This window comes from Desulfosporosinus sp. (assembly GCF_014237355.1).
Taxonomy (GTDB): Bacteria; Bacillota; Desulfitobacteriia; order Desulfitobacteriales; family Desulfitobacteriaceae; genus Desulfosporosinus.
In genome coordinates this window covers 1-57671 of the sequence record NZ_JABZFS010000009.1, presented here as the reverse complement: position 1 = coordinate 57671, position 57671 = coordinate 1, and the positions used below count along the sequence as shown (strand labels likewise).

The window sequence follows — 57671 nt, the reverse complement described above, 5'->3', positions numbered from 1 at the left end:
ACATCGAAAGCATAGGGGACTTTGATCACCTGTCCAACTTGAAGAGCCAAGGGATTAGTTCCAAAGTTTGCGGTAAGTAACAATTCGATATTAATTGAATACTTTTGGGCAATTTTAAAGATGGTATCCCCTGATTTGACGGTATAGTTCTCATACCCTAGGAGAAATCGCTCTAACACTTTGTGAGTATTGGACTCAATAATACCATCGGCGACTAGCCCATTGTGTCTTTGAAGCTGTACGATCGCTTTTTCTGTCTGAAGGCCAAAAATGCCATCAATAAGTCCAGGGCTATAGCCGATCTTTTTCAAGAGGCTCTGGATTTCCATAACATCGTTGCCTCTGGAACCACGTTTCAGCGTCCGCATTATCACACCCCCTTGCACTAGCATATGCAAGGGGCGTGAGTTAGAACGACAGTAAATAATTGTAGATTTAGAGTAATTTTGTATTAATATGTACTATTGTTAAGGTTAATGATAAAATAATGAACATACTAAACAAATTTAGATTTCCTAGGTATGAAATTATAGACCAAAGCTATCCCCTTTTTAAGGACCTTTGTTCTATTGGTGGACGGTAGTGGGCTTGTTAAAATTATAGATCAAAGTTGATATGGGTGCTTGTAGCTTTTGCTTTAATACTATATTTCTAATAGACGGAGGAAACTAAGTGAAAAGATTTGAGGCTTACCAGATGATTGCTGGCGAGGTTCAGCAGTTTTACGATGAAGACGTTGCCGTTACCTTATTCGATAGGGAGAAGATTGTTGCTTATTACCCCGGAAAGACCATTGATACCAAAGCCAAGATTGGGAACCCGCCTACGCCAGGTTCTAATGTGTTAGAAGCCCTTACGAGTGGAAAACGAGTTGTAAGACGTGTATCCAAGGATCTTTTTGGTGTGCCTTTTGTCGGTATTGCCCTACCTATCTTCGAAGAGTCAAAGATTGCTGGGTGTCTTGCCATTGCCTGTTCACTTGAACATTACGATAATCTTCTAGCAACCGGTCAGGAAATCCTTGAATCTGTAGTTACGATTTCTTCCTCAGCTCACAGTTTGTCAGCATCGACTGAAGAGCTGGCAGCAACTCTTCGAAATATGGATACTGAGACTGAACAGGTAAGCACCGAGATGCGAAGAACCAATGAATTAACTCAGCAAATTAAAAAAATTTCTAAACAGAGTAACATATTAGGGATTAATGCAGCCATTGAAGCATCCCGGGCAGGTGAGCATGGCAGGGGGTTTGCTATTGTTTCGGAGGAAGTCAGGAAGCTTGCCATTGATACAGATACCTCTACTCAAGCGATCGAAACTAATGTGCAGGAGGTTCAGTCGTCAGTGGGGCTACTGATCGAGGCTATCAAGCAACTGACAGAGGCAACTGAAAATCATGCTAATGATATAACGGAAATTGCCAATAGTTTGGTGAGAATAGAAAGTATGGCCAAGCAACTGGTAATAATGGGGCAACACTAAAAAAACCCGCAGGTTTGCGGGCTTTTTTTCCATGCCGCTTCGCAGCACCATCAGATGATGAAAAGTATTTTTTCAGAATAGTAGAAAGTATAACTTTAGGGTTTTCTTATAATAGTTTTATACTACGAATAGCCCCAATTGTTTTATAAGATATGGTATCGCTTTTTCGAAGCAGACGCCATATCTTTTTTCAAGTCCAGCCTCATGGGTCAGGCTTATACATCTATGTGTATAGTCGACAGCTATTTGTACGGCTTTTTCAAGAGGAAAATCGTTTAACAACGCAGATAATAAGGCACTCCCAAAAACGTCACCTGTACCATGAAAATAGCCCTCGATCTTATCATTGAAGGCGTAGCTAACCTTCCCGGTGTTGCTATCAAAGGCTGCGGCTCCCAATTTGTCTTTCTCAAAGGAAACCCCCGAAAGAACCACCTTTTTTGCACCTAGGGAAGAAAGTTTCTTTAAGGTGGACTCAATATACTCCTGTGAATAATTTTCCCCAACGTACTCTTCTTCTAAGAGGAAAGCAGCTTCCGTTAAATTAGGGACGATAATATCTGCCTTGGCACACAATTTGGTCATTCCCTTAGCCATTTCAGGCGAATAAATTGAATATAAAACTCCATTGTCCGCCATTACAGGGTCAACCATTACCAGTGTGTCATTCCTTCTAAAAGTATCAAAGAGATCTGCGACTAAATCAATCTGCTCAAAGGATCCTAAAAAACCACTGTATAAAGCGTTGAAGTTTAGATTCAGAGATTGCCAGTGATCTGAAATTGGCTTAATATCCTCAGTTAAATCTCTATATGTAAAACCCTCAAAGCCACCAGTATGAGTAGATAGAATCGCAGTTGGTAAAACACTTGTGTCAAACCCTGCAGCGGAAAGGATTGGCAGTGCAACGGTAAGTGAACATCTCCCTACACAAGAAATATCGTGAATTGCAGCTACCCTCTTTTGTTTATTCATTGTACTAGTTCCTCCTTGACAATTAATGTATTGATTATAGAATATATCTGTTACCTACATAAGTATCAGTTTTTAATAGTTGTATAGTATCAGTTTGGAGGATTTCCATGATTACTTTGCCCTTATGCACTAGTAAAGCACCCTTATATAAACAAATTTATGAATGGGTTAGAGCCGAAATCCAATCTAAAAACTATAAGCCTCATGATAAGATACCATCAAAGCGAAAGCTAGCGGAACACCTTGGCGTGAGTATTAATACCATCGATACAGCGTATAGTCAGTTGATCGATGAAGGGTACATTGTGGCCATTCCAAAGAAGGGATATTTTGTCTGTGATATTGACATATATCATAGAATAAACATTACTCAGCACGAAAATACTCAACTCATAGAAAGGAAGGAATATCTTAAAATTGATTTCTCGCCCAGTGACATCGATCATAGTGCGTTCCCGTATAAGACATGGAGGAACCTGTTTAAAAGTTGTTTTAATGAATTCGATTATAGCATTTTAAAGAAAACGGTGGCTCAAGGGGATTTGAATTTAAGGCGAGAATTAGTTGCTTTCTTGCATAGTTCAAGAGGGGTTAACTGTGATGAACGTCAGATAATCATTGGAGCAGGAACGGAAAGTTCATTACGAACTATAAGCATTGTTCTAAATAAGGCAACATGTATAGCTTTGGAAAACCCTGTATATAGAAAAGCCTATAGAACCTTCGACCATATGGGGCATTCGATTATACCAATACCCATCGATGACAAAGGGATAGAAATTGAACCTCTAAAGGGTCTTTCTAATGTAGCAGTCTATGTAACCCCTTCGCACCAATTCCCTCTAGGAATCAGCATGCCCATCGGCAGAAGAATTGAACTCCTCAATTTTGCAAACCAAATGCCTGAACGATATATCATTGAAGATGACTATGACAGCGAATTTAGATATATCAGAAAACCACTGCCATCCTTGCAAAGTATCGACCAAAACGGGAGAGTTATTTATATCGGCACCTTCTCAACCTCAATTGCTCCCTCTATCAGGATAAGTTATATGGTGTTGCCCGTAACATTACTAAAAAACTACCATAGAATAAATAGTGAATTCGGTTCCGAGGTATCCATTCTTGAACAGAGGTTAGTTGCGAAGTTTATTGCAGAGGGCAATTATGAAAAACATCTAAATAAGATGCGTAAACTATATAAAGAAAAGCGAGCGCATCTAATCAGAGAACTATCGATCTTTGGAGAAAACATTAGGATTGTAGGTGAGAGTGCAGGTAATCACTTGCTGATTAAATTGCGCACTACAAAGAGCGGAACCTACTTATGTAAAGCTGCAGCTGAAAATGGCGTGAAGGTCTATCCGATTTCGGATTATTTTATTGGTGCAATCCTCAAAAAATATGACAGTACATTTTTATTGGGATATGGGGCATTAAGTAAGGATGAACTTTCCGAGGGCGTAAACTTGTTATATCGTGCATGGAAGGATATTTGTGGAGGGTCTTCACGAGATACGTGAAGACCTATTTATTTAATACGTCAGCCCCCATGATAGCTTAGTCAAAGTTATTAAAAATAGTAATCATAGCCTATTGCTATCTATGTGATTTGTTATATTTATAACTGTTTAGTATAAATAAACGCCTGGTATGCTTAGAATACTAGACAATTAAGGAAAAACACGCAAATTATACATAAACAAAATAAATGGTTCCATATATGTCGGCTATAGACAGAAAAGGGGCGTTGTGCTAACATTCACTTAAAGGATATTGTCATCAGTCTCCTGTTGACAAAACAAAAGAAATAACTAAGGAAATAACTAAGGAGATAGAGGAGGACGAAAACATGTGGAAATTAGTAGCGACACGTAAGGTGGGAAGGCAACGTAGATATTGCTCTCAGATTCAATATTGTTTACTTGTCCTCCTAGTACCAATGGTGATCTTCTTGCTAGGGGCTGGTGCTTTAACAACTCAAGCCCATACTAATTCACCACAATTTCTGGCCCAGCATACATCAAGCATACCTCAGCAGAAGAGTTATGTGATGGGAGAGGAGTTCAAGCTCGGAACCCTCCAATACAAGATTAACAGCATAAGGACTTCGGATGGCAATGGTCATTTATTTAAATCACCAAGATCAGGCAATACGTTTCTGCTCGTAGATCTGACGATAGAAAACCAAGGAAATGTCGATATTGAGGTTAGAAGTAAGATAGGGTTTAAGCTTAAAGATCTGGAAGGGAAAAAGCAAAAAGTTAGTCTGGGAGCAAATCTAGCCGTTAAAGAAGCTATAAATGGGACAATTAAGGCTGGAGGTAAGATGACTGGGGAATTAGGCTATGAAGTGTCAAAGAGTGCACGGAGCTTTGAGTTAACGGTTATACCGGATCCCTTAAGTTCTAAAACAAACATTGCGACCGTAAGCATTTCCATGCCATGACCAATATGAATTTTGAGAAATGTCTTTAAAGAAACTCCTCCTAATTTCCATAACAGTAGGGAGGAGTTTTTTCTTTTCAAGGTGTATTACTTGGCTCTATTTAGCTATACGTCTCGTCAGAGTTCGCTTGTACTACGAATTTGAACAAAAAATGGGGGAATACTAAGGAGGTGAAGTGCGAAAGGGAAAGATGTGACTAGTATTGCATATAACGGACTACGAGATTGCTTTAAGACTATTAATAGCATGCGTTTTTGGAGGAATCGTAGGCTTTCAACGAGAACGGCATGATAGTCCAGCGGGATTACGGACTTATATTCTTGTATCCCTAGGGGCCTCATTAATCATGATGATATCGATGTATGGATTTACCGATTTTCCCAATGGAGATCCTTCTCGACTTGCATCTCAAGTAGTCTCAGGAATTGGTTTCTTAGGAGCAGGAACCATTTTAAGGGATGGAGTATCTGTCAAAGGATTAACAACTGCAGCTTCGCTATGGGTTGTTGCAGCAATTGGATTAGCTGTGGGAGCAGGATTGTATTATTCATCCTTTCTGGTTACAGTTTTAGTTTTTATAACCTTAGAACGTTCAATTGAGATCTACTTTTTTAGTTCCCGGCTTATCTTAAAAATTACTCTCATAAACAAATGTGCCATTGAGAGTATTAATTGTACTTTAAAATCACATAGAATAATGGTTCGTAATATTACTATCAAATTGTTAGAAGAAGATAAGAATAAAATGACCTTGGAGTATAATTTAAGAACACCTTTTTATGAAATATATACCGAAAAAATTATTAAAGAAATTAGAGAGCTTGATGGGATTCATTCAGTTGAAAAAGTCAACAATTAGCAAGAAGTACATGGAATTTACATGTACTTCTTGCTATTAACTAAAGAGATTAATTTGCAGTGGTTATTCAGATAAATAGCCTATCGTTTTGAGTGTGTTATTCTGACAGGGGGTTAACGATACCTAGAGTTTATTACCGGACCTGTTTCAAAAGTTTGGCCATGTTGTTACCAAGGGTTTGGAAGGTCTGGATCCCTTCTGCATCGTTTTGGACATCACCAGGATCACGGGATAAGGTCAGATTCCAATAATTTGAACTGCAAATAATCATTTCGGCTATGCCAAAGAAGAAGTTGATGGCGGAGTAAGTAAAGGTTGAACCAGCCCTACGGGCGGCAACAACCGATGCTCCTACTTTTCCCTTTAGGAATGAGCCGCCATTGGATTTTGCTACATAACCGCAACGGTCGATAAGGGCCTTAACTTCAGTACTCACATTACTGAAGTAGGTGGGTGAACCGATAATGATACCATCAGCCTCTTCCATCTTCTGAATAAACGAATTCATCTCATCGTCCTTACGCGCACACCGATTATCTTTTGTTTCCCGACATTTGCCACATGCTAAGCAACCAAAGACTTTACGCCCGCCTAATTGGATGATTTCGGTCTCGATTCCTTCCTTTGAGAGCTCAGCCAAGACAATTTTGAGGCCTTGGGCGGTATTGCCATTGACCCGCGGACTTCCATTGAATGCAACAACTTTCATTTACAGAACACTCCTCGTATACGTTTTAAACAAGATATTGTCAGGTATAATATTAAACAATATAATAAATATAGGCAAGTACGTACTTTTTCGTTCTATAGTACCTATTTGTATACTGGGGATGAAAGTGGTTAGAGAACCCCGAAGGAGTTGAACTGAAATTATTAAGTTTAAAAATAACGAGTATCAATGTTCGATGGAATTAACCTTGGCCCTTATCGGTGGAAAATGGAAAGCACTTATTCTCTGGCATTTAGGAAATAACACCTTGAGATACAGTGAACTTAGGAAACAACTTCCCAATATCACACCGAAAATGTTGACACAACAGCTTAGAGAGCTTGAAGATAGTGATTTGGTCAAGAGATTCATCTATACACAAATCCCTCCCAAAGTTGAGTATTCTCTGACTCAAGCTGGTAAGAGTCTCATGCCTATTTTAGATACCCTATGTAAATGGGGGCAGAACTACGCTGCCGAATATGAACAACTCGAGCAAAACTAAGTCTAATAGTGAATTACAAAAGGGTTAATGTGTAATAAGAAACCTTTGATTGGGTATTCTAAGAATGTTTCCGGCAAAAAATGAATGAGGAGGACTGGCATATGAGAAGATTGGCTGCAAGCATTTTGGCTTTGGCGATGTTGGTTGTAGGTGCCGTGCCTGCCTTCGGGGCTGTTGATCAAGACAAATTGAAGGAGATTAAAGCTCTCCATCAGCAAATGTATACTATCAAAGCTCAAATTATTGATAAGGAAGTAGAGGCCGGAATTCTTGATCAAACAAAAGCTGAAAAAATCAAGAACGCCATGCAAGAACGTCAGCAAAGGATTGAACAAGACATGGATAAAGGCGAATTTCGTGGTTTTGGGCATAAAAAAGGCTGCGGTCATAAACCCTCTAAAGATTCCACCTCTGCTCCAAAAACAGAGTAAACTCATTCAAAACTAGCTATGTCGGATAACATGGTAAGGAGCGAATCCCTAAAGAAATTAGGAATTCGCTCCTTTTAATGTGTTTTTAGATAATGTCTGATTGTTACCAGAGATACTTTTGTTTTGGATTATCTAGAATTTCCTCAAGCCCAATAATAAGGTAATAAATAACAGCGAAGACGCTGAATAGAACAGGTAAACCTAAATAAGAAATAGGAATCTCTCCATATCGAGAACCATGAATCCAGAGAGACAATAAATCATAGGACATCCTTTTATCCCACCGCCTCTCCTAGAAGCACTCTTCAATTATTTTGTCTTCGAATGGGCGATCAGGGTACTTTTTGAAACCCAAGACCTGCCAGAGAAGAACGTCAAAAATCAAAGAGATAATTATAACTGCAATTGTTGGAATTGGAAATAATAAGCCATGAAATTTTTGGTTGCGAAGATTCCTTTGTTGCTTCTCTTGAAATTCCACATTTTTAGGCTCGGGCTTTGATTCACAGGACGTGGATGGCATCATATATTCCCAATACCCCCCCTCACGGATAGACTTTTGGATATGAACTTGGGCACTTCCTAAATTGATTAAGGTCAATTTTTCTAACAAAAAAGGATAACACAATTGAAAGAGTCAGCCAAATGACCCAGTATAGGATTCTTAACCACCAGAGGGGTTGAAGGTTAATAGGTAGAAATTTAAGATTTGTATTCTTTGTGTTTGGTATCAAAGTTTCAACCCCCTTTATAATCAAGGTATACTCCAAGCCTCATAAGGCACTGGAAAATGAACGGGATCAGTTTGTTTAAAATTTTCCCAACCGGTAAGAAGGTAAACGGTGATTGAAAGGGCAACAATACCGCCTAGGACAGGCCAAAAGAGCCAGTATAGGATAATCTTTTGCCACATTCTTAATGGCTCCTTCCCCTACAGACTTAATGCATTATTCCTCGCAGGTTTTAGTGAGACAGGAACCGCCTTGCTCCTGAAGGAGTTTATTAGTCTTTTCTAGTTCTTGTAGAATCGCTTGACGACCATCTGATCTTGCTTTTTCAATAGAATAGATTAGAAAGCCTCCCCAACCCAGAGTTAAAGCCGTCATGGTAAATGCGGGAGGGATTTTAAACTGAGCAAACCGAATTTGCGAATTAAAATCACCATTTGGTTCTAAGGCTTGCTGCACATAAACCCCGATTGTTTGAGTATCTGTAAACTGAATTCCTAATCTTGTTTTGGGATACCAAATTGGAAACCATACTTGTATAGCATCAGGAAGGCCCTGGACTGGATCGATTTGATTCCTAATCTTAGTGTAGGTTTTCTGGGCAAGCATTGAGGATAGAGAACGAAGAGTACTGTGATGTTCCTCAAATGATTCCGGATAAATTTGATTTAGGAGGTTTGATAACTGATTATATAAGGAAACTTTCATAGTACCCCCCCTAATTTACAGTCTTTATCCATAATATTCCTATTTGTGATAAAGTTGCTTATCCCAAAAATATAGTAGTTACCCAACGAAATAACTGTTATAGTTTTTGGATTATTCGGGGTTGTACGGGGTTAATGTCCGGGGCTTTAACCTCTGAAGTCTGGGATAGTTTATAAAGGTAGTAAGTTTCTTCTCGAATCATGTGATCAAGATTTAACACTGAGATCGTACCTAGAACGTGGTGGGTTATAAGCATAGACTGGAGCTCCTTTTGAAAGCCCAAAAACGAATGAACCTGATTTCCCACTCCCAGATTGAAGCGATTGAGTGCAGGGAACGAAGGGGGCTTTGATCGCAAAAATCCCACTAGCTCAAGGGCTTTTAGATAAGCGTTCTTAATGTTTGTAATATGATCCTGAACACGTTTTTGTAGGCCTGCTTCTACCGGGTCTAGGGCTGCCGTAAGCTGTTGTGCATGATTAACAATGTCCGGTAGCCAGAATAAGTGATGATTTAAAGCAGAATAGTTTAGAATCTTCCTTATCTGTAAATGCTCTGATAGAATCCGTTCATATTCTTCGGCTTCACTAATCATGTGATTTAATGTACTAGGACTTAAACTTGAGTTCAAGGCCTCTTCGATATGTCTATGAAGTAAGCCGAGCTTAAACTTCCTAACTTTTTTGATGGAAGTCAATGCGTATTGACTTAAACTATAAAGTTCATTTGGAGTTGAATCCAGTCTTGAGCGCTGAAGCAACTCTTCGAGTGTTCGAATAAGGGAAAAGGCCTTGCGTAGTTCGGTTTTTTCAAAAAACGCAAGGGAATTGAGAATTAAATAAAGATGGTCCCCCATAACTTGGAGCCAAAACTTATGTTCAAATTGAATATCCAGAACTTGGTCATCATTAATGGCCATGGATTTGACCTACCCCTCATTAGCCTAATAAATCGACTTATCTATCTATGTATAATTGTATTAAATCCATATCTTACACTAATTTATTCAAGCAAAGCGGCATGGTGAGCGTCGGAAAAAAATACAATAGTTAAAGACACAAGCTTTGGATTATGTCCATTTGCTTGTGTCCTTAGTTTAAGATCCGGAGATTACCTCTTTTTCTTCAGAGATGATTCGCTGAGAAGCTCTATTACCTTCATGTATAATTGTATTAGTTTTCTCTTTAGTAATTACTCCATTTTTGAACTCGGTTACAATCAAAAATTCTGTATTGGAAGACATTTCTTGTTTGTTTTGTTCCCAGGTACCACTAAACTCAGAGTTCAAGCCGCTTTTTAGTGTAAGAGGGATCGTCCTAGTTAGTTTACCTTCATTTTCTATCTGAATACTTACTTTGACAGGAGTCATTGCCTCAATGGGTGCGGGAGCAAAACCGACGTACACTTGAGCACTTAAAGTTGAAGAGTTCTTAACTGGTGAGATACTAATATCTAGTTTCTTTTCCGGGAAACCATAAATTTTCTGGGGAATTGTTAAAACAGTACTTCCCTTTGAAATATCCCCCTCTGCCGAAATCTGATACTCATAGTGCTTTTCAGGGGAGAGAGTAACGACCACTGCGTAATTTAAACCCCCAAGGGAATCTAGGACTTCCTTAGTCCATTCGGTGGTATCCTTTTCTCGGTAGAAGATGGTGGGCTTCTGATTTGCTTTTAACTCAAGAAACGTAAATTCTCCTCGAACTACCATACGATCTTCACGAGATTCTTTACTAACTAGGCTAAAGTTTGTTGATTGAATCCACTCTTTCTCCACAGCTATTTGATTCATTTGATTACTTGTATGAGTCAGCTGGTTGTTCAGTTGATTCAATAGAGATATCGAGTAATCAATTTGTTTTCGTTGTTCTTCCACTTTGTTTAAGGTTGTGAAGTTAAACCAAAGTGATAAACAGAGGATGGCGATTATGAAAACCTCTCTTTTCTTCAACTTACTACCTCCTATAAATGTCCTTTATATAACATAATTCAATTTACCTAATCAATTTCCTTTATGAGTGGAAAAGATTTATGTGCTGTGTTTTTTGCCAAAATTGCGAGCTACTATCACGTAAGTTAAGCTCAAGAGAATTTAATGAAGCATTAACATTTGCCGAAACTCTAGGGTTGAGATTAGCTAGGTAAACGCAACGTGTCAGGGGGAGGGTCCTTTTTGTCACACTAATAACTAATGGTTTTATATAAATATTTTAGAGATTGACAAAGTTACAATAACACCTTACAATGCCAATATACCGTGGGAGGGTATATTGGTATTCTTTATGTCTTTAATTTTAAACGATTGGCTTTATAGGAGTTTTATTGAATAAAAAGGAGTGCGCATGAAACAGACGATTATAATCGCAATTGTATTAGCTGGAGTATTCATATTCTGGTCTTATATGAACTCAAATGTACCCAAAATTGATCCGCCTGAGGCCAAAAAGAGAATGGATACAGAGAAGGGAATCATTGTTCTAGATGTTAGAACCCAGGAGGAATATACAGAGAATCACATCCCTAAAAGTACTCTAATACCTTTAAATGCCCTCCAAAGGGAAGCTGGCTTAAAATTGCCAGACAAACAAGCAACCATATTTATCTATTGTCGGAGCGGAAATAGGAGTAGAGCGGCAGTCAAAATGTTATTGAAGCAAGGTTATACTAATGTCTTTAATTTGGGAGGCATTATACGCTGGCCCTATAAGACAGTCTCAGGAAATAAGTGAAGATTCTCCACTATAACCATATTAGTAAACGAACTCAGCTTATTTAAAGTTGAGTTCGTTTACTAATATGAAAATCTTTCGCTCAGTTGTAAAAGTTCACCTTATCTCTAATCTTAAAAGCACAAGCTCAGATTATTCGAAACAATTAGAAATTAGTGGAAGGAAAAATTAAAACCTCGTCGAAAAGAAATGTAAACCATATGACGTTGACATAGAAAGGAGCCAAATGTGTTACTGGACTAAATTTTATTGGAATCAGATGAGGTCTTAAACCAGAAGTTCCATAAACAAGTTTGATAAATAAATGTACTCAGGTCAAAGAGAGGAGTAAGCTATGGAAGACGTAGTAATTGTAGGTGCAGCAAGAACACCTATTGGGGATTTTTTAGGGTCATTAAAAGATGTATCTGCTGTCGAACTTGGTACGATCGCTGTAAAAGGTGCTTTGGGGAAGGCCGGAGTCGAGGCAAGTCTGGTTGAGGATGTCGTCGGTGGAATGGTCTATAAAGCTGGAGTGAAAGGAAACCCTGCTCGTCAAATTCAACTAGCGGTTGGTATCCCGTTTGAAGTCGCTGCGACGACAGTTGACCAACAATGCGGTTCAGCCATGAGAGCTTTAGAGATTGCGACACAACAAATGCTCTTAGGTAAAACGAGTATCAGTGTTGTTGTAGGAATTGAAAGTATGTCAAGGGCTCCTCATTTATTGCTTAATTCTAGACAAGGTATCAAGTTGGGGCCTGACACACTACAAGACCATCTAACATATGATGCTTTGGTAGATGCCTTCATGGGTTATCATATGGGGGTAACTGCAGAAAACCTTGCAGAAAAATACTGCATCACTCGAGAGGAACAAGATAGTCTTGCTCACCTTAGTCATACACGTGCTATTGAAGCGATCCAAAATGGTCGCTTCAAAGATGAGATCGTGCCTGTTGAAATAAAGACTCGAAAAGGAACTACTTTTGTTGAAGTGGATGAGCACCCTAGAGGTGATATATCTATGGAGGGTTTGGCGAAACTAAGGACTGCATTTAAGAAAGACGGAACGGTGACAGCAGGGAATGCATCAGGTTTGAATGACGGAGCAGCGGCCTTAGTCTTAATGACAGCCTCCAAAGCAAAGGAGCTTGGAGTTAAACCTATCGCCAAAGTTCTTTCTACCGCTTCCTATGGCGTAGCCCCTGAAATCATGGGAATTGGACCAGCCTATGCTATTCCTAAAGCTCTAAACTATGTAAACCTTCAACTTGGTGATATCGATTATTTTGAAATTAATGAAGCCTTTGCGGCACAATTTTTAGCGGTCAATAAAGAACTGAACCTGGATATGAATAAGGTTAATGCCAATGGATCTGGAATTGCTCTCGGTCATCCGGTTGGATGTACTGGTGTCCGTATCATCGTGTCCTTGCTCAGCGAATTAAAACGACGTGGCGGAAAGTATGGTGTTGCCTCTTTATGTGTTGGTGGAGGCCCAGCTATGGCGACTGTAATCCAAATGCTATAGACATCGTCCTGATGGAACTTTTACATCAATTTTTCTAAAGCTGCGGCTATGGCTGCCCCGGTAAGTGACCCTCCGGCTGACAATTTAACTGTGACCAGACTCGATTTACTAGCTAACCCTTCACTTAAGGCAGCGGTTAATTCCTGGGCGTAGCCTGGCATTCCCTCGTACAAGGATCCGTCAATAGCCACAGTATGAGGTTTGATGAGGTGGGGGTCTTGGTGAAGGATTACTCCGATCAAGCTAGCTGCTACCAGTCGAGCAGAACGTTTAAAGAGGAGAAGGGTCACCCTTCGGAAAATATCGAGCTCAGCTCTGGGTATATTGAATAAATGTCGCGAGTGATTATCCTCTGCAGTGAGAATTAAAGACAAGTCCTTACTGCTGATGGAGTAGGGTTGATTCCAGTGACGAAGGAAATCAAAATCAAGGAATCCTCTCTCAGAAAAATCCAGGATAATCTGACGGAAAAGCTCTCCAAGGTATTTGCCGGAGAGCTTTTTTTCAAACAATTGTTCTCCGGGAGTATCGCTTTGCTGATCTAATCTTTGATCATAAAGAGTCTCCGGAACAGCGGAAAAGTTTCCAGACTCGGTGTTTATGATCAGGGAGCCATCAACGCCCGGTGCTTTTTGTTCTAAGTAACATGTGTTATGCCCAGTGCCGATAATTGAGGCGATGTCTACGCTGGAGTCTTGATAAGCAGCTGTTAGAAAGGTGGCTACTGTATCGTTAATAATTGCAGTAGGTCTGACGACACTGCCAAGTCCCTGTCGGGCCAGAGCAGCACAAAGCAATTCTCCGACGTCTTTCCCGACCACCCCGGCGGTCTTGATTTCCTTATTCCAGTTAAGGAGAAGCCCTTCTCCTATCCTTCGTTGGTGGTAGGGGAAGGAGAAGGTGAAGCCCAGGGGAAATGGTATACTAGAAGATATTATGGGACTAAGAGGAGAATGGTCAAGGACTTTTTGAATGATCTCTGCCAGAAAATCAAAGAGCTCTTCGGCGTTTACGCTTGGGGCGCGGAGGTCGCGACCTGTTATGGGGTCTGACAAAGGTCGGGATACTCTATGTAATTCCATAAAGGTCCCATCGCCCTTAAGTTCAACGACAGCAGCCCGAGCATTCGAACCGCCAAAATCAAGGGCTAGAAAGGTTCCTATTTCATTGCTGTTCGGAGCTTGCAGATAGGATGGAAACATTTTCAGCGAGCTCCCACTTCTGCGTAAGCCTTGCTCCATATGCTCCCGAAAATGAGTGGCAATTATCGAGATCTGGGCCTTAGAGATGGATAAATTGAACTCTAATTGCTTTAGGAATTGTTCCAGCAAAAAACACCTTCCTTTCAGTAAGCGAATCAACAACTCAAAATCCCACTTGGGTTCGCTTAGTCTTCATGCCTTAATAATATCATTTTAGTTTCTCGTGTCTACTATATACAAACCATGAAACCTGAGGACGGCTAAGCCATAAAACCAAAAACCCTCCGTTTGGCCGCAATGCACGGCTACAGGAGGGTTTATCATTATCATCTTCTATTGAAAGAGTTTACTTACTTAGCTGATACAGTAGAGTGTGAGATTTCCGACTTATAGCGGTAGGGAGAATGAGTGGCAATTCGACGGTTGCGAACATAAATCAGGAGATCGGTTAATACCATTATGAAATTTAGTAAATATAAATATAAAACAGCATCAAACTGATTAAAAACTTTATGCAAGATCCCAGCCACATAACCAATCAGAATTACAATCAGAAACAATATGCTTTTACCTTCCGTTGATCGGGAAGTGTAAGATTTATAAATGGACAAGGGCCAAGCGGCGCCAAAACAAATTAACATAATGACCTCAAAAATACTCATATAAACCACCTTATTTAAGTTATATTCTAACTCGCCATAATTCTTTAGGCATATTATACACCTTTTAAGTCTTAATTGTTTAGTTTAGCCAAAGTTCCACAATTCTAAAAAGATTGAAGATAACCAAATTTCTCAAGAATAGAGTCCAATGGAAGCCCAACGTTTAAGGAAATCATAATCATTAAATTCAAATTAATAGTATTCGAGAAGATACGCTTCCAAAGCAGGGTTTATTAAAGGAATGTGGAATTAGACAGATTTACAGTCTATAAATGTATCTAAAATTAGCGTAGAATTAGTGAATGACATGGGTCATGCTTTAATACATTAAACTACTTCAAACAAGCTAGACTATAGAATGTTCAGTGATTTAGTTCATTGGGGCATACCAGTAAAGGTATTTAATATGTAGGTGGGAGGAACGGATTTTGAATAAGTCAGCAATAGTGGTATTCAGTGGTGGACAGGATAGTACGACATGCCTATTTTGGGCTATGAAGAACTTTGAACGAGTAGAAGCGATAACCTTTAATTATAATCAAAGGCATAAGACAGAGATTGATTGCGCCATCAAGATTGCTAGGGAGTTTGATATACCACATTTGGTTTTAGATATGAGTCTGCTAAACCAGTTAGCTCCTAATGCCCTAACCAGAACTGACATTGAAATTAAAGCAGGAGAAAGCGGACAACCTCCCAACACATTTGTTGATGGTCGCAACTTACTATTCTTGTCGTTTGCAGCGGTTGTGGCGAAACAAAAAGGTATAAATCATATTGTTACCGGGGTTTGTCAGACTGATTTTAGCGGCTACCCAGATTGTCGTGATGTCTTCGTAAAGTCACTGAATGTGACCTTGGACTTAGCAATGGATTATACCTTCGTTATTGACACTCCCTTAATGTGGATCGATAAAGCTGAAACTTGGGAATTAGCAGATCAATTAGGCAGATTAGAGTATATTCAAGAAAATACCCTAACCTGTTATAACGGTATAATGGGTATGGGTTGTGGGGAGTGTCCAGCCTGCAAGCTTCGAAGTGCCGGGTTGAAAACGTATTTAGATAAAAAAGAGGCCTTATAAAAGAGACAAACCTATAGAGATAATTCTGTATCGAGTCACAATTAACAAACAGGTTCTTTCTTTTTGTAATAAAGAAAGAACCTGTTTGTGTTACCGGCAGAACAATCAAAATGGTTATTTGTAAGTATATTATCTAAGTAAAAAAGCAAAATATAATTAAGAATAATCTATATCAAGAGGAGGTTTAAGATGAAAAAAATTAAAGACAGATACTTTTTAACCGTAGTCGCAGGTTTATTAGGATTGGTTGGGGTTACAGTATTTGACACATTATCTTATAGAATGGGATATTCGGAGCGTACTTATCGGGAGACCGCCGCAGGATTGTTTGTGCCTAGCAAGCGAAAAGCAAAAACTAAGAGTGCTCATATATTAGGATTAAGCATGAATGGAGTAGCCAGTATTATTGGGGCGGGACTTATCTCTACCTTATTTGTAAAGACTGGAAGAGATTTTTACGCTTTAAAAGGAATGGTTTCTGGAATCACTCATGGAGCTTTTTTGATGTTAATTCAAAGTTTTTTGCCTTGGAATAAAATGAAGCCGAAAGGTCCTGTTAGCAATTTGTCCTATGTCTTGACGAACGCATTCTATGGACTTATCTGCGGAACGGCCATCGCAAAACTGGGTGATGATTCTTTGTTCGATGTTGAACCAGTTAATGACCAACTAAAGCCGACCATAGAAACCTCTGAAGAAGTTGATCGTAGATTTTCTGGGTACACGGATATTGACACAACAACCACAATAGGATCCACCTACCATTAAAAATCACCTTAACCTTTGAAGAAAGAATAGCCGGTTTATATAATAAATAGGGCAGTGAAACCAAATATTATTGGTCTCACTGCCTTTGTTGATAAATATTAACGATATTTGTCTTGTATTTTACTACATAAACTAGATTCCTGCTATAAAACAGGTTATGATTCCGTTGAAATAGGGAGTAAAATGGAAATTCGGGTACCGATATCCTGTCTGCTCAAAACCTCTATGTGCCCGCCATGTCTTTCTGTAATCCACTTGGCTATCGATAAACCCAATCCAGTTCCACCTGTGGCCCTGGCACGAGATTCGTCGGCGCGGAAGAAACGGTCAAAGATTTTTGGAACTGCCTCTGAAGGAATACCGATTCCTTCATCTTGAACGGTCAGTCGAGCAAACCCATGATGACTGGAAACAGAAACGGTAATCCGTCTACCTGGGGGCGTGTATTTAATAGCATTGTCAACTAGAATTCGTGTAGCCTGTTTGATCAGACTTTTATCCGCATTAATGTAGACGGGTGAAACGTTTGAAGTGTATTCATGCCCGCCATCAATCATTTGCGTCTCCCGCAGCACTTCTGATGCAAGCACGGACAGTTCAAAATGCTCTATTTGCAAGGCCATGGTGTTATTATCCCCTCGTGCTAAAAATAAAAGCTGCTCCACCAAACCCTTCATATTCTCAGTTTCATCTTTAATGGCATCAATGGATTCTTGCAAGGCCTTTTCATCCTTCTTCCCCCATCGATCCAACAGATTTGCATACCCTTGAATAACTGAAATCGGGGTCCTTAGCTCATGGGACGCATCCGATACAAAACGTACCTGGGAACGGTAGGAATCATTGATTCTGTCTAGCATTCCGTTAATGGCAGAGGCGAGGGTTTTGAGTTCATTTTGGGTACCATCGACTGGGATTCTGGTATCCAACCTTGTGGCATTAATATCGTCTAATTTACCTGCCAGGACGTTCAACTGTTCTGGTGTAAAGACCCCGCCGTCTGTATTCAGGTTTTGGGCAGTTTCAGCCAATTCTTCAATCGGTCGCAGAGCGTTTCGAATCGTTCTTGCGCCAGAGAAACTACTGCCTAAAAGCATTAACAGCTCAAGCATGAATAATAAAGCAAACACCCATGCAAGTATTTGGAGAGTCTCCTGAAGACGAATGGAGATAAGATAAGAACGTCCATTGTTATCGGTTGTCACGTTATAAGTAACACCATCTAATTGGTCCCAAAACGTCATGCTGTTTAAATTCGGAAGGTCAATGCTCCTTATACCGGAGATGGTCTGTCCCGAAACATGGCTCTGTGGGTCTATGGGTAATTGAAATCCTTTTGGCTCACCTGTATGTAGTGAAACGCTGTATCCAGTTAACTTAAGCCAATTTTGCGCCTCTAAAGTGGGAAGTCCCGTTTTATCCAGCATTTCAGCCGTTGACATTACAGTCTGTTCGGCGCGTAGAATCACGCCTGCTGCAGATACCAGGCACAAAAAAACATCAAGGGTCAGAAAAATCCCCAGCAAGCGAAAAAATAGTTTAAGGTTGAGCTTCCACACAAGGGAGAACCTCAGCTTATGGCCGATTCGGTTTGTGGGACGATTTAACGGCTCATGTTTCATCCTTAATCACATACCCCACTCCTCTGACGGTATGAATCAGTTTTATATCGAACACCTCGTCGATCTTGCCGCGCAAAAAACGCACGTAGACATCGACAGCATTGGTCTCACCTGCAAAATCAAAGCCCCATACATTTTCGAGCAGTGCTTCTCGAGAGAGGACTAATCCTTTATTTTTTAACAGGAAGTGGAGCAGGTCAAATTCGCGTTTGGTCAGTTCGATGGGGGTACCCTTGACGGAAACCGTATGTCGGCTAGTATCCAGCATGAGACCCGAGGCAGACAGAACAACATCTTCAGGCATGGTTTTTCTCAGAGCAGTGCGGATCCGAGCCAGAAGCTCCTCGATGGCAAAGGGTTTAGTGATATAATCACTCGCTCCACTGTCCAGTCCGAAAACCTTATCTACTACGCTGTCCCTGGCCGTTAGCATAATGATAGGAACTGAAGAGGTTCGCCGTATTCTGCGCAGCACTTCCATGCCGCTTAATTGAGGCAGCATAACATCCAGCAAAATAAGGTCGAACTCGCCGGTTTCAGCGAGTTCAAGCCCTGTTCTGCCATCAAAGGCCTTTGTTGTAGTATACCCTTCATAGCCGAGCTCCAGCTCAACGAATCGGGCAATCTTTTCCTCATCCTCAATAATTAGAATTTTAGAACTCATTGAAAGCCCCGCCATTTCAAATAGTTTTTCTTATTTATCCATGGACTTCTTAAGGTTTACGGCAGCATCTGCAGCGCTATTTATTGCGTCATTGACAGTGTTGTTGCTAAAATCAGGTCCGTTAAAACGATAGCGAAAACCAAAGAATAGTCCGATGATAATTAGTGGAATAGTAATCCAAGGAGCGAAGATCAAGAGTAAAGCGAAGCCTGTCACAGGAGCGGACGCTTTGCTTTCCTCACCCTTCAGCACTTCAAAGGAATTAGCATTGCCTTTGCGGATCAGCTTCATGCAAAAATGTCCGAGTTTTTTCACCATTGAAGAAAAGCCGGCACCGTGGTGGTGGCAGTGTGCTTTCTTGTCCCAGCATCCTTCTTTGTAAGACTCTGAGTATGTGTCCGAAGTTTTTTGACTGCTGTAATAGCCGCCTCCACTCGGTTCGTTTACCTTTCCCTGTTTCTCCAAATAGATGATGGCTTCGAGTAAATCCCCATTAGCTGCTTCTAGAGCAGTCTTTGCCTCGTCATAGGTTACATTGGCCATTGCCCGTAATTTTTCCACTTGTTCTAAGGTTGTCATAAAATGTGTCCTCCTTGTTTTTTTGTATTGTCACAACTGACTATGTATAAATCTTAACCCAAAAAACTTCAAGGAGAATTTGATAAAAATTAAAATAAGATTAAAAAAATTCTATCTCATATCTCCTTATATTTCAACTGCACTATTAATTTGTTTCTTTTTCAACCTTTGAGTATACTTAACAGGTCTACAATTTTAGAGGAGGTAACAATAAATGAAACGTATCCTAAACTCAATCCAAGAAAGGGTTTTATTATATGATGGTTCCAAGGGGGTCATGCTTCAAAGGCAAGGATTAACAGGAGATGAAGCTTCAGAATCCTGGAATTTATCGAAGCCTGATGAAGTTAAAAACTTATATAGTTTGTATAAACAAGCAGGTTCTGACGTGATTCAAACCAATACCTTTCCAGGAAATAGAGTTACTCTAGAAAAGCATAGTTTAGGGGAGAAAACCTATCAGGTAAACTTTGAAGGTGTAAAATTAGCCAAAGAGATTGCAGGGGATAACACCTACGTTGCCGCTTCCGTTGGTCCGACTGGTATGGTTTTAGAACCTGCGGGAGATTTGAGTTTTGATAAGGCCTATACTATATATAAAGAACAATTACGGGCTATAGAAGATGCAGGCGCCGACATCGTTAATTTTGAAACATTTGGGGACCTCAATGAATTAAGAGCAGGGATTATAGCAGCTAAAGAAACAACCTCACTTCCTATTATTGCCTCAGTAACCTTTTTTAATGATAATAGTAGAACCATGTCGGGAAATTCAGCAGAAGTTTGTGCAATCGTGTGTGAATCATTAGGAGTGGACATCATGGGGGCTAATTGTTCAGGAGGTCCAGAGAGTTTAATAGATCCAATTAAAAAAATGCATTCAGTTGTCTCAATCCCACTTTCGGTAAAAGCCAATGCTGGGATGCCTCAGTTAGTCAACGGAGAGGCAGTCTACAAACAAAAACCAGAAGAATTTAGTTCCTATACCAGAGAATTTGTCGAGCATGGGGTAAGGTTAATTGGGGGATGTTGTGGAACAACTCCAGAATTTATCAGTGCGGTAAAGAAAGAACTCGAGGAGATCAAAGCACCGGTATTAGATTTGAATATGAGTCGAAGTCCAATAATAGCAAGTCCCTTTAATTATCTTGTACTCTCTAAAGACAAGGATTATTCGGTTAAAGAGCTTTCGCTTAAAGATGATGAAGCTGTGGATCTATTAATTAAGGGCGAATTTCATAAATTGATAAAAGATTATAAATCTCAAACCATGGATTATGTTCTCATAGATTTTGGAGATATCAAAGAGACTTTTGATATCTGGGGATTTGTTGGTCAAATTAGCTTCTCCATAAAAAAACCGCTGATTATTAAATCTGAGTCAACAGAACTTATTAGTAAATTCTTAAGATATTATCCTGGAAGAGTGGGAGTGGTTATATCAGATCCTACGAAACAACAATTAATTTCACAATTCCAACACTACGGCGCTTTGATACTCAATGATCAATTGGAACCAGTCATCAATTAATCATTTGGGTGAACAAATCATATCACCATCAACCTTTACGACTATATAGACATATATCTATATAGTCGTTATAATAAGCATATAGATAAATGTCTATATGCTTAAGTGCAATAAAAATAGATATACATATTTATCTATAGGGTTAAAAACTATGGGGGATTTTATGAAGTATAATTACGCAGACTATGTTTCTTTATTTAAGGCTATAGCGGACCAGACACGCCTGAATATAGTTGAGTTACTTTCCAGTGGCGAAATGTGTGCCTGTCAGCTCTTAGACAATTTCGAAATCACTCAACCGACCTTGTCATATCATATGAAGATTCTGTGTGATAGTGGAATTGTCAACGGGAGACGCGAGGGGGCGTGGATGTATTACAGTATCAATGGTGCCGTAATGGAAACCATCTTAGAGTTTTTGGTTAAAATTAAGTCCAATAAAGACAAATGCATAGGTAAGCCTAGTGACCCTTGTAATTGTAAATAAACTAAGTATTAGTGTGGAGAGGTGTCCGAGCTATGCAAATTTCCAGTAGAGAACTGAAAATCATTCCAACATCCTCCGAGTTGACCTTTAGGGACATTTGGGGGACATGGAAAGCCCGTTGGGGAATTGGCAGAATGGCCTTTATCGTAGAACCCGGTCTTTATAGAATAGGAACCCCAGACAACAATTCCCCTGTTCTAGTTTCAGCCAATTATAAAATGAGTTTTGATAGTTTAAGAAAGGAATTGAATGGGGTCAATGCCTGGATTTTAGTACTGGATACTAAAGGAATCAACGTATGGTGTGCTGCCGGAAAGGGAACCTTTGGGACCCAAGAGTTGGTAAATCGTATGTCTATAGTACAACTTGAGAAGGTTGTCTCTCATAGAACGGTTATTGTACCACAACTGGGTGCGCCGGGTATTAGTGCGCACTTGGTAACTAAGGCTTCTGGTTTCAAAGTGGTTTTTGGACCAGTAAGGGCCAAGGATCTTAAGGAATTTATCAAGTTAGGGCTGAAAGCTACTACAGAAATGCGCACGGTCAAGTTTAATACGTATGATCGTTTGGTATTGACACCAGTAGAACTTGTTGGTACGTTCAAAATTTCCTTAATGATTTTCGGCGTACTCTTTTTGTTAAATCTTCTGGGGATTGGGCCTTTTGGGTTGGTTGATCTTTACGCCTATTTAGGAGCGGTCGTGGTAGGCTGTGTTTTAACCCCGGTTTTATTGCCGTGGATACCAGTCAGAGCTTTCGCGTGGAAAGGCTGGATATTGGGATTTATTTGGGCAGTGGCCGTTAATGTTCTTAATGGGTGGAATTGGACGGCGGTCCCTGAGTATAGTATTTTAAGAGCCTTGGGGTATTTGTTCATTCTTCCGCCAATATCAGCCTTTTTGGCAATGAATTTTACTGGGTCTTCAACCTTCACTTCCTTTTCAGGTGTCTTAAAAGAGATGAGAAGAGCTGTTCCGGCGATTATTATCTCGATAACCTTAGGGATCGTTCTAATCTTGGTTAATAGTTTTATCCGATGACTACCAGCCGTAAGACTCCCATCTTCTAGGGAGATAACGGCTGCTACGTCCCTGGATAAGTTCTTCTAAGCTTCAGCTGGAGTAAGTATTCCTCTTAGGCAAATTCCATCTGAAGCTAAGAATCACTTGATCTACTAATCTCTAAGGAGCTGTTTTATATGAAGCATCGATACTTAAAGAATGTTGCCACGTTAAACCTTGTACCGAGCAAATGTTCGGGTTGTGGTAAATGCCTTGAGGTTTGTCCACACAATGTCTTTCTCCTAGAAGGGAGAAAATCGGTCATAGTAGATAAAGACCGCTGTATGGAATGCGGAGCTTGCGCTAAAAACTGTCCTTCTAACGCTATAGAAGTTAAGCCGGGTGTAGGTTGTGCTTTTGCTATTATTATGGGTTGGCTAACTGGGACGGAGCCGAACTGCGATTGCTCGCCTGGCAGCGGAAGCAACTGTTGCTAATCGCTAAACTATAAAGTTACGACTATAAAAGGTGTCGGTTAACAACCGATACTTTTTTTATATAGAACGTATGGGGGTATATTAAAAAAATATGATTGTAAGAACAGTTTGGTATTGATATCCGAATAGAATATAGTATAATAAGAACACAGGTTCGTACTAAACAAATATATGTACTGTGAGGCGGATAAAATGAACGACGTATGCGCAGATTGCAACCGAAAGACTCATTGCATAGAGCCCTGTGAACAGTGGCTGATTCGGAACAATAAATGCCCAGTATGCCGCAACAAACTTATACATGTTGGCGGATGCACCGAGTGTATAACCGGAGATTGGGCTAAGTGTGGTTAAGTCGGAATGTTCCTGGGTGCAATATGCGGTGGAGGTGGATTATGCCAAAAATAACTGCTATTAGTTATGTTTTCTCGTTACTATTCTACGCAATGGGATATCTGAAAACCTTGGTCATTAAGAATTCAGTTGCAGGACAGGTAAATACTTATGACTTCACGATGAATGTCTCTTTAGCAACAAGTTATTTTGTGTTCGCAATCGTCTTGGCTGTCATTGGATCACTATTCTTATACCTTAAGAAGTCTAGAGATCGAGGAATTCTTAAAAAGAACGCTAAATTAAGAGTCCAGCTAAGAAATTCTCAATACGGGTTTGATTTGTCTAGGAAGATTTCCTAGGACGTATATATAAAGCCCTTGAAGATTGACTAAAGTTTTATTTAATTCCCTAGATAAAAAACGCTGAAAGCAGACCAGAGCTGCTTTCAGCGTTTTTTAAGACCTCTTAATCTATAAGTTGGAGTGTGTCCTTCGTAAATTCAGGTGGAGTGGTTGGAAAGATTACGAAAAATGATACGTCCAGAAGGATTCGCGCTCAAGCATATGACTGAATGAATTCTTTGAGGATGGTTTTTTGGTTTGTCCATTAGCAATACGAGGAAAAAATACTTGGGACTGTGATCTGTGTGCTCGGATGGCGGCCAGCTTCATTTCGGACACAGCTGAAATGTCATTAATAATATCGGGTGGGCCCAGCCTATTCTGGCAGTCGCGAGCAAAAGCATGGACATATACCATTGGACGTTCCTGAACGGGAAGACGTGAAATGGCCCGGATAGTTACCTCCCCTAGTGCATTGTGATCAGGATGTACTGCATATCCGGGATAGTGAGTGAGGACAAGAGATGGCCGAACCTCTCGCAGGATCTGCTCTATTCTAGCGGTCAATAGTTCCGGGTCCTCAAACTCAATCGTTTTATCCCGTAAACCAAGCTTAATCAAACGTTGAATGCCAAGCGCCTGGCAAGCTTCCTCCAACTCTGCTTCCCGAATATTCGGCAAGGATTCTCGAGTGGCAAAGAACGGTTTTCCCATGTTACGCCCCATTTGTCCCAAAGTAGCACAGACATAAGTTACAGGAACGCCTGTTTGGGTGAATTGTGCTATGGTTCCACCACAGCCAAATGTTTCATCGTCGGGATGGGGAAAAATAACGAGAACGTGTTGTTCCAAAAAAATACCTCCTAAGTACATAATTTCACTGACAGTATGAAAACCCGCGAGATAGCGGGTTTTTATACGCCAAGGTTACAGATCGAAGGGGGTAAAACTAAGTTCAAGGGCTACAGCCAAGCGACCTTCTTGATCATGGCCGGCGAGTAATAGTCGACCTGCTTGGTCTATTTCAAAATCCGTCAGTCCTTCAGCGTAAACCCAACCGATTTCCATTTTAAGTCCAACACGGTAAGGGCCCTCACCGGTAATAACCCCACGCCCAAAGCAGATACGACCATTGCGAATATAGGCACCTACAGTCATAGTGCTCTCTTGCTTATGGACTGCATAGGCTCCATTGGTTGTCTCTAAGTGAAGGTACACGTCGCGGTTAAGAAAATGGTCTAGGGCAGATTGTACAGCAGACTTAGCAATAGGGTTCATGAGCTTATACCACCTCAAAAGCAATAATTCTTTTTCATTATATACTATTTGTCGTTCATTTTCATTGGCTCCACTTATCTCCATCTTTAGAAAAGGGTCACACTTCATGTATAACAAATAACAGGTTGTTTATTGATATTCCCAAAGTATCCGGTTATAATAGAACATACGTTCCCATATGGACACTATGTACGGATAATAATTGGGAGTGAAGAACTATGGCTAAACGATATATTTTTCATATTGACGCAAATTCAGCCTATCTGTCTTGGGAAGCTGTATATCGCCTACAACATGGTGATCCACTGGATTTACGGACAGTTCCATCCGTCGTTGGCGGGGATCCAACCACTCGGCATGGCATTGTGCTCACTAAATCAATTCCCGCTAAGAAGTTTAAGATTCAAACAGGTGAAACCCTCTACTCAGCCTGCCAAAAATGCCCTGGTCTTATCATTGTTCCTCCTCATTATAGCCTTTATCGTCAGTGCAGTGACGCCATGGTTGAGATTTTTAGAGAATATAGCCCATCCGTCCAGCGGTTTTCCGTTGACGAATGTTTTCTGGACTTTTCAGGTATGGAGTTGTTGTCAGATGACCCTATCAAAACTGCCCATGAGATAAAAGACCGAGTTAAAAATGAGCTTGGCTTTACTGTAAATATAGGGATCTCTACGAATAAACTATTGGCCAAAATGGCTGGAGAACTCAAAAAACCTGACCTGGTACACACGATTTTTCCTGAAGAAGTGCCTGCAAAAATGTGGCCCCTGCCTATTGAGGAACTTTTCATGGTCGGACGGGCAACATCTAAAAAGCTTAGATCTAGGAATATCAACACGATTGGGGAACTCGCAAATTATGATTTAAAAATAATTAAGCTATTTTTAAAATCCCAGGGGGTATTAGTCTGGAACTACGCTAACGGCGTTGATTATTCTCCAGTCCGAACAGTTGGTACCATTGAAGTTAAAGGAATGGGAAATTCTACAACCATTCCCTTTGACGTAGAGGACCGTATAAATGCTCACCTTGTCTTACTTTCCCTTGTTGAATCCGTAAGTAATCGATTGCGACAGGCCAAGGTGCTAGCTCGTCTGGTATCAGTTTCATTCCGAACCAATGAATTTTATGGTTGTTCTCACCAACGAAAACTCTATAATGCCACTGATTGTACGGATGAAATTTGGCAAATAGCCTGTGAATTATTCGATGAACTGTGGAAGGGTCATCCCCTGAGGCATATGGGACTAAGAGTATCTGAACTTTGCCAAAACGATTTTTATCAGACATCCCTCTTTGGTAAAAACTACGAAAAGCGACGTAAGATTGACAGTGCCGTTGACACTATTCGAGAAAAATACGGGTCTTCAGCCATTTTTAGATCAGCATTTCTAAATAGCGGGCTTCACTCTATGACTGGCGGTGTCGTAGAGAATGAAGATTATCCTATGATGACGAACCTTTTGTGATACCCTCGAATTTTTGTGCATTGAGCCCCCCTAATAATCTTGCCCCCGGTCGTATACCATAGAAGTTAAAGAATAATGAAAAGGTAATATCGCGAATTTTGTTGATGTGGGGGCGTATTAGTGCCAAAAAAAGCAGTTATTTGTTATCTTTCTTCGTTATTGTTCTATGGACTGGGATATGCTAAAGTGTTGGTCCTCAACAATGGACACTTGAATCGTCATGACTTTACCATTCAAGTATCTTTAGCAACGGCGTATTTCGCACTAACTATCTTCTTAGCTGCTATCGGATCGTTTTTCTTGTATCTTAGGTATGCCAAAAATCAAGAACTTGAAAAGAATGACCTGGAATATAAGCAAATAGGGGATTGAGTTATTGACGAAGAGTATACCCATTTTAAGGTCTGAGAAAAATGTCGAAATCAGAGGAAAATATTAACTGGATTTTAATCTTGAATTATGATACTTTTTTTATGTAGGGCATATTAATACAGTATTATGGAGTGCTTCAGTAGGGTGTAGGGTCGGGACGGTAGATCAGTTAATGTAGGCAGGCAGTGTAGGTAGGAAGTTAAACGGTTATAAAAGTGTAGGATATTTGTAGGATGGTAGAAAATCAGGATGTGGTTTATTACTCCCTTATCCGTTTTTTATTGCGGATGCAGGGTGTTTTCACAGTTTTCTAAACTCCTATTTAGGAGTTTTTTTGTTTTTCTAAAATAACTATTGAGGAGAGATTTATGATGAAAAAAGGGATAGGTAAAACAATTAAGTTAAGGTCATTGGGGAAAGGGATTTTACTTGGGCTGCTGGTGCTGAATTTAATCTTCATTTCAGGATGCGGACAGACAGCATCTGCCCCCTCGGAAAATAAATCTCAAACAGTTGAGTTAAAATTGGCTCACTTCTTTCCTGCTACACACCCAGCTGAGAAAGAGTTAATTCAGCCTTGGGCTAAGGAAATCGAGACTGCAACAGAGGGCAGAGTAAAAATTACAAGCTACCCAGGACAAACCCTTTCACAGGCTGACGCAATCTATGACGGAGTTATTAATGGAATCTCTGATTTGGGTCTTTCTTGTTTTTCTTATACTCGAGGCAGTTTTCCCGTTTTAGAAGTATTTGAACTGCCAGGTATTAAGTACGTTAATTCTAAAGCTGCCAGTAAAGTCGCTTGGGAAGGGATCAAACAGATTAATCCCGAGGAAGTTCAAGATACAAAATTAATGATGGTTTTTACAACAGGCCCTGGAGATTTATACACCAAAGAACCTGTACGTGAACTAAAGGATTTAAAAGGACTAGAGATTAGAGCTACGGGACTAAGCGCTAAAAGTCTTACGGCACTGGGAGCCTTACCAGTGGCTATGGCTCAATCTGAAGCCTACGAATCCTTATCGAAGGGCGTTGTAAAAGGGAATTTAGGCCCAGTGGAGGTTCTACAAGGTTGGAAACAGGCTGAAGTAACTAAATATGTAACGTTCACACCGTTTTTATACAATAATTTATTTTATATCACCATGAACCATGATAAGTGGAACTCCCTAGATCCCAAAGACCAAAAAGCCATTGAAGCGGTCAATGAGAGGTTTTTTGAAGATGTCGCAATGGGTTTATGGGATAAACAAAACGAGTCCGCTATAAAGTATGCTGTCAATGAAAAAGGAATGGAGACCATCACCCTTTCTCAAGAGGAACAAGATCACTGGATCAGTTTAGTAAAACCCATTCAAAAGGATTTTGTAGCTCAAATGAATCAAAAGGGACTAAAAGGACAAGAGATCTTAGATAAAGTGATAAATCTTGCAGATCAATATAACAAGGAGTTTCAGTAATCCTGAGGAGGTATCTTAGTGAAGCGATTAACTGGCATTGTAAAAGCGGTAAGCAGGATATTAGATAAATTAGCAGGACTATGTATTTTTTCCGTGCTGCTATTGATTATAGCTAACATTGTTTTACGGACGGCTTTTAACCGACCTATTTTAGGAACCTATGAGTTGGCAGGCTTTTTAACCGCAATGGGCATGGCCTTGGCTTTGGCGCACTGTGCTTTTAAAGATGGTCACATTGCTGTCGGCTTGATTATGGAACGTTTTCCTCGTAGAATTCAATCCGTTACCGCCGTTTTTGTTAATGTCGTTTCTCTAATATTGTGGTCTGCCGGAGTCTGGTCTCTTGTAAGATTTGGTCAAGCTATGAAAGTAAGAGGGCTTGTTTCACCCTCGGCGGAAATACCCGTTTACCCCTTTATCTATTTCATTGCCTTTGGCTTATTGGGGCTTTGTCTGGTATTGTTGTTGAATTCCCTGAATTCGATCAGAGAAGTAGTTGCTATAGATACGGCTAAGAAGGTGACACGATGAGTGTCTTTTCCGTGGGGCTCATTGGAATCGCCCTTTTCTTTGGCTTGGTAATGCTGCGGACACCCATTGCCTATGCTATGGCACTTGTTGGTTTTGTAGGGTTCAGCTACCTAACGTCCGTCCCGGCCTCCTTAGACATGGTGGCTAAAGAACTCTACAATACCTTTACGTCTTATTCCTTAAGTGTTATCGTTATGTTCGTATGGATGGGGTTTCTGGCTTTCTATTCAGGAATTGGCACGAGCCTTTATGTTTTTGCTTATAAGCTAGTCGGACATTTGCCGGGTGGCTTGGCGATAGCAACACAAGCAGCTTGTGCTGTATTCGGAGCGATTTGCGGCTCTAATACAGCGACGGCAGCAACAATGGCGGCCATCGCTCTGCCTGAGATGGATAAATATCAGTACGACAAGTCCTTATCCACAGCAAGCATTGCTGCCGGGGGCGTTTTAGGGGTTATGATTCCCCCAAGTGTAATTTTTATCTTGTACGGCACAGCCACGGAACAGTCGGTAGGAACTCTTTTTATGGCTGGGATCGTACCCGGGATTCTTCTAATGTTCTTGAACATGAGTATGATTTACTTGCTGACATTGCGTAACCCAAGTCTAGGACCGGCTGGTGCCAAATCAGGTTGGAGTGATAGAATTCGTTCTTTAAAGGGAGGGCTGTGGGAAGCCCTGGCTGTCTTTATTCTTTCCATCGGCGGACTTTTTGCGGGCTGGTTTACACCGACTGAAGCAGGTGCTGTCGGGGCAGGTGGCGTACTCGTTATTAGTCTTTTAGAGAAACGGCTCAGTTGGGAAAAGCTAATTAAATCCTTAATTGATACGACTAGAACCAGCGCCATGATCATGTTTATGCTTGCCGGTGCGGTGATGTTTGGTCGATTTATGGCCATAAGCAGAGTACCCTTTGAACTGGCAAATTGGGTCGGATCATTGAGCTTGCCCCCCTTCGCCATTATGGGCATGATTCTCTTCATTTACTTCATACTAGGCTGCTTTATTGATGCTTTAGCTCTGATACTGCTAACCATTCCCATATTTTTTCCTGTAGTGGTCGATACCCTAGGATATGATCCGATCTGGTTTGGGGTTGTTGTAGTTTTGGTGGTAGCAATGGGAGTTATTACCCCTCCGGTAGGAATGAATGTTTATATTATTAAAGGAGTTGCCCCGGATATCCCTTTAGAAACTATTTTTAAGGGGATTTGGCCATTTATAGGTACGATCTTGATTTGTTTAATTCTACTGATGATTTTCCCTGGTATCGCGACCTATTTACCAAAGCTGTTGACGGGAGTGTAAAATTGCGGCTGAATTAACAGAGGATAGACCAAATAGTTCACAAGCTCACGACTAAAAGGAGAATGACAAAAATGCTTATAACAGAAGTACTTTCCCGTAATGCCAGACAGTTCAGCGAGGATATCAGCCTGATAGAAATCAATCCAGAGCTGCAGGAAAGGCGTGAAGTCACATGGCAAGAGTTTGAATTGATAGAAACAAGTCCCGTGGCAGAATTTCGACGGGAGATGACATGGCGTGAATTCGACGACAAAGCAAACCGATTTGCCAATCTTCTCCTGAATCGAGGGATTAAAAAAGGAGACAAAGTTGCAATCTTGTTAATGAACTGCCTAGAATGGCTGCCGATTTATTTCGGGGTTCTTAAAACCGGCGCTGTAGCAGTGCCTTTGAACTATCGCTATACGGCAGAGGAGATAAAATACTGTTTGGAATTATCTGATGCTGAAGCGCTAATTTTTGGACCAGAATTCATCGACCGTGTGGAATTGATTTGCCACCGGATTCCCAAGGTTAAAATGAACTTCTTTGCAGGAGCGAATTGCCCTTCCTTTGCCGAAAGCTATAACAGCCTTGTAGCGGCTTGCTCCACCTTTGCCCCTCAAATTAAACTTAGTGACGAAGACGATGCAGCTCTATACTTTTCCTCTGGAACGACAGGATTTCCTAAGGCGATTCTTCATAATCACCTTAGTCTAATATCGTCATGTTATACGGAACAAAATCATCACGGTCAGACCCGGGAGGATAACTTCCTGTGCATCCCTCCTCTGTATCATACCGGCGCCAAGATGCATTGGTTTGGCAGCCTTCTGGCGGGAAGTAAAGCTGTTTTGCTTCGGGGAGTTAAACCCGAGTGGATATTAAAGGCAATTTCCGAAGAAAAAATCACCATAGTCTGGTTACTTGTCCCTTGGGCACAAGACATTCTCGACGCCATTGAGAGTGAAGAAGTGAAGCTGGAGGATTATAACCTTGACCAATGGAGGATGATGCATATTGGAGCTCAGCCAGTCCCGCCCAGCCTGATTCAGCGCTGGAAAAGCTATTTTCCCAGCCATCTCTATGACACTAACTATGGTTTGAGCGAGTCCATCGGCCCGGGTTGTGTGCATCTTGGTACGGAAAACATTCACAAAGTCGGGGCAATCGGAAAACCTGGTTATGGCTGGGAAGCAATGATTGCTGATGAATCCGGCAACCCTGTGCCCCAGGGCAAGGTGGGGGAACTGGCTGTGAAAGGCCCGGGCGTGATGAAATGCTACTATAATGACCCGGAAGCAACTGCAGCTGTAATCAAAGGTAAGTGGCTTTTTACCGGAGATATGGCTCGTATGGATGAAGATGGTTTTATTTACTTGGTAGACCGCAAAAAAGATGTGATTATAAGTGGCGGTGAGAATCTATACCCGGTACAGATCGAAGATTTTCTGCGTGGGCATCATTCGATTAAAGATGTAGCGGTCATTGGATTGCCCGATCAGCGTCTTGGTGAAGTCGCGGCGGCTATAATAGAACTAAAACAAGATCGCAAGTGTACGGAAGGAGAAATAATTACCTTCTGTTCTTCCTTACCTCGCTACAAACGCCCGCGCAAAATAATATTTAATAACGTTCCACGCAACCCCACCGGTAAAATAGAAAAGCCCCGGCTTCGGGAAAAATATTGTGGAGGAAGTGTCGTGGCAGCTCAAATCCGGAAGTAAAGTTAATCCTAACAGGAATACTTTTTATAAGGAGCTATTAGGCGGCTTAACATAATGTTAGCCGTCTTTTTTGTACTGTCAGAAAGCATAACTTTCACTTATGTCATCCTGAGCGCAGCGAAGGATCTAGATCCTTCAGTCGTACCTCCTTCAGGATGACATAGTGCTTAAGTCGCTTTCATAGCAAAGACATGTGCAGTAAAAAGACGCGTAGTGTTCTTCTTGCTGATAAGGCCATCTCATCACTGATACTATGGCGACCACCTACACCTTACTTGACGCATGCAAGTGTTAAAGAAGAAGGTAAAAGGCAGGAAATTTTAATAAATATGGAATTATTATACATATTGAACTATAATATCTAAAAAGCGATAATCTAAGGAGAGCTATGGCACATAGAACGTTAAAATCTGGTTTCCATCAATTGAGTGAACGTCTAAATCAATTTCCACAAGGGGCTCCGCCTTCCGAGTATTTATTTAAGATCCTCAGTGTCTTAATGAATGAAAAGGAAGCGAGGGTCATTTCGGCGTTACCGATAAAACCCTTCTCAATTCAGACGGCCAGCGCGGCTTTAAGAATGAGTAGAGAAGATACGGAGAAAATACTGACGGAACTAGCTTCCCGGGCGTTGTTGATTGATATTGAGAGTACGGATGGCGAGAGAACCTTTGTTTTGCCACCACCAATGGCAGGTTTCTTTGAATTTTCTCTGATGCGTATTAGGGAAGACCTTGATCAAACGTTACTTTCGGAGCTCTTTTACCAATACTTAAACGTTGAAGAGGATTTCGTCCGAGATTTATTCGTTACAGAAACAAAGCTTGGAAGAATCTTTGTGAATGAACAAGCCTTAAGCACCGTAAATAACTTACATATCCTAGATTACGAACGATCGAGCGAAATTATTAAAAAGGCCTCTGCCATCGGAATCGGTCTTTGTTACTGTCGGCATAAAATGAGTCATTTAGGTAAGGCCTGTGATGCCCCTTTAGAGATCTGCATGACCTTTGGGACAACTGCTTCAAGCCTTATAAAATATGGGCATGCCAGAGAGGTTAGTGTTTCAGAATGTATGACTCTGCTTGAAGAGGCATACGACCATAATCTAGTTCAAATTGGAGAAAACGAACAAGAGGGTTTACCTTTTATTTGTAATTGTTGTGGATGCTGCTGTGAAGGTCTTCTAGCTATCAAGAAATTTGGAACTCTAAATTCAATCAATACGACAAATTTTCTTCCTGAAATTAGGGAAGATCAATGTAACGGCTGCGGAAGATGTGTATTGGCCTGTCCGGTCGGGGCTTTAAAGGTAGTTTCCAAGCAGGTCGCGAACAATAAACCAATTAAGACGGTAACGCTGGATGAAGACATATGCTTAGGATGCGGGGTTTGTGTCAGAGTCTGTAATCGCGGATCCATAAAACTTAAGCACAGGAACCAACGAGTAATTACACCTATAAATTCCGTACATCGAATCGTGTTATTGAGTATAGAAAAAGGGAAGCTCCAGAATCTCATTTTTGATAACCAGGCCCACTATAGTCACCGAGCAATGGCAGCGATCCTAGGGGCTATCTTAAAAATGCCGCCTGTCAAACGAATTATGGCAAGTGAGCAGATGAAATCAAAGTATCTCTCGGCTTTAATAAAAAACTATGTGTGACAGGGGTTGTGACAGGGGGACCGTCCCCCTGTCACGCTTGACATTTATTGAAGCATTGTTGCATAATAAAACAACTTAATAATTTGATAGGGGTGCGGTTATTAATAATATGTACACTAAGCGATCCAGCGATGAGGTGTTCAAAAAGGAATAATCGCCGAAGTAAAAGGCTGTGGTATAAGGACTTTTACTGGTTATGTATTGAATAAGTACATGACTGTCACCTAAACGTTAGGTGGAGCACTATCTCTATAAATTGGCTTGTATGAAAAAGCAGTTTAGGAGTGCGCTCTTTAAACTGCTTTTTTATTATTGGGAGCATATATTGAAGTAGGAGGAAAGCATTAATGGCAGAAAAAGTATTACCATTTAGTAAAGACCAGTTAGAGGCAATGATCGAGCAATACGGTTCACCGTTTCATATTTATGATGAAGGGGCTATTCGTAAAAATGCCCGTAGGTTAATAGAAGCTTTCAGTTGGGCACCCGAGTTCAAAGAGTACTTCGCAGTCAAAGCAACTCCTAATCCATATATCCTCAAAATTTTACGTGAGGAAGGATTTGGAGCGGATTGTAGCTCTCTTGCAGAACTTATTTTGGCAGAAAAGGCTCATATTTTTGATGAAAACATTATGTTCTCCTCGAATAATACCCCTGATTTCGAATATCGAAAAGCTATAGAATTAGGTGCAATTATTAATCTCGATGACATTACTCATATTGATTACTTAGAAAAAAATGTTGGTATGCCTAAAATTATCTCCTTCCGTTATAATCCCGGCAATTTACGCGAGGGAGGAAATGCAATTATCGGCAAACCCGCTGAAGCTAAATATGGCTTAACCAAGTCTCAAATTTTTGAGGCCTATCGAATTGCCCAAGAAAAAGGAGTAGAACGCTTTGGGGTTCACACTATGATTATTTCCAATGAACTTGAAGCGAATTATTTTATTGAAACAGCCAAAATGATGTTTGAGCTCATAGGGGAGATCTATGAGAAGTTAGGGATCAAGATTGAATTAGTTAATTTCGGCGGAGGTATTGGTATTCCTTATCGCCCAGAGCAAGAGCCAGTTAGCCTGGAGGCTATAGGTACAGGAATCAAGAACGCTTACGACAATCTTATTGTAGCTAAGGGGTTAGATCCTTTGAAGATCTCCCTGGAGAGCGGACGTATGATCTTGGGCCCTTATGGCTATTTAGTAACAAAGGTATTGCATAAGAAAGAAATCTATAAAAATTATGTAGGTGTGGATGCCTGTATGGCCAACTTAATGCGTCCGGCTCTCTATGGTGCTTATCACCACATAACAGTCGTAGGGAAAGAGGATTGGCCTTGTGATCACATTTATGATGTAACAGGGGGCTTGTGTGAGAACAACGATAAATTTGCCATAGATAGAGCGTTGCCTAAAATGGACATTGGTGATATTGTCGTTATTCATGATGCAGGAGCTCATGGTCATGCTATGGGATTTAACTATAATGGCAAATTACGCTCAGCAGAGTTGCTCTTTAAAATGGACGGTAGTGTTGAAATGATCCGAAGGGCAGAGACCCTTGAAGATCTTTTCGCTACTTTGGATTTTTCCGGGCTGGAGGATTAGTAAAACCTATTTGTCCCTCAAAGCAAGATAAGTATGTTCTAACAGAAAACAGCAGACTGTTAGTGTCTGCTGTTTTGCTCTATTCAGGTTTTATCAAAACTGTAATGATATCAATAATTATGAGTTCCTATAACCACTGGCTTCCCGAATTTTCCTTCCAGTTTCGCCTTAATACCGTCAAGGTCTATTGGGCAGGCGGCGGTATTTCTTGCCCGGACGATGCACGAACCAATATGAATAGCGTCGATATCTTGCAACAAATAATCAGCCATTTCCATAACTAAATTAACCTTGGGCATAACTAAGCCTGGGCAATCGCCACATCCGCTTATACCCACGATCTTTACGGAGTCATACCCTTTAAATTCACCCTCTTTAAGGTCAGCCGCTTTAAAACACTTCAGGCAAGCTACACAACTTACATCACGAATCTTTGCACAAGAAACAATTAAAATATTGGCCATTAATCTCATCTCCCTTATTTATTAGTTATGAACATTATTCTATAACGAACTCAAAAAATCCTTTTTATAAACCTATCTCAAGCTAAAAATGTCTTTCACAGCTGCGCTTTTCAAGGTAAATATCAGACCGAGTATGAATAAAGTTTTACAAACGAGCATCTGCTAAATGAAGGCAGGTGTTTTTCCTTTAGTGCGACAGATTTATGCTATAATTATTAAAAATTCTTCGAAAGGGGGTCGCTAAAAATGCATCCTCGACAAATCTTGCTATCGTTCAAAGTGATCGATCTAATTATATTAGAAGTTCATAGCCCTCTTTACGAAGAAGCCCGGGATAGATATTGAACAAATCAATAAATACGGAGGAAGCTAAATGAAGAAGATCATGCATATAGTCACAGCTATAGTTTTAGTGAGCTTCCTAAGCCTGGCAGGGTGTTCACCAGTTCAATCTGAATCGGACAACAAGTCCAGCTATCAAACTATTTCCAGTGAAACTGCGAAGAAACGTTTAGATAGTGAAAAAGGAATCATTCTAGTTGATGTAAGGACTGAGGCGGAATATGCAGAAAAGCATATCCCTGGGAGTTTGTTGATTCCAGTTGGGACTATCGAGACACAAGCATCTGAGAAGCTTAAGGACAAGGATGCAACCATATTCGTTTATTGTCGAAGCGGAAATCGAAGTGCTATTGCCGCCCAAGCACTTGCCAACATGAATTATACCAATGTCTTTGATTTAGGTGGTATCAATAATTGGCCATATAAAACAGAAACTACTTCTCGGCCAAATCAATTGCCTGATATAACACCAACGAATGAATCCCAAAAAGCTGAAGCCGAAAAAGTAGTAAAGCCTTTAGAACAAACAAATCTGGACAAGGTACAGCAGCCAGCCCCTACCCCTCAGTTACCTACTAAACCTGCCCCTAAACCAACACCCCAGATCAATGTTCAAATACAAAAAATGTTGGAATCAATCAATTCAGAACGAGCCAAAGTAGGAGTAGCTCCATTAAGTACAGATATTAAGGTAATGGAAGCTGCTCGCATGAAGTCGGAGGATATGGTTAAAAATAATTATTTTTCCCATACTTCCCCAACCTACGGGTCTCCTTTCGATATGTTGAGTAAATTCGGTGTTACCTTTCAAGGAGCCGCTGAAAATATCGCAATGAACTCTTCCGTTGAGGCTGCCCATGCTGCATTAATGGCTTCAGAAGGGCATCGAAAAAATATACTTAATGCCAGCTACAGCTATATTGGAATCGGGATTACAGATAGTCCAAGAGGAAAAGTTTTCGTTCAAATGTTTGTGAAAAAATAGTACCAGAGAACAAAGTCGGTAACATCGGTTCATTATACTTGTTGTAGCATATCAAGAAATACATTCTTATTGACTAGAATCAGGATATCCGCATCATTCCCGAATCGTTAGGCAACAATTCCCCCAAAACGTGTCAAAAGGACCGTCCCCCTGACACGTGACACGGTACAAATTTTTTATAAATTTGGTATTTCTTGAAGGAAACCCAGGAAGTTCAGCGAAAAAGGAAGTTATAAGTTGTATTAGGCGAAGAGTTTATCTAGCTCTACGGAGAGGGGGACAGGGAAGTATGAAAAAAAGTAAGGCAGAGGTTATTATTAGTAAAAGAAAACTGTCCTTAATGAAAAATATACTGCTGCGAATTTTCCTCTTGTCTACCTTCATTGTCGCTATTATCTCCTACATTTCTTATTTCAGCGTTTATACAACTGAGACAGAGAAGAAGTTAGATGAGCTAAAAATGTATGTTTCCGATAGGGTAAGAACAGATAGTGAGATTTTTAAGTTAGCAGAAGATAATTTAAAAGCCTACGAAAAAGAGTTCATGAAGCTTTACCTTTCGGATATTAAAGTGACTGAAGAGGAGTTTTGGACCTACTACTTTGTTGATGATCAGGGTGCGACAAGGATGAAGAGAGAATACTATGATGGCATTTATACTGATGAAGGGAGTTACCTATATGGTATGTCCAGCTTTATCGGCAACAATCAAAGTGTAGCACAACCGGATTTTCAGAGGAGACTTATTCTTGTTAATAAACTCTTGTCTAGGTTAGGGCCAGCCTGGGTCAATAGATTTGCCAATGTTCATGTTGCTTTCCCAGAAAACGCTATAACCTTATTTTACCCAGAAGAGCCATGGGGCTTAAATGCTAGAGCAGATCTACCCATGAATGAGTTAGGAGTTATTAAGGCTGTTAATAAAGCGGATAATCCGGAACGGAAATCTCTATGGTCAGGGCTTTATTATGATGAAACTGCTCAAAAATGGATGATAACCTATATGGATCCAGTTGATTATGGTACTCAGCATCTTATCACCCCAGGCCATGATGTCTATCTTACTGACTTAATGGAGCGGTTACTTGCTGATAATAGTGATAATACTTACAGCTTTATTATCCGTAAAGACGGTTATCTCGTCGCACATCCCAGTGATCCCAGCGATGAGCAAAAATGGGTCGGACAATTATCACTAGATAAAATACAAATACCTCAGGTCAAGGAAGCCTATAAGTTAATCACTGAAGAAATAGGAATGGATACCTCGGAAGTTAAAGTTATATTGAATAAAGTACATGACAGCTATCTCGTGGTAGGAGAGATTGAAGGGCCGGAATGGCTGTTTGTGAGAGTCTTACCAGTAAAATACATTAGAGAAGCTGCTCATGAGGATGCAAAACGGGCCTTTTTTGAAGGAATGATTATTCTTATTGCTATTCTTCTTATAGTTTATTACGTCATAAGATATCAAGCAGAGAAGCCTTTGAAACAGTTGACTAATGCAGCTGAAGTGATCGGTCGGGGAGACTATCAAGAGGTAGCCGAAGCAAAAATGCAACTTCCGATTAATTTAAATAACGAAATTGGTCTACTTGCCAATAGGTTCGTGGAGATGGCTGCCAATATTCAAAATTCTAAGGATAATCTTGAAAGGATCGTAGAAGAAAGAACCAATGCCTTAGAAAAGGCTAATTCTGATCTTATAGAAATGAGTTTACTTGATGGACTTACAGGAATTCATAATCGCAGGTCCCTAGATCGCAGCATAGCGCGGGTTTTTTTGGATGCAAAACAGGGTTTGGGTACATTTTCAGTTATGATGTTAGATATTGACTTCTTCAAAAACTATAATGATAGATATGGGCATGCAGAAGGGGATAATGTTTTAAAAGTTATTGCTAAGACTATAAAGCACACTATCAGAGATGAGGATCGTGTTTTTAGATACGGGGGAGAAGAGTTTTTCGTTATTCTTAACAATGCAGATGTAATAACGGCTAAAGTTATAGCCGAACGTGTTTTAGAGGGTATCCAAAGTTGTAACATAGCCCACGATAAGAGCCCCTATGGAATAGTAACGATTAGTGGAGGAATTGAAGAATATAATAATGCCTTTGCTCACCCAGAAGATGTAATAAAGGCCGCAGATCATAAGCTTTATAATGCCAAGAATGGGGGACGTAACCGTATAGAGCACTGACAATAGAGAAACAAGGGCACAGTTTTTGAAACTCCTTTCATTTGAGAGGGGTTTTTTGTTATGTAATGGGGCTAGGAAGTTTAACACTGGCGATGACATTCATATTACTAAATACATATTATAAGTAAAAGAGGGGGACAGAAATGGATAAACCAACGATTGTATGGAAGGGATCGCCGAACTATAGCAGCCGAAACGGCTATAAAACCCTTGCTATTGTGGATCATATCATGGACGGAACCCTGCCAGGGACGGATTCATGGTTTGCTAATCCTGCAAGTAAGGTTAGTTCTCACTTTGGAGTGGGAAAAAATGGTACTATTCATCAATATGTCAAACTTGAAAATTCGGCTTGGGCTAATGGAAGCGTTAATAAACCCAATTGGCCCCTGCTTATTTCAGGTGTGAATCCGAATTATTATACGGTTTCCATTGAACATGAAGGAAAAAGCGGAGATGTAATGCCTGAAGTTCAGTACCAGGCCACACTAGCACTACACAGGTGGTTAATCGCGACACTGGGAATAACGGTGACACGAGATACTATCATCGGTCATAATCGGATTGACTCAGTCAATAGATCGAGGTGTCCGGGAACAGGCTTTCCTTGGGATCGATTATTTCAGGACTTACAAGGAGGAAACGATGTGTTGAAAGTAGCTGTCTTATTGTATACGAAGGAAGATTTTTGGGCCGGAGTTGATGTAGCGGTGAGGAATGGAAACTGTGCAATATTTGTGAGGGCAGCCGATCTATCTATTCCGGCTGAAGCCATGAGTGCTCAGAAACTAATCGTCATCGGTGGCCCAACGACCAAACACCCTAACGAAGTTTTGTTGAGTGGGAATGATAAATATCAGACAGCCGCGGCCGTGGCCAAGTATCTGGGGTGATTGTGATTATTGACTCTTTATGTGCATACACAAAGGGCGCCAATCAGGTTTTAAACTGACTGGTGCCCTTTGTGTAGTCGTACTATGGTCTACCCATCGTTATCCAGGATAATCGATGGAGATCCATCAAAGGATGTTTTGAGTAGACCCCCATGCCGCTTAGGCTGTAATGCTAAGGAATGAAACAATAGTATTGGGTCAAGATACTTCACTGCGTTCAGTATGACATAGTGCAGCGTCATCCTGAGCATGGCGAAGGATCTTTTTTTTGGTAGATGTCTGAGAAATCTTTACAACCGTACTATCTAACGGGTCTTTGACATAAATGGTAAAGAAGAACAAGCTCATTAGCTAGGGGAGAATGATGTATGAACGCCGGAAAAAGAATGACTGCGTTTTTAGTTTTGAGTATGTTTCTAGTAACTATGGCCCTTTATCCTGTAAGGGCACAAAGCACCTCTAGGGATAACGGCAAGAAAACTATGAATCTTGTTATTGTGCTAGACAGAACGGGAAGTTTGCAGCAATCAGATCCGCATAGGTTGTCTTCGGAGGCAGCTAAGTTAATTGTTGACTTAATGGCTGAAAAGGGGAGTAAGATTGGATTTGTTCAGTATACGGATAAAGTCATCGATCGACTGGATATAACCGATATCAATGGTCAAGGCGCAAAAAACAAGTTTAAAGCTTACATCGATGGGTTAGGTCTGCCGAAGGGACAGAGTACGGATAGTGCCTCAGGCCTTAAAGAAGGGGTTTCAATGCTTGCGGGATCACACAGGTTAGAAAATCCGGTCATCCTCCTCTTAACCGATGGAAAGAATGATTTCGATGGCAGTGACAGAACCCCGGACATTTCCCAACGAGACCTGGAACAGGCTCTCGAGACAGCTAAGAGCAAGGGGATTCTCGTCTATACCATTGGACTCAATGCGGATGGTTCAGTGGATAAGGATCTGTTGTCACGTATAGCCAAGGAGACGGGAGGGAAGTCGTACATCGTTGATAGGGCTAACGATCTTCCTGATATTATCACCAATGTCTACACGGACGCTCTAGGCTACAAATTGATGTCCCTTGGAGCAGACCGAATTAAACTAAATGGAAAATTTGACACGTATAATTTTGACGTTACCAATAGGAGTGTGGTAGAAGCCAATATCGTGATCTATAGGAATAAGGATGTACAAGTAAAGCTTATTAAGCCAGATGGTACAGAGGCTTCTTGGGACAACAAGAGGTTTATCGCAGCCCCTTCACAGAACTACATTTCTTATAAAATTATCAATCCCGATCAAGGAAAATGGAGGTTAATGGTCCAGGGAGCTCCCAATGAAGAGGTTAAGATCAGCCTAATTTATAACTATGATTTAGAGATCCAGATGGATCCGCCTTCGTCTATTGAGATGACAGAAGGAAAACCTCTGGAAAAGGCGAATCCTCAGCACCCCTTTCCTTGGAAAAAGCTAGCCTACACACTAATAGGGATTCTAGCAGCCCTCGCCTTTGTTGTTTTATTGTTTAAATGGATTACAAAGTTCATTGAAAACACCCGGCCCAAGCTTCTTTTCGGCAAAATCAATCTGAAAGTCATCAATACTACCACAGGTAGGGAAGAACTGCGCAAAAGCAAAACCCTTGCGCCTTACGGGACGTCAGTTACCCTCAGCGTATTAGCAGAGAATCCAGAGAGTGTGCTTAAATCCATAGTTCTTGTCAGAAATGGGCAAGGAGTCTACCTTACCTACAGTGACGCTGGCAGTAAGGGTCTGTCAGTCAGCGTCAATGGAGAAAACGTTGGACCAGGACAGAGGGTTTTGTTAAGTAATGGATGTTCTATTAGGATTATGGCGCTTATGGACTCAATTAAGGTAGAAGGCAGATATAGTGCGTTCTAATCTACAAACAAAAATTAGGTAGGTGCATAAGTTAATGGATATGCGTTTAGCGGAAAATCTCAGCCAACTCCGGCTCAATAAAAGTGGGATAACCAGTGACTTATCCAGGGTTGATCCTATCCCCAATCCAATCCTAGTCATTGGGTTGGGTGGAACAGGTTTAACAGCTCTGAGCAAAGTAAAGAATGCGGTTTACCGTCGTTTTAACTTGCCCCGTGATAGTGCGACTGGGCACCTCAAAGATAAACCGGAAAATATTGAGTACCTCGGCTTGGATACAGATGAGCATATCGTTTATGACGAGGATAAAAACTCTGGCCGGTCCATCGAGCTTAACACCTCGACCGAGTTCCTTAGGATTTATACTCCAGCAGTACCCAGGATGCTTGCAAATCGTGCCGGTTTGCCCCAGACCATCACGGACTGGTTAAGTCCTAATTTAAGTCCGAATGATTTCGACCAAGGCGCTAATGGAATCCGTCAGATGGGTAGATTGGCCTTATTCTTACGAATCACCGATATTGTAAACATAATTGAGCGTAAGTTAAACAGCCTGCTGCAAGGCAAAAAAGGTAATCTTTATGTCTTTATACTAAGTGGTGTATCCGGTGGGACCGGTGGAGGAACCTTTCTTGATATTCCATATATCATCCGCTGTGTTGCCCAGCAGCTTGGTGCTTTAGATCGGCTAAAGACCATAGGTTATCTATTTTTGCCAGATGTCAATATGAAAGAAAACAAAGCAGATTTTGTCCAATCCAATGGCTTTGCGGCCCTCAAAGAACTTGATTACTGGATGACGGATCACGGCCAACCCTTTGTCCAGAAGTATACGAACAATTATTCCCACAGCACAGCTGCAACCCCCTACGACTACTGTTACCTGATATCTTCCATTGACAAGAATAACATTCTACTAACGGACACCAAAAGTACCTGCATGGAAATCGTCAGTGAAAACCTGGTTCATTTTATTAGTAAAGGTAAGGTTCAGAATACGACCTTTACTCTGCCCGCTTTTTTGTCTAATTTGGACCAAATAAAACTCAATGTATTTTCCGGTACAAAGCCTCCCTTTCAAGCAAATTACGAGTACTTTATTCTTGGGGCCAGTTCCTATGAGATTCCAATCGAACAAATGATGAACTATGCTGCTCACGTTTTAACGGAACGGATGAACGTCATTTACGATAATACTCCAGGCGCTGGGGACATAGGGGCTTTTATCGAAAAGGTAGAACTAGGACACGAGGATTTAATCCAGCGCTATTTCGCTGATGGTCAGAGTCTTTTAGCCGAATGGCAGCAAAACCCTTACTATTGCGTAGATAATGCGGGGAAAATTAATCTCGATGAACAGCTATCGAAGGAAATGCGAGCCTTCTTAGACCACCTTCAAGATAACAAAAATAGAAAAAATGCTAAAGAAGCCGCCAAGGATTTGAAGGACAGAATTAAGAAAGAGTTGGATCAGTTGTTCGTCAATCCAGAAAAGGGACCGATTTTTGTCAATCGAATGCTGTTCTCACCTGGTGAAGATTGTGTGTTGCGAAGAATTGATCAGCTAATTTACGAAGCCGAAGAGGAACAGAAACATAAGGAGAAAGAATGGCAGATAAAAAAAGAAAGTGCAGCCCTTCTGTTTCCCAAAACCCTTCCCTCACTCTTAAATTTCGGGCGTAAAAACAGTTGGGAAATCTATATCAAGACTAAAATCGAGGAGTATAAAGCTGCAATAGTGGTTAAAGTCATTAATGACCTTGTACTGCCAATGTATGAGGAACTTACTAATTATCTTCGGAAGCTTCACGCAGACCAATACCAGGTATGGGTTGATATTTTAGGACATCTTTATAAGGTGCTAAAAGCAAATGCTGAGATCGTTACCAGCTTAACAATGACCAAGCAGACTAAAGAAGAGGTTTCTACCTGGAGTGTTCTTGATCCAAAGGATTGGGCTAAAGAAATTGATGAACTGGTAAATAATAAAAGCCGAGAACAAATGCTTTATATAACCCAGGAATTTTTGATAAACCTACATCAAGACACGCCTTATTGGATCGATCATCAGGGTAAAGAATCCGTTAGGATTCTGTCAAATTTCGTCTCGAATAAGTTTAGTCAGGTAGCTCTAAAAAGCCTGGAAACCTATTTGCAAGAAAAATACAGCGGCATGACCTTTGAGGATATTGTTTCGCTGGAAATTGGTCCTAGATTACATAGTGGCTCAGCACCGACGTTTCATATGGATAACACTGTGACCGCGAGTTTAAATGACTTTCCTACCCACTTTACAGTTTCCATACCGGAGAATTGCGAAAAACTGCACAGAGCCTTTTTGAGTTATGTGGAAAGGGCAGAGGTCAAAGGGACGCCTGAACAAGTCGCTAGCAGTGAGATAAAACACAGCATTTACTGGGTCAATACCTCGATTGGAGTTCCTCTCTTTGCCTATAGCAGACTAAGGAGTTTAGAGCTAATCTATGAATATCGGGCCCCAAATGACCCCGGTATTCACCTTCATGACGAATGGCGTGCTTTTCCCTCGCCTTTTCCCGATAAGGCTGATCCCCTTCATCGAAGAGAGAGGAATAGAGAGAAAAGGGAGTTGTTCAAGCGAGCTTTAGAACTAGGTATTATCGTCGAAGACAGTAAGGTTAAACCCAAGTTTGCTATCAAGGAACTTTCAACCGTCACCCTTCAGAATCGTTCCCGGATTCTTGACAGGCCCCTTCAACGAATTCCAATTTTCCAAAGTATCGATCTTGAATCAGCCGAGGACAACTTTTTGCGGGTTCCCAGTTATTCGGACCTTGTAAGTCGGCAAGTTGAGGAACTAGAGCAGGTAGACCTAGAGCTTGAGAGACAGAAACAAATGCAGCAGGAAGAAAAATTAAGGCGGGAGAGACTGAACGATTTAATCTTGGCTCTGGTCAGTGGAACCCTCTACTGGGCAGGGCCCAAGCTGGTTTATCATCATGCCCCAGAAGCGGAAGCTTGGACCCCCTTAGTCGATAAGTTAGAACATGAAGATTATTATTTAGTAGCCTTTGAAACCTACAGAAGCAAGACTGAACGTCAGATTCAAAAATTTGTGGTGACTGAAAGAGCAAAACGGGATGGGATGGATGCAGGCAAAATTAAGGAACGGTTAATCGAGCTAAGAGAGGAGTTTGCAGGGCTCAAGGCTCATTTCGACAATAAGAAACTTGATGGTAAAGCAGTCGATGAAACAAACCTGGCGTTTTTGACGGAGGTCCTAGACAGGGTTAACTTCTTAACGAGCGTTTACTGAGCGGAGGGTGGTATATGCTCAATAGTTTAGACTTAAAGACTGAAGCCATACTTGCCGAGCTAATCCGCAGGTATATTGACCAGGAGCATCTCGAACTGGAGCATAGAGGGGAACCGGGAACAGTGCCTAACCTTAACTCTTGTGTACTATTGTTGGGCATAGGTAACCACGGAGCAGGAACCGTCTCCCGAATCATGAGGCAGCTCTATAGGATCGGGGTCGTTTCTGAAGACTATCTCGGTCTAGCCTTAGTTGACGGAAATTATCCAGAAAGAGATGATCAGATTGAGTATGTCGTTATGGAAGATTGCAGAATACGGCGGAATAGAGTTCAAGAGAAATTGTTGGAGAGGAAGGATTACATTCTAGGAACTTTGGAAGCCCTTAATACAAGGCTTACGAAGGTCATAGCAAGAACCAGTGCCAATATTAAGATTTACGTCGTCAGCGATTTGTCTGAGGACTTATTTGCAAGCTGTTCAATTCTGGTGTGTATGTTGGAAGATCATCTGAATCGTTTTTTTGTAGCTAATACCGGCATCGAAGTTACGGGACTGTTTTTTCAAAGCGCTATGCTGAGAACCCAACAGGAACAAGCCAAAGTCTTTGCTTCCTGGCAAGAAATCAGGTTTATGTCTTCCCCCGACTTTAAACTAAACATCGAACTGGGGGACCTAGTTGCTTGCAGAACAAACAGGATTACTCGTGAAAGGCCCGTTTTTGCCATAGTTTACTTGTACTCAGATTTTAACGAAAACTTTTCTCCCATCCTGAAGACCAGCGAAGGGGGGGTTAGTGTGGCGGAGATGTTGGGTATGCTTGTTTATTTAAAGAGTAGTTCACAGTTTAATGAAGCAAGAATTTTTAACTCACTTCAAATGCCTTCAGCAGCTGTGGCTAATGGCCTGCCACGTTATGCCGCAATAGGGTATAGTAAAAAATCAATTAAGATTTCCCCGATCTTTAGCGAGACTTGTTGGTACCTATTGCATAAAAACCACAAGCTTAGCAAAATCAATTCAGTCTGCATCAGTCAGGACTGGGAGACAGTACTAAAGGAATTGGAAATTGATAACTCTGGGATAGAGACACTAGAAGCTGACGTCTATTCTTCTGTTAAGGAGACACTTGAAGAAATCGCAAAACTTCCCCTTCGCTTAGAACGTAAGGTCCTCAAAGAACTACAAGCGGAACCCTTGGAGATAGCTGAAAAATTGCTCATGAATGATAACGTCAAGGTTGTTTTTCAAGAAAGAATCCTAAAGGAGGTTGAAAAACTTACAGCAGAGTATCTCCCGATGCAATTAGAGAAGTTTGCAAAAATACTAAAAGGTTATTTACAAAACGAACGGCGTGGTTTGTATTTTGTTAAGAGATTGTTAAAATCGGAGGAAGAGAACGACAAGCAGAGTCTTAGTAAGTACCTTGAGATTAAAATCAAGGAGTTCATGACAAAGCGCGATTCTTTACGCCTGAGAGCAGACCGCGCCTCTAAAATGGCTTTGTCCAGATTGGAAATAGAACCTGATAAAAAAGGCTTGCTAGGCTTAGGAAACCAGAAAAATAACTTTTTACGATGCTTAGTTGAAGTTAAATATGAGTTACTGCAAAAGGCGTTTGTTTACGACAAACTAAGAGAAATCTTTGAGGGCTACTATGGTTATACCCATAATCTTCATGCACTTATCCTTAACCAGGAAGAGAACATCTCAAGTTTGGAGAAAGCCTTGAAGAATATTAGCAACACTGAGAGGATAAAACAGATTGCAGCTGGCGAGGACGGTCTAATTGACTTATTTAAAGATCAGTTAAATGAAAACAAACAACCAATGAACGAGCTATTTGTAAAGATTTTTCGAGACAGGGATCTGAGTGTATTTCAGGAAAAGGGGGATTTTTTAGAAGTATTAATTAAAGCTTTATTTGATAATACGAAACAGCTTCTAAGACAAACCAATATTCAAACCCTTTCCCTGGAACAACTGTTGGAAAGTTTAGCTCAAACCCAGCCAGCTAAAGGAAAACAGATGGTGGAAGACCTTTATGCAAACTGCAATCTTGCCTTGAGTTTGAGTAAAGGGGTAATGGCAAGGCAGCCTGAAATCCATTACTACTTCTTTAACAATCAGGACAATTCCAGTCTGCGCAGTTACATTAAGGGGCTTTTCCAAGACAAGCCCAACGATGTTTCATTTGTGAACTATAAGTCAATAAAGAGTATACGCATGATCAAAGCCTGCTTTGGTTTTGACCTTAAGGATATCTATTTTTATCGGAATTATGAGGAGGTCTACGAAAGGTTTAGGCAAGACCTATAATATAGAGTTATTACTTAAGCATATTATTCTCTGTAAGAAATTGTTTGACTTTAGCAGTGTATTCTTGCTTATTTGTCAGATAAGACATAGCATGCTCTGCCCCAGGAGATATATAGATACTTTTGGGTCCCTTGTTTCTTAAGTATAACTCTAAGGACATAGAAGCTGGTATAAAGGTATCGTTACTGCCATGGATAAACATTATGGGAGTTTTTATCTCACCGATTACCGTGATGGGTGATACGGCATGGAGTGAAAAGTTTGACTTTCTCAGGGCAACAATATTTGCATAAAATAATATGAATTCTCCATAAGGTTGAAACCTTGGTCTCAAATCACCTGTGAGTTTAATATTAAGTAATTCCCTTAAATCAGAGTAAGGGCAGTCTACCACATAAAAATTAACGTTCTTTTTACGTTGATCTAATTCTGCTTGGAGTAGAGCAGTAATGGCTCCTAAAGATTCCCCATGTACTCCTATAATGGCCTTTGGATTAACCCATTTAACCCATTTTACGATGTTGTCTAGGTCTATCTTTTCGAAATAGCCAAGAGTTATATCATTTCCTCCACTGCTGCCATGTTTTCTAGAATCATAAGCTAAGACATTAAAACCCATGTCAAGATACATATCGGAGAATTTCATGGCCTGCCAACGGTCACTAGCTATGCCGTGAACTAAAATTACCGTATTGTTAGTGGGGGTAGGATTGAATATATATGTCCCTGAAAGCTGATAACCGAAACTCGATTTCAGCGAGACATTGTAGGATTCCAGCTGTGTAAATCTCTCATAATTGAAGCTGGATTTGTAATACTCAAGCCCCGTTGTTTCTGGATTAATAGTTAGCTTGCTAACCTTCTGGTAATATAGATTTCCTATAGATAAGCCTGCTATATTAATGCTAATTACAAAGACAATAAGTAATACAATAAGTATTTTTTTAATAGTTTTTGTTTTGTTTTGATTCATATGTACAGCCCCAAAAATCCTATTTCATCTTAATACTAATATTCATTTCCTCTAAAAAATCATTTACTGATAGAAGACCTGTCATAAATGCTGTAGAAGCTTCAGCTATAGATTTCTCTTTAGCAGGTGATATATTATATCCAAAAAGTCCCGTATTGACATTGCCTTTTTGCTTTACATTCCACATTAATTCGCTTGCTTCTAGGTTTGGGTCTATACTCCGTGTCCATCCCATATAGTCCAAGTTATATATAATGGCACCTTCGCCAAGACTTTCATATAGATACTTGTTGTAATATTTGGACATTTCTACAGCAAGGTTTATACTTTCTGCAGGATGATTGGTTGAAGATGAAACTAATAAACCAATATCTTTCTTAGTGCCGCCAGAAACGACCCTTTTCGGATTTGAGCCATTAGTTTCGCAGGGCTGGGGGTAATATAATACTCTAACCTTCCCCTTTAATTGATTGTTAGCCATGTTTAGCTTATTGGAAGTAGTGCAATATATGGCTGCTTTAGAGGAATAGAAAAGATTTTCAGCTTCTTCATCTGAAATAGTTTCAACGTTTTCTTGAAATGCACCTAACTCGATCAGTTGTTTAACTGATGTGGCGGCTTGACGAAACGTTTCTCCAGAAAAACCATAATTACTTTTTAATAGTTTACTTGTAATTTCATTATCTATAGTACATGCAAAACCTTCTATCATGTTATATACAGATACCCCATTTTTGCCACCAATAGCTATGGGGACTATGCCTCTTTCTCTAAATTGTTGTGCAGCAACCTTTAGTTCTTCAAAACTATCTGGAATTTTTATATCATTTACAGAAAACAATTCAGTATTTATTAGCATGATATTATAATGTGCTTCATCTATAGGTACGGCATATATATGTTCATTATCTCTGATTACTTTAGTGGTTGGAATAACCATATTCCAATAGCCCATATCGGTGAGTGCGTTTTCTAAGAGTTGGATTCTCTTCGTGGAATAAAGTTCTTTAGTAAAGCTTCCATCCCCAGAATAGAATACATCCGGAGGGGTATCTGAACTCATCATCACTTTTATTTTGGTATTATAGGTATTTGTATCTCCCGTTACGAAGCTCAAATGAATATTGTAATCAGATAGACGTTTTATATCAGCTTCAAAATTCTTGAACGCTTCCTGCTTTTTAACATCGTCAAAAGGAATAACACACTCTAAAGTCACCGTTTCATTAATATTTTTTACTGGTAATATTACCTGTTTTTGCTCACTGCTACAGGATACCAGTAAAGGCAAAGCCAGGATCAAACCTACCCTACAAATTCTATTAATCTTGTTAAGCATCTACCCAGCAACTCCCAACTCACCTTGCTATCTTCTGAAACTACTACCTAATATCTAAGGATATTGCTTTTTGACTTAGGTTATACATGGCAATGTAATCGTTCGTTTCGGAGGGCAAATTTTCCATTCTGCCATGATTTTAGATAATATTAAGAGTGTTCAATGTATACAAAATTATACTTTTATTGTAAATGAACTATTGCACAAGTAATTTTAGAATGGTACTATAACAAGGGTGAAAACTTAAGGTTTTTTTGTGCTTCTAGACAGAAGCAAAAAAAGGGGAGGGGAAAGAATGAGAAAAATGAAAAGAATTGTTGCACTTGTTCTGGCAGTAGCTCTAGTCGGTATTTCTTTAACGGGCTGCGGTTCCAAGACTAGTAGTGACGCAGCACCAAAGGCCAACGATACCCTAATCTATGCTCAGGGCGCTGAGCCAAGAGGACTGGACCCGGCACTGGTTGACGATGGCGAATCAGCTAAGGTAATGATCAACATCTATGAAGGACTTCTGAAGTACGCCAAGGATTCGACAAAGGTTGAACCATCTCTAGCTAAGAGCTGGGATGTAAGCCCAGACGGTCTTACTTATACCTTCCATCTGCAAGAGGGGGTTAAATTCCATGACGGCACTGATTTCGATGCCGAAGCCGTGAAATTTAACATTGACCGCCAAATCCCTCCGCAAGTGACTGAGGACATGGCTTACGGATCCTTTGTTTATGGCTCCGTAAAAAGTGTAGAGGTAGTGGACAAGGCTACTGTTAAAATCAATTTAACAGCTCCTAGCACACCGTTCCTCAATAACCTGGCTATGGTTATGAGCGCGCCAATGGTTAGCCCAAAGGCCTTAAAAGAAAACAACAACAATGTTAACCAAGCTCCAGTCGGCACAGGTCCTTACAAGTTTGTAAAATGGGCAAAAGACGAAAACATCGTGTTAGTTGCAAATGATGAATATTGGGGAACCAAAGCCCTAACCAAGAACGTTATCTTCAAATTCATCAAGGACAATTCCGCACGTGTCGTTGCTTTAAACAATGGCGAGGCTGATATGATTGACGGTATTGATGCCACAGTTGTTAAGCAGATCACCGACGCTGGCAACAAGATCTTCCAAGCTCCAGGTATGAACATCAACTATATGGCTTACAACACCTCTAGAGCACCCTTTAACGATGCTAAGCTTCGCGCAGCTATTTCTAAATCTATCAATGTCCCAGAAATGGTAGAGAGCCTCTATCAGGGTTACTCTGAACCTGCAACTTCCATTTTACCGACCTTTATGGAAGGTTATGACAAGAGTATCTCTCAAATTGCCTATGATGCAGAGGCTTCAGCAAAGGCAATCAAAGAAGCAGGATTAACCTCCGTTAAAATCATGACCTATACCAACCCAAGACCCTATAACTCTGCTACTGGACAAGCTCTCGCTGAAGCTATTCAGGGTTATCTTTCCAAAGTTGGCGTTACTGCTACCATTGATTCCTATGACTGGACAACTTACAAGGAAAAGTTAAAAGCAGGGGATTATGACATCTGTTTCTATGGTTGGATTGGGGATAACGGAGACCCAGATAACTTTATGTATCTGTTAGCTCACGAAGATCCCACCATGAACGTTGCACTCTACAAAAATGAAGCGTTTAACAAGTTAATCGCTAAGGGTATTGAAACTCCTGCCGGCGCCGACCGCAGTGCAATTTACACCGAGTTAGAAAAAATTGCCGCTGCTGACGCTGCATGGCTTCCGATTTCCCACGCTGAAACACTTTGTGCCTACAGACCTAATATCAACGATTTCTATTTCCATATGACCGGTGTGACCCCGTTTGCCGGAGTATCAAAACAATAAAAGACTGAACGTGCTTATTAATTTTAAGCTGCCGAGAACCGGTTTTTAAAACCGGTTCCCGGTTTTGTTTTTTAAGTTAGTCGGAGGAAAATTACTCCATCCCCATGAAAGGTTGTTGTCTGATGCTCAGATATATCATTAAACGAATCTTGATGTTAATTCCCGTATTGATTGGGGTTTCCATAATTGTATTTCTCATCATGCGCGTGTTTTCACCGGATCCCGCTCCGATTGTTTTGGGCCAGCATGCAACACAAGCATCTGTCGATGCGTGGCGACAGGCCAACGGACTGAACGATCCGATTTACCTGCAATACTTCAATTTTATTACTGGCGCCATAACTGGTGATCTTGGTACATCCTACTACACTAAAGCGCCCGTCCTTAAAGAGATTTTTTCCCGCTTCCCAGCCACCATTGAATTAGCATTGCTAGCGATATTATTAGCTTCGGTGTTCGGGATTCTTATCGGTGTGATTTCAGCAGTGAAAAAGAATTCGATTTTCGATAATGCCGGTATGTTCCTTGCACTAATTGGTGTTTCAATGCCGATTTTTTGGCTTGGAATTTTGCTGATAATTTTCTTTTCAGGTACTTTGCATTGGCTTCCTTCAAGCGGAAGAATCGACCCTTTGTTGCAACCAGCAAGTGTTACGGGGTTTTACTTAATTGACAGTCTGATCTCAGGCGATATGTACGCCTTTCGAGATGCTTTTGAGCATCTGATCCTCCCGGCTAGTGCCCTAGCGATGTATTCCATGGCCATCATAGCTAGGATGACTCGTTCCAGTATGTTAGAAACCTTGCAGCAGGATTATATCCGGACTGCTAGAGCTAAAGGGATTTCCGAAGGCAGAGTGATTGGCAAGCACGCCCTCCGCAATGGACTGATTCCCATTGTCACGGTTATTGGGTTGCAGCTTGGCAGCCTTCTCGGTGGTGCCGTGTTGACAGAAACCGTGTTTTCCTGGCCGGGAATCGGGGCCTATACTGTAGCTTGCATTCTAAAGTCGGACTTTCCAGTGGTGCAGGGGGTCGTATTGCTCATTGCAACTGTTTTCGTCCTCGTAAATCTAATGGTCGATGTGATCTATGCGTTCCTTGATCCGCGTATTAAATATTCTAAGAAAGAGGTGTAGCTTGTATGCCAAAAGATATTAGTACGAGTTCAGATAAGAATTCGATACAGGCTGCAGAATATGTGGAAAAACCGGAATCGCAGCTAAAAGAAATGTGGGCAACCCTCAGGCAGAATAAAGCCGCTGTTGTGGGCTTATTTATCATTGGTATGCTGACTCTAATTGCTGTAACAGTATGGGTCAGTGAACTCATTGGAGTACAGATTTTACCCTATGATCCCAATTATTCGGACATGTCCAAAAGCTTTATCTGGCCCAATGCCGAGCACTGGTTTGGAACAGATCAACTGGGCAGAGACATGTTTAGTAGAATCCTAGACGGTACAAAGATATCCCTCTTTGTTGGAGTTGCAGCCGTTGCAATCTCACTTTCCATCGGGGTTCTCTTAGGATCTATAGCGGGATACCGCGGCGGAAGAACGGATGCCTTCATTATGCGAGTAATGGATGTCATGCTGGCCATCCCCTCGATTTTGTTAGCTATTGCCTTCATGGCAGCCTTGGGCAAGGGATTGGACAAAGCGGTTATCGCTATCGGTCTAGTGTCTATTCCGGAATATGCTCGTATCGTGCGTGGAAGTATTCTATCTGTCAAAGAAAATGACTATGTTCAAGCAGCGAAAGTCATCGGCAACGGAGACAGTCGTATTATTTTCAAGCATATTTTACCGAATATTATTTCGCTAATTGTTGTCAGGGCTACCCTAGGGGTATCCAGCGCTGTACTGGACACTGCTGCACTTGGCTTTTTAGGTTTGGGCGTTCAGCCGCCATTTGCTGAGTGGGGCGATATGCTGGGCAGGGCAAGGGGCTTTATTTTCACAGCACCCTACACACTGATTTTCCCCGGAATTGCCATCACCATTACTGTACTGGCTTTTAATCTATTCGGCGACGGGCTTCGAGATGCACTTGATCCGAAATCCAGAATAAAATAAGGTGGTGAATAGGATGTTGCTGGAAGTTAAAAATTTAAGAACGGAATTCAAACTGAAACGTGGTACTGTAACGGCAGTCGATGATATCAGTTTTACCATAGATAAGGGTGAGATTTTGGCCATCGTTGGCGAATCAGGCTCCGGAAAAAGCGTAACATCCCTCTCCATTATGGGACTTTTGCAGAAACCGGGCAGGGTTGCCGGCGGAGAGATTAACTTTAAATCTCAAGACTTAAACAAGATGAGCCAAAAGGAACTGCAAAAAATCCGGGGTAATCAGATTTCTATGATTTTTCAAGAACCGATGACGTCCTTAAATCCGGTTTGGCGCATCAAAGATCAGATCATGGAAAACATCATGACTCATATGAACATTTCCAAAAAAGAAGCACTGGCACGCACAGTCGAAATGCTCGATACGGTGGGCATCCCTTCCCCGGCAGAACGTGCTAATGACTATCCCCACCAAATGAGCGGCGGAATGCGCCAGAGGGTTATGACAGCCATGGCACTTTCCTGCGACCCAGAACTGTTAATTGCTGATGAACCTACAACGGCTCTGGATGTAACCATTCAAGCCCAAATTTTAGAATTACTTTATCGCATGCGGGAAAAGTTTAATATGGCTGTTCTGCTTATCACTCACGATTTAGGTGTTGTTTCCGAGGCAGCTGACCGCGTCATCGTAATGTATTGCGGAAAAATTGTAGAGGAAGCCGACGTTAAGAGCCTGTTTGCTCAACCTCTGCATCCTTACACTGTGGGTTTGCTGAAATCCATTCCTCAAATCGATGATGAGAGTGATGAACGGTTATATATGATTAAAGGTATGGTACCTAATCCTTTGAACATGCCCTCAGGCTGTTCCTTCTCCGATCGCTGTGACAGCTGCATGGACCGCTGCACCAAGGAAGTACCGAAATTGCAAGAAATCAATGGACATAAAGTGCGTTGCTTTTTATATGATAAAGCCAAGGAAGGGGAACTGAACGTAAAATGAATGAAGTATTGATGAAAGTTCAAGACCTTTCCAAACATTTTACCATTGAAACCAATTTTCTCGGTAAACCTCTTTCCGTTTTAAAGGCAGTTGATGAAGTGTCCTTTACCATTAAAAAAGGAGAGGCCTTTGGTCTGGTCGGCGAATCCGGCTGTGGAAAAACAACCCTAGGTAAAATACTTGTTGATCTGTATAGCCCAACAAGCGGAAAGATATTTTTTGAGGGTAAGGAACTGTCTGCCCTGAATAAAAAGCAGCGCCGATCCTATTGTAAGGATATCCAGATGATTTTCCAGGATCCTTATGCTTCTTTAAATCCCAGAATGACTATTGGGGATATCATCGCTGAACCCATCATCATTAATAATCTGTTACCGCCCAGTGAAGTAGAAGAGCGTGTCATCTATCTGTTAAACTGTGTGGGCCTGGCAAGGCACCAACGCAATCGCTATCCCCATGAGTTCTCTGGCGGTCAGCGGCAGCGTGTGGGTATTGCTCGTGCCTTGGCAGTGGAGCCCAAGTTAATCGTCTGCGATGAACCGGTTTCCGCCTTGGATGTTTCTATTCAGGCCCAAGTATTAAACTTGCTCGATGATTTAAAGGCAGAATTCGGGCTTACCTACCTGTTTATCGCTCATGGTTTAAACGTTGTCAAACACATCAGTGACCGAGTGGGCGTTATGTATCTAGGTAAACTCATGGAAATAGCACCGAAAAAGGAGCTTTACGCCAACCCCTTGAACCCTTACACTCAAGCCTTGCTTTCCGCTATTCCAATCATTAATCCAGAGAAGAAAAAGGAACGCATTATTTTAAAGGGGGATGTGCCTAGTCCCATTAATCCGCCCTCCGGCTGCCGCTTCTGTTCCCGCTGTTTTAAGGAGTTAGATCGCTGCAAACTAAATGCACCGGCCCTAAGAGAGGTTTCCCCTGACCATTGGGTAGCCTGTCATTTGTATGACTAAAAAAATGCCAATAAGACTAGTTCAAACGGGGACGGCCTTTATGAGGCAGGTCCCTGTTTGATGTTATATCATCATTATTACCCATATTAGTGCTTTTGTCGGCCAGTTGCTTATAAGGTGATGCTGTATATATTTAGGGAATGTATATGATCCAATTGTTTCAGTAGGAAAGTTATTGTCAATGATAGATGAAAAAGGTATATTTAGATAAGATTATTGAGAAAGCTGAAGAAACATGGTTCTAGTTTCTATCTCAATAATAGTCTTAAGAGGAATGGATGTAGAGTATTATGGGAATTAAATGTGATTGGAATCAGAGATACACCACTATCGCAATGTACAGCTTTATTGTCATTGCGTCTAGCATCCTGTTCTTTCTTATTATGTCGGGACTGGACAACGTCACCCGAGTATTAGCTAGTTATTTTTCTGCTCTTTATCCCTTTATTTACGGGTTCGTCATTGCCTATCTGGTGAACTTCTTCTTAGTCTACATCAAAAAACAGTTGGGCAAGGTTCAAGGGATGAGAAGTGTGAAAGAATCCCAGTTCCATATTCTATGCCTATTCCTGGCTTATCTAGCTGCCGGTTTTCTTGTTTACCTTTTCCTCGCCTTTATTTTCCCGCAGCTCATGGCAAGTATCACCGGCCTTGTCAGAAACATCCCGGACTATATTCGCTCCTCCACGGAATACGTTAAAGATATATCGGAGGGTATCCTTCTTCCTCCGGAAATCGTGGCTTTCATTAATAATCGTTTAGACGAACTGGCAGTCTTTATCAGCGCTATCGCTGGAGATATGGTACCCTTAGCCCTATCCATCCTTCGAAATACTGCCCTCTCAGTTTGGAATATTTTCCTCGGGATCATCATCTCAATCTATCTGCTGGCAGAAAAAGATCGGTTTATTAGTTTGGCTAAGAAAGTTAACTATAGTATCTTTAGCCTGACATTGGCAGACAAAATCCTGGAGCTTTTAAGGCGAACCCAAAAAATCTTCAGTAAGTTCCTTGGTGGAAAAATCCTTGATTCATTGATTATCGGATTGATTACCTTCATTATCCTAACCGTTGTGGGTATGCCCTACACTTTGCTGGTTTCGTTTATTGTTACTGTAACTAATATCATACCCTTCTTCGGTCCCTTCATCGGAGCTATTCCTTCAGTGATCATCATCTTCTTTGAATCGCCGGTCATGGCCTTATGGTTCCTGCTCATCATCTTTATCATCCAGCAGCTAGATGGGAATGTCATCGGGCCGAAAATCCTTGGAGATTCCCTAGGTATCTCTTCGTTCTGGATTCTCTTTGCAATCCTGGTAGGTGGTAAGTTCTTTGGGTTTATAGGCTTGATCATTGGAGTACCGCTTTTTGTGCTTATCTACTCCATCATCAAAGAGATTGTGGAAATGCGCTTGAAAGCCAAGGGACTTCCGGTGGACACGAAGGATTATCAGAATAAGTAGAACCGGTCAATTTCAAAGTTAAACCTATACTCTATCTGTACCATAAGTAACAACTCCATAAAGAACACCGTAAAGATAACGGGTCCTTTCTTAATCAGTTAAGAAAGGACCCGTTTTAAATCCACTGCGCTTTTGTCATTTTGAACGAAGTGAAGAATCTTAAGCCCTAGATCCTTCGCTATCGCTCATTACTCCAAGTTCAATCGTTTACTTAAAATGAAATTGGTTACCGCAAAGTAAGCTGAGCCTAGGAGTGCATTGAAAACTATTCCTAGAGCAAAGGCCCATTGAAGGACCTGTTGGAAGCCAATGAAATCATTAGGGGAG

55 protein-coding genes and 1 riboswitch (1 of these 56 running past the window's edge) are annotated in these 57671 nt (G+C 40.9%); of the genes, 35 read left to right on the top strand and 20 right to left on the bottom strand.

The features are described 5' to 3' along the window. Positions 1–368: the beginning of a M14 family metallopeptidase gene (locus HGJ98_RS01670; protein WP_291349253.1), read on the bottom strand. 913 nt of this gene lie to the left of the window's left edge; the window shows 368 of its 1281 coding nt (coding positions 1–368); its start codon is at positions 366–368; its stop codon lies off the left edge, out of view. A gap of 304 nt (positions 369–672) precedes the next feature. On the opposite strand from HGJ98_RS01670, the gene HGJ98_RS01665 reads away from it, so the two are divergent. Next, positions 673–1482 (top strand): methyl-accepting chemotaxis protein, encoded by an 810-nt coding sequence (locus HGJ98_RS01665; RefSeq protein ID WP_291349252.1) that lies wholly within the window; start codon positions 673–675, stop codon positions 1480–1482. 117 nt (positions 1483–1599) lie between these two features. Here HGJ98_RS01665 and HGJ98_RS01660 read toward each other — a convergent pair whose 3' ends face one another. After that, positions 1600–2457: a pyridoxamine kinase gene (locus tag HGJ98_RS01660; RefSeq protein WP_291349251.1), complete on the bottom strand. Its 858-nt coding sequence runs from the start codon at positions 2455–2457 to the stop codon at positions 1600–1602. 107 nt (positions 2458–2564) lie between these two features. On the opposite strand from HGJ98_RS01660, the gene HGJ98_RS01655 reads away from it, so the two are divergent. The 3 genes from HGJ98_RS01655 (at position 2565) to HGJ98_RS01645 (ending at position 5768) form a co-directional block, all read left to right on the top strand. Continuing rightward, the gene (locus HGJ98_RS01655; protein ID WP_291349250.1) at positions 2565–3983 is read left to right on the top strand and encodes a PLP-dependent aminotransferase family protein; all 1419 of its coding nucleotides are present in this window, start codon (positions 2565–2567) and stop codon (positions 3981–3983) included. 329 nt (positions 3984–4312) lie between these two features. Next, positions 4313–4909 carry a DUF4352 domain-containing protein gene (locus HGJ98_RS01650; protein WP_291349249.1) on the top strand — a complete coding sequence of 199 codons (597 nt, stop codon included), beginning with the start codon at positions 4313–4315 and terminating at the stop codon, positions 4907–4909. Positions 4910–5111: 202 nt separating this feature from the next. Beyond that, positions 5112–5768, top strand: a complete 657-nt coding sequence (locus HGJ98_RS01645) for an MgtC/SapB family protein (RefSeq protein ID WP_291349248.1) — start codon at positions 5112–5114, stop codon at positions 5766–5768. Positions 5769–5901: 133 nt separating this feature from the next. Here HGJ98_RS01645 and HGJ98_RS01640 read toward each other — a convergent pair whose 3' ends face one another. Then, positions 5902–6477, bottom strand: a complete 576-nt coding sequence (locus HGJ98_RS01640) for a flavodoxin family protein (protein WP_291349247.1) — start codon at positions 6475–6477, stop codon at positions 5902–5904. A 160-nt stretch (positions 6478–6637) separates the two neighbouring features. Here HGJ98_RS01640 and HGJ98_RS01635 point away from each other — a divergent pair, with 160 nt between their 5' ends. Together HGJ98_RS01635 and HGJ98_RS01630 are read left to right on the top strand one after the other, a co-directional pair. After that, the gene (locus HGJ98_RS01635; RefSeq protein WP_291349256.1) at positions 6638–6982 is read left to right on the top strand and encodes a helix-turn-helix domain-containing protein; all 345 of its coding nucleotides are present in this window, start codon (positions 6638–6640) and stop codon (positions 6980–6982) included. A gap of 101 nt (positions 6983–7083) precedes the next feature. Next, positions 7084–7413 carry a DUF2680 domain-containing protein gene (locus HGJ98_RS01630; protein WP_291349246.1) on the top strand — a complete coding sequence of 110 codons (330 nt, stop codon included), beginning with the start codon at positions 7084–7086 and terminating at the stop codon, positions 7411–7413. A gap of 103 nt (positions 7414–7516) precedes the next feature. Here HGJ98_RS01630 and HGJ98_RS01625 read toward each other — a convergent pair whose 3' ends face one another. The 6 genes from HGJ98_RS01625 to HGJ98_RS01600 all read right to left on the bottom strand — a co-directional run bounded on the left by HGJ98_RS01625 (position 7517) and on the right by HGJ98_RS01600 (position 10800). Next, positions 7517–7684: a hypothetical protein gene (locus tag HGJ98_RS01625; RefSeq protein ID WP_291349245.1), complete on the bottom strand. Its 168-nt coding sequence runs from the start codon at positions 7682–7684 to the stop codon at positions 7517–7519. Positions 7685–7705: 21 nt separating this feature from the next. After that, positions 7706–8026 (bottom strand): hypothetical protein, encoded by a 321-nt coding sequence (locus HGJ98_RS01620; protein ID WP_291349244.1) that lies wholly within the window; start codon positions 8024–8026, stop codon positions 7706–7708. A gap of 141 nt (positions 8027–8167) precedes the next feature. Beyond that, on the bottom strand, positions 8168–8326 hold the full coding sequence (locus HGJ98_RS01615) for a hypothetical protein (protein ID WP_291349243.1): 159 nt from the start codon (positions 8324–8326) through the stop codon (positions 8168–8170). Positions 8327–8360: 34 nt separating this feature from the next. Beyond that, positions 8361–8849 (bottom strand): hypothetical protein, encoded by a 489-nt coding sequence (locus tag HGJ98_RS01610; RefSeq protein ID WP_291349242.1) that lies wholly within the window; start codon positions 8847–8849, stop codon positions 8361–8363. Between the two features lie 97 nt (positions 8850–8946). Then, positions 8947–9768, bottom strand: coding sequence for a DUF2935 domain-containing protein (locus tag HGJ98_RS01605; protein ID WP_291349241.1), 822 nt, complete (start codon positions 9766–9768; stop codon positions 8947–8949). 177 nt (positions 9769–9945) lie between these two features. Further along, positions 9946–10800 (bottom strand): hypothetical protein, encoded by an 855-nt coding sequence (locus HGJ98_RS01600; RefSeq protein ID WP_291349240.1) that lies wholly within the window; start codon positions 10798–10800, stop codon positions 9946–9948. 391 nt (positions 10801–11191) lie between these two features. Here HGJ98_RS01600 and HGJ98_RS01595 point away from each other — a divergent pair, with 391 nt between their 5' ends. Continuing rightward, positions 11192–11578, top strand: a complete 387-nt coding sequence (locus tag HGJ98_RS01595; RefSeq protein WP_291349239.1) for a rhodanese-like domain-containing protein — start codon at positions 11192–11194, stop codon at positions 11576–11578. Positions 11579–11912: 334 nt separating this feature from the next. Further along, positions 11913–13091, top strand: coding sequence for a thiolase family protein (locus HGJ98_RS01590; protein WP_291349238.1), 1179 nt, complete (start codon positions 11913–11915; stop codon positions 13089–13091). Positions 13092–13111: 20 nt separating this feature from the next. On the opposite strand, the gene HGJ98_RS01585 is transcribed toward HGJ98_RS01590, so the two are convergent. Both HGJ98_RS01585 and HGJ98_RS01580 read right to left on the bottom strand, forming a co-directional pair. Then, entirely contained in the window at positions 13112–14422 is a 1311-nt protein-coding gene (locus HGJ98_RS01585) for a hexokinase (protein ID WP_291349237.1), read from the bottom strand. A 221-nt stretch (positions 14423–14643) separates the two neighbouring features. Continuing rightward, on the bottom strand, positions 14644–14955 hold the full coding sequence (locus HGJ98_RS01580; RefSeq protein ID WP_291349236.1) for a PQ-loop domain-containing transporter: 312 nt from the start codon (positions 14953–14955) through the stop codon (positions 14644–14646). A 428-nt stretch (positions 14956–15383) separates the two neighbouring features. On the opposite strand from HGJ98_RS01580, the gene queC reads away from it, so the two are divergent. Together queC and HGJ98_RS01570 are read left to right on the top strand one after the other, a co-directional pair. After that, entirely contained in the window at positions 15384–16040 is a 657-nt protein-coding gene (queC, locus tag HGJ98_RS01575) for a 7-cyano-7-deazaguanine synthase QueC (RefSeq protein ID WP_291349235.1), read from the top strand. A 189-nt stretch (positions 16041–16229) separates the two neighbouring features. Beyond that, a complete protein-coding gene (locus HGJ98_RS01570) occupies positions 16230–16808 on the top strand; it encodes a hypothetical protein (RefSeq protein ID WP_291349234.1) in 579 nt (192 codons plus the stop codon). Between the two features lie 155 nt (positions 16809–16963). On the opposite strand, the gene HGJ98_RS01565 is transcribed toward HGJ98_RS01570, so the two are convergent. Genes HGJ98_RS01565 through HGJ98_RS01555 form a run of 3 tightly spaced genes read right to left on the bottom strand, consistent with a single transcriptional unit; the run spans position 16964 to position 19673 of the window. Then, the gene (locus HGJ98_RS01565) at positions 16964–18430 is read right to left on the bottom strand and encodes a cell wall metabolism sensor histidine kinase WalK (protein ID WP_291349233.1); all 1467 of its coding nucleotides are present in this window, start codon (positions 18428–18430) and stop codon (positions 16964–16966) included. Next, the gene (locus HGJ98_RS01560; RefSeq protein ID WP_291349232.1) at positions 18420–19094 is read right to left on the bottom strand and encodes a response regulator transcription factor; all 675 of its coding nucleotides are present in this window, start codon (positions 19092–19094) and stop codon (positions 18420–18422) included. The genes HGJ98_RS01565 and HGJ98_RS01560 overlap by 11 nt, the downstream gene beginning before the upstream one ends. 30 nt (positions 19095–19124) lie before the next feature. After that, on the bottom strand, positions 19125–19673 hold the full coding sequence (locus tag HGJ98_RS01555; protein ID WP_291349231.1) for a ubiquitin: 549 nt from the start codon (positions 19671–19673) through the stop codon (positions 19125–19127). A gap of 214 nt (positions 19674–19887) precedes the next feature. Here HGJ98_RS01555 and HGJ98_RS01550 point away from each other — a divergent pair, with 214 nt between their 5' ends. From HGJ98_RS01550 to HGJ98_RS01530, 5 genes are all read left to right on the top strand, one after another. Beyond that, positions 19888–21204: a homocysteine S-methyltransferase family protein gene (locus tag HGJ98_RS01550; protein WP_291349230.1), complete on the top strand. Its 1317-nt coding sequence runs from the start codon at positions 19888–19890 to the stop codon at positions 21202–21204. A 163-nt stretch (positions 21205–21367) separates the two neighbouring features. After that, positions 21368–21691: a helix-turn-helix transcriptional regulator gene (locus HGJ98_RS01545; protein WP_291349229.1), complete on the top strand. Its 324-nt coding sequence runs from the start codon at positions 21368–21370 to the stop codon at positions 21689–21691. Between the two features lie 32 nt (positions 21692–21723). Beyond that, positions 21724–22731 (top strand): mercury methylation corrinoid protein HgcA, encoded by a 1008-nt coding sequence (hgcA, locus tag HGJ98_RS01540; RefSeq protein ID WP_291349228.1) that lies wholly within the window; start codon positions 21724–21726, stop codon positions 22729–22731. Between the two features lie 158 nt (positions 22732–22889). After that, positions 22890–23189 (top strand): mercury methylation ferredoxin HgcB, encoded by a 300-nt coding sequence (gene hgcB, locus HGJ98_RS01535; RefSeq protein WP_291349227.1) that lies wholly within the window; start codon positions 22890–22892, stop codon positions 23187–23189. Between the two features lie 395 nt (positions 23190–23584). After that, on the top strand, positions 23585–23884 hold the full coding sequence (locus HGJ98_RS01530; protein ID WP_291349226.1) for a hypothetical protein: 300 nt from the start codon (positions 23585–23587) through the stop codon (positions 23882–23884). Between the two features lie 162 nt (positions 23885–24046). Here HGJ98_RS01530 and bshB2 read toward each other — a convergent pair whose 3' ends face one another. Together bshB2 and HGJ98_RS01520 are read right to left on the bottom strand one after the other, a co-directional pair. Next, positions 24047–24718, bottom strand: coding sequence for a bacillithiol biosynthesis deacetylase BshB2 (gene bshB2 / locus HGJ98_RS01525; protein ID WP_291349225.1), 672 nt, complete (start codon positions 24716–24718; stop codon positions 24047–24049). A 75-nt stretch (positions 24719–24793) separates the two neighbouring features. Next, a complete protein-coding gene (locus HGJ98_RS01520) occupies positions 24794–25252 on the bottom strand; it encodes a YojF family protein (RefSeq protein WP_291349224.1) in 459 nt (152 codons plus the stop codon). Between the two features lie 110 nt (positions 25253–25362). Between HGJ98_RS01520 and HGJ98_RS01515 the strand changes: the two genes are divergently transcribed. From HGJ98_RS01515 to lysA, 8 genes are all read left to right on the top strand, one after another. After that, a complete protein-coding gene (locus HGJ98_RS01515; RefSeq protein ID WP_291349223.1) occupies positions 25363–26616 on the top strand; it encodes a DNA polymerase IV in 1254 nt (417 codons plus the stop codon). A gap of 120 nt (positions 26617–26736) precedes the next feature. Next, complete coding sequence (locus HGJ98_RS01510; protein WP_291349222.1) at positions 26737–26988, top strand: hypothetical protein; 252 nt, start codon at positions 26737–26739, stop codon at positions 26986–26988. A 371-nt stretch (positions 26989–27359) separates the two neighbouring features. After that, positions 27360–28451 carry a TRAP transporter substrate-binding protein gene (locus HGJ98_RS01505; RefSeq protein WP_291349221.1) on the top strand — a complete coding sequence of 364 codons (1092 nt, stop codon included), beginning with the start codon at positions 27360–27362 and terminating at the stop codon, positions 28449–28451. Between the two features lie 18 nt (positions 28452–28469). Continuing rightward, positions 28470–28982, top strand: coding sequence for a TRAP transporter small permease (locus tag HGJ98_RS01500; protein WP_291349220.1), 513 nt, complete (start codon positions 28470–28472; stop codon positions 28980–28982). Continuing rightward, positions 28979–30292: a TRAP transporter large permease gene (locus tag HGJ98_RS01495; protein ID WP_291349219.1), complete on the top strand. Its 1314-nt coding sequence runs from the start codon at positions 28979–28981 to the stop codon at positions 30290–30292. Before HGJ98_RS01500 ends, HGJ98_RS01495 begins: the two co-directional genes overlap by 4 nt. Before the next feature lie 71 nt (positions 30293–30363). Beyond that, positions 30364–31998: a class I adenylate-forming enzyme family protein gene (locus tag HGJ98_RS01490; protein ID WP_291349218.1), complete on the top strand. Its 1635-nt coding sequence runs from the start codon at positions 30364–30366 to the stop codon at positions 31996–31998. A 388-nt stretch (positions 31999–32386) separates the two neighbouring features. After that, entirely contained in the window at positions 32387–33664 is a 1278-nt protein-coding gene (locus HGJ98_RS01485) for a 4Fe-4S dicluster domain-containing protein (RefSeq protein ID WP_291349217.1), read from the top strand. Positions 33665–33743: 79 nt separating this feature from the next. Continuing rightward, positions 33744–33918, top strand: a riboswitch (Lysine riboswitch). A 93-nt stretch (positions 33919–34011) separates the two neighbouring features. After that, on the top strand, positions 34012–35271 hold the full coding sequence (gene lysA / locus HGJ98_RS01480; protein ID WP_291349216.1) for a diaminopimelate decarboxylase: 1260 nt from the start codon (positions 34012–34014) through the stop codon (positions 35269–35271). A 110-nt stretch (positions 35272–35381) separates the two neighbouring features. Here lysA and HGJ98_RS01475 read toward each other — a convergent pair whose 3' ends face one another. Beyond that, entirely contained in the window at positions 35382–35735 is a 354-nt protein-coding gene (locus HGJ98_RS01475) for a CGGC domain-containing protein (RefSeq protein WP_291349215.1), read from the bottom strand. A 373-nt stretch (positions 35736–36108) separates the two neighbouring features. Between HGJ98_RS01475 and HGJ98_RS01470 the strand changes: the two genes are divergently transcribed. From HGJ98_RS01470 to HGJ98_RS01460, 3 genes are all read left to right on the top strand, one after another. Continuing rightward, positions 36109–37062, top strand: coding sequence for a rhodanese-like domain-containing protein (locus HGJ98_RS01470; protein ID WP_291349214.1), 954 nt, complete (start codon positions 36109–36111; stop codon positions 37060–37062). Positions 37063–37351: 289 nt separating this feature from the next. Next, complete coding sequence (locus tag HGJ98_RS01465; protein WP_291349213.1) at positions 37352–39265, top strand: GGDEF domain-containing protein; 1914 nt, start codon at positions 37352–37354, stop codon at positions 39263–39265. Between the two features lie 143 nt (positions 39266–39408). Continuing rightward, a complete protein-coding gene (locus HGJ98_RS01460; protein WP_291349212.1) occupies positions 39409–40158 on the top strand; it encodes an N-acetylmuramoyl-L-alanine amidase in 750 nt (249 codons plus the stop codon). 89 nt (positions 40159–40247) lie between these two features. On the opposite strand, the gene HGJ98_RS01455 is transcribed toward HGJ98_RS01460, so the two are convergent. Then, complete coding sequence (locus HGJ98_RS01455; RefSeq protein ID WP_291349211.1) at positions 40248–40370, bottom strand: hypothetical protein; 123 nt, start codon at positions 40368–40370, stop codon at positions 40248–40250. 156 nt (positions 40371–40526) lie between these two features. Here HGJ98_RS01455 and HGJ98_RS01450 point away from each other — a divergent pair, with 156 nt between their 5' ends. Genes HGJ98_RS01450 through HGJ98_RS01440 form a run of 3 tightly spaced genes read left to right on the top strand, consistent with a single transcriptional unit; the run spans position 40527 to position 47669 of the window. Next, positions 40527–42056, top strand: a complete 1530-nt coding sequence (locus tag HGJ98_RS01450) for a vWA domain-containing protein (RefSeq protein ID WP_291349210.1) — start codon at positions 40527–40529, stop codon at positions 42054–42056. Positions 42057–42090: 34 nt separating this feature from the next. Then, on the top strand, positions 42091–45351 hold the full coding sequence (locus HGJ98_RS01445) for a tubulin-like doman-containing protein (protein WP_291349209.1): 3261 nt from the start codon (positions 42091–42093) through the stop codon (positions 45349–45351). A 14-nt stretch (positions 45352–45365) separates the two neighbouring features. Continuing rightward, complete coding sequence (locus tag HGJ98_RS01440) at positions 45366–47669, top strand: hypothetical protein (RefSeq protein ID WP_291349208.1); 2304 nt, start codon at positions 45366–45368, stop codon at positions 47667–47669. Positions 47670–47679: 10 nt separating this feature from the next. Here HGJ98_RS01440 and HGJ98_RS01435 read toward each other — a convergent pair whose 3' ends face one another. Further along, positions 47680–48642 carry an alpha/beta hydrolase gene (locus HGJ98_RS01435; RefSeq protein WP_291349207.1) on the bottom strand — a complete coding sequence of 321 codons (963 nt, stop codon included), beginning with the start codon at positions 48640–48642 and terminating at the stop codon, positions 47680–47682. Between the two features lie 19 nt (positions 48643–48661). Then, positions 48662–49981 carry an extracellular solute-binding protein gene (locus tag HGJ98_RS01430; protein ID WP_291349206.1) on the bottom strand — a complete coding sequence of 440 codons (1320 nt, stop codon included), beginning with the start codon at positions 49979–49981 and terminating at the stop codon, positions 48662–48664. Between the two features lie 295 nt (positions 49982–50276). On the opposite strand from HGJ98_RS01430, the gene HGJ98_RS01425 reads away from it, so the two are divergent. The 6 genes from HGJ98_RS01425 (at position 50277) to HGJ98_RS01400 (ending at position 57344) form a co-directional block, all read left to right on the top strand. Next, complete coding sequence (locus tag HGJ98_RS01425; RefSeq protein WP_291349205.1) at positions 50277–51836, top strand: ABC transporter substrate-binding protein; 1560 nt, start codon at positions 50277–50279, stop codon at positions 51834–51836. Between the two features lie 122 nt (positions 51837–51958). Continuing rightward, a complete protein-coding gene (locus HGJ98_RS01420; protein WP_291349204.1) occupies positions 51959–52975 on the top strand; it encodes an ABC transporter permease in 1017 nt (338 codons plus the stop codon). A 5-nt stretch (positions 52976–52980) separates the two neighbouring features. After that, positions 52981–53913, top strand: a complete 933-nt coding sequence (locus tag HGJ98_RS01415) for an ABC transporter permease (RefSeq protein ID WP_291349203.1) — start codon at positions 52981–52983, stop codon at positions 53911–53913. 13 nt (positions 53914–53926) lie between these two features. Beyond that, complete coding sequence (locus HGJ98_RS01410) at positions 53927–54913, top strand: ABC transporter ATP-binding protein (RefSeq protein WP_291349202.1); 987 nt, start codon at positions 53927–53929, stop codon at positions 54911–54913. Continuing rightward, positions 54910–55878: an ABC transporter ATP-binding protein gene (locus HGJ98_RS01405; RefSeq protein WP_291349201.1), complete on the top strand. Its 969-nt coding sequence runs from the start codon at positions 54910–54912 to the stop codon at positions 55876–55878. The genes HGJ98_RS01410 and HGJ98_RS01405 overlap by 4 nt, the downstream gene beginning before the upstream one ends. A gap of 290 nt (positions 55879–56168) precedes the next feature. Then, positions 56169–57344, top strand: coding sequence for an AI-2E family transporter (locus HGJ98_RS01400; protein ID WP_367142646.1), 1176 nt, complete (start codon positions 56169–56171; stop codon positions 57342–57344). Positions 57345–57671 lie beyond the last annotated feature (327 nt).

Coding starts and splice junctions, on each gene's coding strand:
- HGJ98_RS01660 (WP_291349251.1), bottom strand. CDS start 2,457: ATGAATAAACAAAAGAGGGTAGCTGCAATTCACGATATTTCTTGTGTA.
- HGJ98_RS01655 (WP_291349250.1), top strand. CDS start 2,565: ATGATTACTTTGCCCTTATGCACTAGTAAAGCACCCTTATATAAACAA.
- HGJ98_RS01650 (WP_291349249.1), top strand. CDS start 4,313: ATGTGGAAATTAGTAGCGACACGTAAGGTGGGAAGGCAACGTAGATAT.
- HGJ98_RS01640 (WP_291349247.1), bottom strand. CDS start 6,477: ATGAAAGTTGTTGCATTCAATGGAAGTCCGCGGGTCAATGGCAATACC.
- HGJ98_RS01630 (WP_291349246.1), top strand. CDS start 7,084: ATGAGAAGATTGGCTGCAAGCATTTTGGCTTTGGCGATGTTGGTTGTA.
- HGJ98_RS01625 (WP_291349245.1), bottom strand. CDS start 7,684: ATGTCCTATGATTTATTGTCTCTCTGGATTCATGGTTCTCGATATGGA.
- HGJ98_RS01615 (WP_291349243.1), bottom strand. CDS start 8,326: ATGTGGCAAAAGATTATCCTATACTGGCTCTTTTGGCCTGTCCTAGGC.
- HGJ98_RS01610 (WP_291349242.1), bottom strand. CDS start 8,849: ATGAAAGTTTCCTTATATAATCAGTTATCAAACCTCCTAAATCAAATT.
- HGJ98_RS01605 (WP_291349241.1), bottom strand. CDS start 9,768: ATGGCCATTAATGATGACCAAGTTCTGGATATTCAATTTGAACATAAG.
- HGJ98_RS01595 (WP_291349239.1), top strand. CDS start 11,192: ATGAAACAGACGATTATAATCGCAATTGTATTAGCTGGAGTATTCATA.
- HGJ98_RS01590 (WP_291349238.1), top strand. CDS start 11,913: ATGGAAGACGTAGTAATTGTAGGTGCAGCAAGAACACCTATTGGGGAT.
- HGJ98_RS01580 (WP_291349236.1), bottom strand. CDS start 14,955: ATGAGTATTTTTGAGGTCATTATGTTAATTTGTTTTGGCGCCGCTTGG.
- HGJ98_RS01570 (WP_291349234.1), top strand. CDS start 16,230: ATGAAAAAAATTAAAGACAGATACTTTTTAACCGTAGTCGCAGGTTTA.
- HGJ98_RS01565 (WP_291349233.1), bottom strand. CDS start 18,430: ATGAAACATGAGCCGTTAAATCGTCCCACAAACCGAATCGGCCATAAG.
- HGJ98_RS01560 (WP_291349232.1), bottom strand. CDS start 19,094: ATGAGTTCTAAAATTCTAATTATTGAGGATGAGGAAAAGATTGCCCGA.
- HGJ98_RS01555 (WP_291349231.1), bottom strand. CDS start 19,673: ATGACAACCTTAGAACAAGTGGAAAAATTACGGGCAATGGCCAATGTA.
- HGJ98_RS01550 (WP_291349230.1), top strand. CDS start 19,888: ATGAAACGTATCCTAAACTCAATCCAAGAAAGGGTTTTATTATATGAT.
- HGJ98_RS01545 (WP_291349229.1), top strand. CDS start 21,368: ATGAAGTATAATTACGCAGACTATGTTTCTTTATTTAAGGCTATAGCG.
- hgcA (WP_291349228.1), top strand. CDS start 21,724: ATGCAAATTTCCAGTAGAGAACTGAAAATCATTCCAACATCCTCCGAG.
- hgcB (WP_291349227.1), top strand. CDS start 22,890: ATGAAGCATCGATACTTAAAGAATGTTGCCACGTTAAACCTTGTACCG.
- HGJ98_RS01530 (WP_291349226.1), top strand. CDS start 23,585: ATGCCAAAAATAACTGCTATTAGTTATGTTTTCTCGTTACTATTCTAC.
- HGJ98_RS01520 (WP_291349224.1), bottom strand. CDS start 25,252: ATGAAGTGTGACCCTTTTCTAAAGATGGAGATAAGTGGAGCCAATGAA.
- HGJ98_RS01515 (WP_291349223.1), top strand. CDS start 25,363: ATGGCTAAACGATATATTTTTCATATTGACGCAAATTCAGCCTATCTG.
- HGJ98_RS01505 (WP_291349221.1), top strand. CDS start 27,360: ATGAAAAAAGGGATAGGTAAAACAATTAAGTTAAGGTCATTGGGGAAA.
- HGJ98_RS01495 (WP_291349219.1), top strand. CDS start 28,979: ATGAGTGTCTTTTCCGTGGGGCTCATTGGAATCGCCCTTTTCTTTGGC.
- HGJ98_RS01490 (WP_291349218.1), top strand. CDS start 30,364: ATGCTTATAACAGAAGTACTTTCCCGTAATGCCAGACAGTTCAGCGAG.
- HGJ98_RS01485 (WP_291349217.1), top strand. CDS start 32,387: ATGGCACATAGAACGTTAAAATCTGGTTTCCATCAATTGAGTGAACGT.
- lysA (WP_291349216.1), top strand. CDS start 34,012: ATGGCAGAAAAAGTATTACCATTTAGTAAAGACCAGTTAGAGGCAATG.
- HGJ98_RS01475 (WP_291349215.1), bottom strand. CDS start 35,735: ATGGCCAATATTTTAATTGTTTCTTGTGCAAAGATTCGTGATGTAAGT.
- HGJ98_RS01470 (WP_291349214.1), top strand. CDS start 36,109: ATGAAGAAGATCATGCATATAGTCACAGCTATAGTTTTAGTGAGCTTC.
- HGJ98_RS01465 (WP_291349213.1), top strand. CDS start 37,352: ATGAAAAAAAGTAAGGCAGAGGTTATTATTAGTAAAAGAAAACTGTCC.
- HGJ98_RS01460 (WP_291349212.1), top strand. CDS start 39,409: ATGGATAAACCAACGATTGTATGGAAGGGATCGCCGAACTATAGCAGC.
- HGJ98_RS01450 (WP_291349210.1), top strand. CDS start 40,527: ATGAACGCCGGAAAAAGAATGACTGCGTTTTTAGTTTTGAGTATGTTT.
- HGJ98_RS01445 (WP_291349209.1), top strand. CDS start 42,091: ATGGATATGCGTTTAGCGGAAAATCTCAGCCAACTCCGGCTCAATAAA.
- HGJ98_RS01440 (WP_291349208.1), top strand. CDS start 45,366: ATGCTCAATAGTTTAGACTTAAAGACTGAAGCCATACTTGCCGAGCTA.
- HGJ98_RS01435 (WP_291349207.1), bottom strand. CDS start 48,642: ATGAATCAAAACAAAACAAAAACTATTAAAAAAATACTTATTGTATTA.
- HGJ98_RS01430 (WP_291349206.1), bottom strand. CDS start 49,981: ATGCTTAACAAGATTAATAGAATTTGTAGGGTAGGTTTGATCCTGGCT.
- HGJ98_RS01425 (WP_291349205.1), top strand. CDS start 50,277: ATGAGAAAAATGAAAAGAATTGTTGCACTTGTTCTGGCAGTAGCTCTA.
- HGJ98_RS01420 (WP_291349204.1), top strand. CDS start 51,959: ATGCTCAGATATATCATTAAACGAATCTTGATGTTAATTCCCGTATTG.
- HGJ98_RS01415 (WP_291349203.1), top strand. CDS start 52,981: ATGCCAAAAGATATTAGTACGAGTTCAGATAAGAATTCGATACAGGCT.
- HGJ98_RS01410 (WP_291349202.1), top strand. CDS start 53,927: ATGTTGCTGGAAGTTAAAAATTTAAGAACGGAATTCAAACTGAAACGT.
- HGJ98_RS01405 (WP_291349201.1), top strand. CDS start 54,910: ATGAATGAAGTATTGATGAAAGTTCAAGACCTTTCCAAACATTTTACC.
- HGJ98_RS01400 (WP_367142646.1), top strand. CDS start 56,169: ATGGGAATTAAATGTGATTGGAATCAGAGATACACCACTATCGCAATG.